Below are 57,671 nucleotides of genomic sequence, written 5' to 3'. Positions count from 1 at the left end.
CGGCGTCTGCCGCTGGTGGTGGAGCATGCATTTAACGCCAACTGTCGCTACCTGGACGCCATTATGGCCCAGTACCATCAGGGGCGGGATAACCAGTTGGGTTACCGCATCGCCCGACGCGATGCCCACAACCGGGATGCTGAGCTGGCTTCGGTGGTTTCAAACCTGTCGGTTGAACCCCGGGCTACGCCGGAGATCCGGGAGATGGCCTTCCGCCTGCTATGCCTGAATCATACGCTCACCAGTTATGTTTCCACGCTGGGCGCGCACCGCGAGCGACTCGCCCATCCGGAAATTCTGGCGCTGTTGGATGATGCCGTCTGCTACGTGGACGCGGCATTAAGACCCACGTTTACGGATGCCGGCGATGTGGAACGCTTACGACAGGCCCTTGAGCGGCTCACCGCCCGACTGGAAAAAAGTCACCCTACGCCCGGGACTAAAGAGCCGCTGGTGATTCAGCAGATAGGATTGCTGATAGCGCTACTGCCGGAGCTTTCAACGCTGCAGCAGCAGTTGCATCAGTTGCCTGAATAAAACGCATCATAGCTGATTTGTTCACTGCCCCACTCCTGAAGCTCCTGTCGCATCTGCGATGGGAGCGCCGCCTCATGTAACCCGCAAATGGCGCCCGCCAGCGCCAGCAGAACTTTTACGCCAATGCCTTTATTTATACGCCGCAGCTCTAACCAGCTCGCTTTAGCGCCCATCATCTGTAAGGCTTCGATATTCTGAATTCCCACCACCCACAACATACTTTCCAGCCCGGAAGTAAGATTAGGGAGATCCTTTAAACGCGTGACCTGTCTGCGCTGCCTTTTCTCTTTCCTGGCGCCATCCAGCGCTTGCCAGGAAAGCGCCAGCAACTGTGCGGGCTCGCGCCACAGCGCTTCGCCAACCAGATAGTATTTCAGTGAGATCTGGCGGCCCCGCCGGGAAAACAGCAGTGTGGGAAGGCGTTCCCGAATAAAATAGGGCTCATTCTGCTCACAGGCCCGAAGATAAAGGTTCCCCTTAGCGACCATCGCAAATACGGTGTCACCAATGTAGAGGCTGTAGCCACCAAAGAGCGCACGATGTTGAATATCACCAAGCGGCGACAGGATTTCCCTCGTCCTGTCGATCTGCGAATAACATAAATCTTTCATTTTATTGTCCTTAAAATCAAAGACTAATGTACATCCAACACATTAGCGGTTCCATTAACAACAATCGACAATAGGCAACTTATGCGCCCCGGGCAATATGATTTACACCCGGCAGGTAACAGAAGCTCAAAACTGCGAGACGCTTTCCTAAATTGAGGTTGATCTTTGCGCGCACAGGCATTACTGTATATTCATACAGTAACTCATAAGGCTGGATACAATATGTCTTTTCCTGCATCTCACGACCCTATACTGAACCTGGCAAGCCCCCTTCACCCACAGATGGCTTTCCATCACAATGGCGATCATTTTGCAGGCGTTATCAGTGAAGTGGTCTATAGTGAAGATCGTGCCGGTTTGACTGAACTGATGCTTTTGCCTTTATTACAGCAGCTTGGGCAGCAGTCACGCTGGCAACTTTGGTTAACGCCATGCCAGAAACTGAGCCGCCAGTGGCTGCAGTCTGCGGGTCTGCCGCTCAGTAAAGTCATGCAGGTTAACCAGGTCGCTCCGCTGACGACAATCGAAACTATGGCGAAGGCGATGCGCACAGGAAATTACAGCGCGGTTATTGGTTGGCTACCCCATGAATTGAGCAACGAACAGCACAATTTGCTCAATCTTGCGGCTGCACAAGGGCAGACCACCGGCCTGATTTTACGCCCTGTAACCCCCCTTATCCCCGGCTCCAGACCACGGACGGGGCTAAAGATTCACTCCAGTTTGTATCATTAAGTAAATTTAGGAGTAGTCCTAAAATATTTTTTACGCTTCGTCACAGGTCATTGTGAATAGAAGAAAATCCGCCTGTGCCAAGGCTTGAGAGGGAATACATCAGAAAAGTTCGGGCACAAATCCCAACCCAGAATGTAACAAAATATGTGAAAGCGGCGGTTTTTTGTATTCGCAGATCCTGCTGCGTACTTGTAACTTTTCAACTACGTTGTAGACTTTACAACGCCGGGGTTACTCAGCAATAACCGTTTTGAACGGTAAAGCAACAATCTGAGTAGCGACCCGGGTAAGGATTTAACCGTGGGCTTCGTAAAAATATTGAAGCCTATGGCCTTTTTGGATGATAACGAGGCGCAAAAAATGAAAAAGACAGCTATCGCGATTGCAGTGGCACTGGCTGGCTTCGCTACCGTAGCGCAGGCCGCACCGAAAGATAACACCTGGTATGCTGGTGCGAAACTGGGCTGGTCTCAGTACCACGATACTGGTTTCTACGGTAATGGTTATGACTCTGGCATCGGTAGTGGCTCTACCCACGACAGCCAGCTGGGTGCAGGTGCATTCGGTGGCTACCAGGTTAACCCGTACGTTGCTTTCGAAATGGGTTACGACTGGCTGGGTCGTATGGAATACACTGGCAAGCCGGAAAGCGGTGCTTTCAAGGCCCAGGGTATTCAGCTGACCGCTAAACTGAGCTACCCGATCCTGGATGATCTGGATATCTATACCCGTCTGGGTGGTATGGTATGGCGCGCAGACTCTACTGCGAAAAACGCCGCTGGTGAGCGTCTGAAAGACCACGACACCGGTGTTTCCCCGGTATACGCAGCTGGTTTCGAGTGGGCTGTTACCCGCGATATCGCTACCCGTCTGGAATACCAGTGGATCAACAACATCGGCGACGCTCACACTGTGGGTACCCGTCCGGACAACGGTATGCTGAGCCTGGGCGTTTCCTATCGCTTCGGTCAGCAGGAAGAGGCTGCTCCGGTTGTAGCACCGGCACCGGCTCCGCAGGTACAGACCAAGCGCTTCACCCTGAAGTCTGACGTTCTGTTCAACTTCAACAAAGCTTCTCTGAAGCCGGAAGGTCAGCAGGCGCTGGATCAGCTGTACACCCAGCTGGCTAACCTGGACCCGAAAGACGGTAACGTCGTTGTTCTGGGCTTCACCGACCGCATCGGTTCTGACGCTTACAACCAGAAGCTGTCCGAGCGTCGTGCACAGTCTGTTGTTGACTACCTGATCTCTAAAGGTATCCCGTCCAACAAGATCTCTGCACAGGGTATGGGCGAATCTAACCCGGTTACCGGCAACACCTGCGACAACGTTAAGCGTCGCGCAGCGCTGATCGACTGCCTGGCCCCGGATCGTCGCGTAGAAATCGAAGTGAAAGGCGTCAAAGACGTTGTATCTCAGCCGCAGGCTTAAGTTACATCGCTTCGAAAAAAAACCCCGCTCTGGCGGGGTTTTTTATTGTCTGTCACTCATCGAAAACAGCGTCAACGTTTAACCGGCAGTCAGTATTACGACTCTTTCCCCAGCAGCGCCTGAAGATCCTGTTTCAGGCTCGACATCTGATTCGCATATTTCTCTTTACGCTCCGCATCTTCAATTAACTGAACAACGGTTTCGGAAAGCGTGCATCCCCTGCGCTGGGCCAGACCGGCCAGACGCTGCCAGACCAGAAATTCCAGATCGATAGACTTCTTGCGAGTATGTTGATGTTCCGCATTAAAGTGACGTTTGCGACGCGCGCGAATGGTCTGCTTCATCCGGTTCATCAGCGCCGGATTCATATGCTGCTCAATCCAGGACTGGACCAGCACCGGTTCATTTTCCATACCGAGCAGAAGCTCCACCGCCTCCCGGGCCGCGCTGGTTTCAATATAACGGGTGATCAACTCACCTTCCCGGTGCTTTTTTACCAGGTATTTCCACTTCCAGCCGCTTTCGAGATTTTCCAGTTGTTGGTATTTCATTCTGATCTCAGGGTGACCGTGTAACTATGTTCAGGATATCAGCTTTTCCGGACTTTAGCTTAGGGGAAAAATCATTGATGTGAAGCCATAACGCTTTTCACTCCGCCGGAGCCGCACGCTACCCGTGTGAAGCACGTCCGCTTACTGTATAATCGCGCCTTTGATATCTCAACAAACGCGCACAATTTTGACAATAAACCAACTATCATGGCGCATGCTGGTTCCGGATACCCAACCGTATCTGCAACAGCCTGATCGGCCAGCCTCTTCCGATGTTCACATTTTTAGCCAGCTTCAGGCCCGGCTCTGTTATGGACTGACGCAGTTGCTTCACCCCAGCGCGCCAGCGAATATCATGCTGGTCAAAAGCCCCGAACTGCCTGAGTATCCGGCACGTATCGGCGCGGCGGCACGCGAAATGATACCCGGGGATCTTCCCCTTTGCGGTGGCCGTTATCAGACTGACACAGATAATGTCAGTCTGATGCCTCCTGTTTCCCCGGACGATGACTTCACCGCAGCCGGGGCGGTGGTAACCGGCGACTGGATCGAGAGCGAGCAGCTATTCGGCTGTGTGCGCTGGCACGGCAACAGGCCGCAGCTCCAGCCCGGCCTGCTGCATCAGGCTAACGGTGGCGTACTGGTGCTCTCGCTGCGCAGTCTGCTGGCTCAGCCGCTCCTATGGCTGCGTCTGAAACAGATGATGACGCGCGGACAGTTTGAATGGTTCTCGCCGGACGAGCGTCGCCCCTTCCCGGTAGAGATTCCCCCCCTGCCGCTCCAGGTAAAGCTTATCCTGTGTGGCGAACGTGATGCACTGGCCGAATTTCAGGAGATGGAGCCGGAAATCGCCGAACTGGCCATCTATAGTGAATTTGAAGACAACCTGCAGATCGCTGAGCCTCAGGCGTTCGTACTATGGCGCGACTGGGTTCAGGCGCTCGCCGCCCAACACCAGCTCCCCCAGCCGCAGACCGACGCCTGGATCCCGCTGGTTCGCGAGGGAGTTCGCTATACCGGCGACCAGTTAACGCTACCGATAGAGCCAGAGTGGATACTTCGCCAGCTCCGGGAAATGGCACCGCTCTGTCAGGAGAGTTTCAGCGGCGAACAGTTCCACCAGATGTTGGCACAGCGTGAATGGCGGGAAGGTTTCCTTAGCGAGCGCATGCAGGATGAGATTCTGCTGGAACAGATTTTGATTGAAACTGAAGGCGTTCGCACAGGCCAGGTCAATGCCCTGTCGGTTATCGAGTTTCCGGGTCATCCGCGTGCTTTTGGCGAGCCTTCACGTATCACCTGCGTAGCGCATATTGGCGACGGTGAATTTACCGATATCGAACGCAAGGCCGAGTTAGGTGGTAATATTCATGCCAAGGGCATGATGATCATGCAGGCGTTTCTGATGGCCGAGCTCGATCTGGAACAGCAGATCCCCTTCTCTGCCTCACTGACGTTTGAACAGTCATACAGCGAGGTGGATGGCGACAGTGCCTCTATGGCCGAGCTATGTGCGCTGGTCAGCGCGCTGTCAGGCGTTCCCCTGCGTCAGGGCATTGCCATTACGGGTTCAGTGGATCAATTTGGTCGTTCCCAGCCGGTAGGCGGCCTTAACGAGAAAATCGAAGGCTTTTTCACCATTTGCCAACAGCGTGAACTCACCGGACAGCAGGGTGTGATTATCCCTATGGCGAACGTACGCCACCTTGCGCTGCACCAGGAGGTACTGGATGCCGTCGAAGCGGGTCAGTTCAGTATCTGGGCAGTAGATGATGCCCGCGATGCACTGATGCTGCTCAGCGGACTTCCCTGGGACGATGAACAACGTCCGGGACTGTTACAGATGATTCAGGGCCGTATCGCCCAGGCGACGCAACAAGAGGCCCGACACCGTTATCCCTGGCCGCTGCGCTGGCTAAACTGGTTTAACCACAACTGATCGGAGTTGTTGAGCGTACACCTGTTAGCTAACCTGCGTCCTTCATTAAAAAAAGGCTTAATTCAGACATGGTTGATAAACGCGAATCCTATACAAAAGAAGATCTTCTTGCCTCCGGACGCGGAGAACTGTTTGGTGCTGAAGGCCCGCAGTTACCCGCCCCTAACATGCTGATGATGGACCGCGTGGTCAAAATGACCGAAACCGGCGGCAATTATGATAAAGGCTACGTGGAAGCTGAACTGGATATCGATCCGGACCTCTGGTTCTTCGGTTGCCACTTCATCGGCGATCCGGTAATGCCCGGCTGTCTGGGTCTGGATGCCATGTGGCAGTTGGTAGGTTTCTACCTTGGCTGGCTGGGTGGCGAAGGTAAAGGCCGCGCCCTGGGCGTCGGCGAGGTGAAATTTACCGGTCAGGTACTGCCGACGGCGAAGAAAGTGACCTACCGTATCCACTTCAAGCGCATCATTAACCGCAAGCTGATCATGGGCGTGGCCGATGGCGAAGTGTTTGTTGACGATCATAAAATCTATGATGCAAAAGACCTGAAAGTGGGTCTGTTCAAGGATACCTCCACCTTCTGAGTGGCATCCCTGAAACGGCGAAACCTCCGCAATGCGGAGGTTTCTGTTATCTAAAGAGACAGTGGCATGTCTCAGGCCAGTACCGCTTTGTCAGCCATGGCATCTCGCCAACCTCCCAGCCAGTGCGACCTCTGATCCAGAGCCTGATAGGGACACATTTCCTTTGAGCGACCGGCAATACCGGCCTGGTAACCACGCTTCTGAGCCCGTGTCATGCGATCTCGTTTTTGTCTCTTCATGCCTCATTTCCCTCATTGTCTTAGCTGTGGAAAAGAAAACAGTGATTACAAAACGTGCAACCACAGGTAACGAATACCCCTATTCGACGCTAACGTCAATGCACAAAATTCACGCCAGTGTCATATTGATGCGCTATTATTCCGCACTTCTCGTTGCCGGGTAACGCATCTTCCTGACTCGCATCAAAAAAATACCGCGCACTCCCGAAGAAGCGCGCGGTATCGGCTTAACGTAAAGTTTTTTAAGTTAAGGCAGGCGCGTCAACTCGCCCGCAATCCCCTGGGTAGCCTGCTGCCACCCCTGAGCCAGGCTTTTCACCATGGCGTCATAACCGTCTTCCTGCTGCTTCAATTCAACAAAGAACGGCCGTTTAATCATCCGGCCCTGATGGTTAAGAAGCCATTCACCGCTGACGATCGTATGCCCGTCATAGCGACCGTGGAAACCGGTGACGTTAACGCTCAGAACATCCTGTTCGCTGCCCAGCGGCTGGGAGGAGACCACCCAGCCCGGAAGCTGGGCGCTCAGGTTCGCCACCAGCGTATTGCGTAACTGCTGGTCAAGAGGACTGGCCCACAGATTGCTGTTGGCGATGGTGTACTGCACATCCGTGGTTTGATAGGCCAACCCGTTACCGGCCAGGTAGTCCGGAATAGCGACCTGCTCTACCCACAGCTGGCGCTGACTGCTCTGCGCCATACTCTGAGTTACCGGCTGCACGGCAACCGGGAGTTGGTAGTATGTCTTATCATCGCCGCTGCTGCTGCAGGCGCTCAGCGCCGCAGCCACTATCAGCGCAAGCCACTTTTTCATTCTTTAGCCCTCTTCGGCTGGGGATCTTTTTTCTGTTTCGCCTCAAACACCAGCGCATTGCTCTTGTCGTTGAGCGTACGCAGCACTGGCTGCAGTTCGCGCAGAACCTGATCCAGGCGCTGCATATCACCCACCATCTTGTTATAGGCGGCGGAGCCCGGCTGGAAGCCCTTCATGCTGCGGTTCAGCTCCTGCAACGTTTTCTGCATATCCTGCGGCAGCTGCTGCATCGACTGGCTACCCATGATCTGGTTCAGGCTGTCAACCGTCTTCTGCAAGCGCTGCATGGTGCGCTGGCTTTCAGACAGCGTATTGGTCGCCTGTTCAATCATCGGGTTGAGCGGCAGATTGTTGATCTTATCCAGCACATCCATCAGTCGCTGCTGGATCTGCGCCAGACCACCGCTGACCGTCGGAATGATCGGGTATCCCGAGAAACTGCGCATCCCTTTCACCGGTTCTTCTTTCGGATAGAAGTCCAGATCGATGTACAGCTGTCCGGTCACCAGGTTCCCGGTCTTCAGCGAGGCGCGCAGGCCGCGCTTAAGCAGCTCTTCCAGGTGCGCCTGCACGTCCGGATTCTCGCCCAGCTGGCTCTCAACCCGCTCCGGTTCAATACGGATCAGCACCGGAATGCGATAATCGGTATTCAGCTTCTGCTGAAGCCCCGGCACCGAGAAAGGCACTTCGGAAACCGTCCCCAGACGGATGCCGCGGAATTCCACTGGCGCACCGGGTTGCAAGCCGCGGATAGAGTCCTGGAAGAACATCAGGAAATCCACATGCTGGGTATAGAGTGAATCCTGAATGCTCTTACGATCGTCAAATAACGTGAATTCAGCCTGATTCGCCACTGGCTCGCCCTGCGGCCAGCCCTCCGGCACGTCGAAGCTGACGCCGCCGCTAAACAGCGTAGTAAGCGAACCCATCTCCACCCGCATGCCGGAAGAGGACATATCCACCGCAATACCGCTGTCCTTCCAGAAACGTACGTTGGCGGTAACCAGACGGTCATAAGGCGCCTTCACAAACAGCTGGTAGTGAATGCTACGGGTCTTGGGATCGAACTCGCTGGTTTCGACGTTACCCACCGGATAGCCGCGGAACAGCACCGGATCCCCGGCATTCAACTGACCGGCGCGGCTGCTTTCCAGCACCACCCGAATCCCTTTGGCATCGGGCGGCGCCAGCGGCGGGGAGTCCAGCAGTTCGTACTGCTCCGGCGCTTCACCTTTGCTGCCGGGCTGCAATTCAATGTAGGCGCCGGAAAGCAGCGTCCCCAGCCCGGTTACTCCTTCACGGCCAATCTGGGGTTTAACCACCCAGAAGACGGAATCTTTGTGCAGCAGCTTGTCCATACCGGCATTGAGACGCGCTTTAATCTCCACGTGGTGCAGATCGTCACTCAATACCGCGCTTTCCACCACGCCGACATCAACGCTGCGGCTTTTGATCGCGGTCTTTCCCCCTTCGATCCCTTCCGCAGAAGTGGTGATCAAAGTCACTTCCGGCCCCAGATGGCTGTAGTGATAAAACAGTATCCAGGCACCAATCAGCGCCGTCACAATGGGGAAGATCCACACCGGCGACCAGCGTCTTACTTTGCGCACCTGGGCTTCTCCGTTATTATTTTCCATGCTCAGTTAACTCCTCATGAGCCGGCTCCGGCGTGCGATCCCACGACAATCGCGGGTCAAAACTCATCGCCGCCACCATGGTTATGATAACCACTAACGCAAACATTAAGGCCCCCATAGCAGGATAAATACTCATCAGGGCCCCCATACGCACCAACGCCGACAAAACGGCGATAACAAAAACGTCGATCATCGACCAGCGGCCGACGAACTCCACCACCTCATAAATTTTATGCATCCGTTCGCTGTCGCCCCGGCCGTGGCCGTTGGCGTCCCAGCACAGCCAGCCGATAGCCAGCATTTTCAGAGTCGGAACCATAATACTGGCGATAAAAATCACCATGGCCACCGGGTAAGATCCCTCATTCCACAGCAGGATCACACCGGCGATAATGGTCGACGGCATCTTATCGCCCAATAGATCGGTGACCATAATGGGTAGAATATTGGCGGGTAGATAGAGAATGATCGACGTAAACAGCAGCGCCAGCGTCCATTGCAGGCTGTTACGTCGCCGGGCGTATCCCTTAGAATGGCAGCGCGGGCAAACCAGCTGATCCACAGGCAAAATGGCGGTGCAGCAGGCGCAGGAGCGCAGCCCCTGGCGCAGCCCGGTAGTCCCCACCTTTAGTGGCCGGCGGACCTCAGGCATCGGTTCGATATCATCCCACAGCCAGCGCCGATCCACACACTGAAAGGTCCGTAACTGCAGAACGCAGAACAGGCACCAGGGAACAAAGCTGGCCCCCACCCCAATGTCGCCATAAGCAATCAGCTTAACGAAGCTGACCAGAACCCCGGCAAGGAAGATTTCCGCCATGCCCCAGCCCTTAACCAGAAACAGCATCCGCGCCAGAAAACGCGCCAGGCGAAGATCCATACGGACGTGGTTAATCAGCAGCAGCACGCTGACCAGGCAAAAGGCTGGCACCAGTTGGACAAAGAGAATAAAGAAGAATCCCAGGCTGGCGTAATCCTGAGAAAACATCACCTCCGGGATCTCTATCAGCGCGATTTCGCTACTGACCCCCTTCACGTTCATACTGATGAAGGGGAACAGATTGGCCAGCAGCAGCATAAACAGCGCGGCCAGCGCCCAAGCAGTAGGTCGCTGGCGCGGCGAACTCCAGCGAGTCGTTAATGTGGTATGGCAGCGCGGACAGCAGGCTTTCTCTCCGGTTGCCAGCCGGGGTAAGGCCACCAGTAGATCGCACTGCGGGCACAGAATGTGCTGCCCGTCCTGGTGTTGCTGGCACATGGCCCTCTCTCCCTTATCCGCCGTTTTTCAATGATTCCAAATGTTCCCAGCGTTCAAAGGCGGTTTCAAGCGCCTGCTCTGCTTCCGCCAGTGCCGACAGCACATTTTGCGTAGTTTCATGGGGCTGATTAAAGAAGTCGGGATCGCTGACCTGACTCTGTAGCGTTTCCAGCTCCGCCTCAAGCCGTTCGAGTTTTTCCGGCAGTTGTTCCAGCTCACGCTGCAAATTATAGCTAAGCTTGCCGCCGCTGTTAGCCACCCGCCGCTCCGGCTGCGCTTTTTCCGACTCCTGGGCTTTGGCCTCGGTTTTCTGTGCCATGGACTGACGCAGCGGTTGGACCTGCGCCTGCTGGCTGCGGGCGTCGTGATAGCCGCCAACGTACTGGCCAATTCGCCCTTCACCTTCGAAGATCCAGCACTCGGTCACGGTGTTATCAACAAACTGACGATCGTGGCTGACCAGCAGTACGGTGCCGGTGTAGCTGTCGATCAGCTCCTCCAGCAGCTCCAGGGTTTCTACGTCGAGATCGTTAGTCGGTTCGTCAAGAATCAGCAGGTTGCTGGGTTTCAGGAACAGGCGCGCCAACAGCAGACGATTGCGTTCGCCGCCGGAAAGCGCCCGCACCGGCGTCATGGCGCGCTTGGGCGGGAACAGAAACTCCTGCAGATAGCCCAGCACATGGCGCGGCTTACCGTTAACCATGACCTCCTGTTTACCTTCCGCCAGGTTATCCATCACCGTCCGATCCGGATCGAGCGCCGCTCGATGCTGATCGAAATAGGCGACTTCCAGTTTGGTGCCGATGTGAACCCGTCCACTGTCAGCCTTAAGATCGCCCAGCATCAGTTTCAGTAGCGTCGTTTTACCGCAGCCGTTAGGACCCACCAGCGCTATCTTATCGCCACGCTGTACCTGGGTGGTAAATCCCTTCACCAACGGGCGTCCGTCGATGGCGTAGTTAACGTCCTCCAGTTCAAAGACTATCTTGCCGGAACGGACCGCCTCTTCCACCTGCATCTTCGCGCTACCCATCACTTCCCGGCGTTCGCCGCGTTCGCGACGCATCGCTTTCAGAGCACGCACCCGCCCCTCATTCCGGGTACGGCGCGCCTTAATGCCCTGACGGATCCAGACCTCTTCCTGGGCAAGTTTGCGATCGAACTCGGCGTTCTGCTGCTCTTCCACCCGCAGCGCCTCCTCTTTCGCCAGCAGATACTTATCGTAATCGCCAGGGTAAGAGACCGGCTGGCCGCGATCGAGATCGACAATGCGGGTCGCCATATTGCGGATAAACGAACGATCGTGGGAAATAAACACGATCGTGCCGGGGAAGGACTTCAGGAAGCCTTCCAGCCAGTCGATGGCTTCAATATCCAGGTGGTTCGTCGGCTCGTCGAGCAGCAGTACCCGGGGGGAGCTGACCAGCGCCCGGCCCAGGGCTGCCTTACGCAGCCAGCCGCCGGAAAGCGAAGAGAGCGGCGTATCAGCCTCCAGCCCCAGCTGAGCCAGCACTTCGCTAATGCGGTTTTCCAACTGCCACAGTCCGTGGTGCTCCAGGATCTCCTGGATACGCGCCATCTGGTTCAGGTTCTTGTCGCTGGGATCCTGCATCACCTTCTGGGAAATATCGTGGTAGGCCTTAAGATGTTCGGCCTGCTCTTCGATCCCTTCGGCCACAAAATCATAAACGCTGCCGACGATATCGCGCGGCGGATCCTGTTGCAGACGCGCCACCACCAGATCCTGCTCGTAAATGATCCGCCCATCGTCGAGCGGGATCTCCTGATTTAGCACCTTCAGCAGGGTCGATTTACCGGCCCCGTTGCGCCCCACCAGACAGACCCGTTCGTTATCTTCGATATGGAGCTCTGCGTTATCCAGAAGCGGTGCATCGCTGAACGATAGCCAGGCACCGTGCATACTAATTAATGACATAGACTCAATCCTTTACCGCATGGCGGATCAGCCAGCAGTTATGTATCTGACGATTGCGGGCGAAGTCCTGTGACAGCGTATCGCGGGTGATCTCCCGGGCGCTGAGTCCCAGAGCCGTCAACCCATCGAGATCCATGCTGAAACCACGCTTGTTATTCGAAAACATAATAGTGCCGTCTGGTCTCAGCAGGCGCTTCAGGTCCCGCATCAGTGAAATATGGTCGCGCTGAACGTCAAAGGCATCCGCCATGCGCTTGGAGTTAGAAAAGGTCGGCGGATCGATAAAGATAAGATCGAACTGCTCATCCGCATGGCGCAGCCAGTCCAGGCAGTCTGCCTGCATCAAACGATGGGCGCGTCCAGTCAGGCCATTCAGCCGAAGATTGCGCTCCGCCCACTCCAGATAGGTGCGTGACATATCCACGCTGGTGGTGGAACGGGCGCCCCCCAGTCCGGCATGCACGCTGGCGCTGCCGGTATAGCAGAAGAGGTTCAGGAAATCTTTGCCCCGGCTCATCTCGCCAAGCGTGCGACGGGCAATGCGATGGTCCAGGAACAGACCGGTATCCAGATAGTCGGTCAGGTTAACCCACAGCCGGGCATTGTACTCCCGCACCTCCATAAAATCGCCCTTTCCGGCCAGTTTCTGGTACTGGTTCTTCCCCTTCTGACGCTCGCGGGTTTTCAGCACCAGTTGGCCCGGCGCCAGCTGTAGCACCTCCATGGTGGCGCTGATGGCATCGAACAGGCGCTGACGCGCCTTTGCCAGATCGATATTTTTCGGCGGCGCATACTCCTGGATGACCACGTGGTCGGCATAGCGATCGACCGCCAGATTATATTCCGGCAGATCGGCGTCGTAGAGCCGGTAGCATTCAATGCCCTGCTGCTTCGCCCACTTCTCCAGTTTCTTGATATTCTTGCGCAGGCGGTTGGCGTAATCCGGCGCGATCGCCTGTGGCTCTGTCCCAGGTGCCGTTTCAGCCAGCCGATAGTTCTTCTGGACGCACTCCAGCGGGCCATTCTTTGCGTGGAACTGACGATCGGCCCGCAGTTGCAGGCAGTTCAGCAGATCTGGCGAAGCGCTGAACAGCGACAGCTGCCAGCCGCCAAAGCGGGCCTTCATCAGGCGTCCTAACTGACTGTGCAACGCAATCAGCGCAGGCTCGCTATCCAGACGTTCCCCGTAAGGCGGGTTGCTGATTACCGTGCCGCACGGCCCGTCCGGTAACGGATTGGCCAACTGCGCCACGTCACGCACATCAAGCTGAATAAGCGAAGCGAACCCGGCGCGCCGTACTGCAGAGCGTGCCATCTCCACCACCCGACTATCGCGGTCGGAACCAAATAACCGGGCCTCATAGCCATTCAGGCCGCGCTGGGCCCGTACCTGAGCCTCGGCCACCACCGATTTCCACAGTTCCTCGTCGTGACCACACCAGCCCTGAAATCCCCAGTGCTGACGACGTAGTCCCGGCGCCCGATCGGTGGCGATCATCGCCGCCTCAATCAACAGCGTGCCGGTACCGCACATCGGGTCGAGCAGCGGCGTACCCGGCTGCCAACCCGAACGCAGCACGATGGCCGCCGCCAGGTTCTCTTTAATCGGCGCCTGACCGGTACGATCGCGATAGCCGCGCTGATGCAAACCTTCGCCGCTCAGATCCAGGGAAATACTGGCCGTATCGCGCGAAAGCCGTACCTGAACCCGAAAGTCCGGCGCCTCGCGATCCACGGTCGGACGCGGCAGATTCTTGCGGGTAAAGGCGTCGACGATGGCGTCTTTCACTTTCATCGCGCCGTACTGGCTGTTACGAATGCTGTCGTTCAGGCCGCTAAAGTGCACCGCAAAGGTACTGCCCGGCGCCAGCAACACCGTCCAGTCGATAGACTGGGCCCCCAGGTAGAGATCGAGATCGCTGTAAACGCCACATTCTCCTAACGGCAGCAGAATGCGCGATGCCAGACGGCTCCACAGCAGGCTCTGGTACATCAGGCGGCTGTCACCCTGATAATGTACCCCGCCCTGGACCACCCGGCACTCCCGGGCGCCCAGTGCTTCCAGTTCGCTTTTTAACAGCTCTTCGAGCCCACGCGCCGTACTGGCAAACAGAGAATTCATATCGTCACTTATCTTCATAGAAAATTGCCGCGCATTATAGCTAATCTGAGACACATGTCATAAAGTTGCCTGCTAAGTTATTCCCTGGTTCCCGGAGGCATCGTGCTTACTCTCTCTCGTCTGGCCATTCACCCGGTAAAATCGATGCGCGGGTTGCAGTTGTCTCATACCCATGCCGGGCCCGGAGGTCCGGCTTTTGACCGAATTTTTATGCTGACGGAGCCGGATGGTACCTTTATTACCGCACGCCAGTTACCCCAGTTGGTGCTGTTTACCCCGACTCTGCTGCCAGACGGGCTGTGGCTGAGCGGACCTGATGGCAGCAGTTGCCAGGCGCGTTTTGATGACTTCCTCTCTCAACCTTCCCCTACCGAAGTCTGGGGTAATCACTTCACTGCCCTTATCGCTCCAGAACCGGTCAACCGCTGGCTGAGCGGCCTTCTCCAGCGGGAAGTACAATTACGCTGGATTGGCCCCCAGCCCGACCGCCGTGTGAAGCGCCACCCGGATGTACCGTTGGCCTTCGCCGATGGCTACCCTTATCTACTGACCAGCGAAGGCTCGCTTGACGATCTTCGCCGTCGCTGCCCGGCTGGCGTTGAAATGAATCAGTTCCGCCCGAATCTGGTGGTGCGCGGCGCCGCCCCCTGGCAGGAAGATAGCTGGCGCCTGCTGCGTATTGGGACTCTTCGCTTCCAGGTCACCAAACCCTGTAGCCGCTGTATCTTTACCACCGTCAGTCCCACACAGGGCGTACGCCACCCCGGCGGCGAGCCGCTCAACACGCTTAAAGGCTTTCGCACGGCAGACAATGGGGATGTCGACTTCGGGCTTAACCTGATTGCCCTGGATAGCGGCATTATTCGTATCGGCGACGAAGTGGAGATACTGGAAACCGGACCAGCCCGACGCTACGGCGCAGGCGACACGCCGCAAACCAGTCAGGCCCCCTCTGCTACGCCTGCGGAAATAGCCCTGGAATGGAATGGCCGCCAGCTGCGCGGCAACAACCAGCAACCGCTACTGGATCAGCTGGAAAATCAGGGAATTCGGGTGCCCTGGTCCTGTCGGGCGGGAGTATGCGGTAGCTGCCGGATCCGCCTGCTGGAAGGCGATGTCAGGCCGCTGAACGGAAAAGCGGTCGCCGATGACGGCACCATTCTGTGTTGCAGCTGTATTCCTCAGAGCTCACTGAGGCTAAGCGACGGTTAAACCGCCGCCCGGGACAGCGGTATCTCCTGCGGCAGCAGGGGGCGCAGCCGATCGTTCATTATCTTGATGGCATCGCCTAACTGCATCGTGCGCCCGGCCAGGCTAAGCCCCGGCTGGGCCAGCAGACAAAGCGACGCGCTGCTGCCAGCCTCCACCACCAGCAAATTCACCTGGCGGTTATCTTCGCTTACCCAAACGCTGGCGACATCCGCCGCCGCGGGCTGCCATACCTCATGATGAGTCACAAAATGCCAGCTTTTCGGCATCTGTGGTTTCAGGAAGCGAATCGCCACCAGGGCGTTCAGCACCAGCTCCGCACGCTGCTCCCGGGAAATCGCCAGCTCGCGGCAGCGCTCCTCAAACGAGAACCACAGCGCGGCATCGTCGACGCAAAAACCCGGCGCATCGAAAGCATCCGGCGTTAACATCCTACGGGAATAACGCGAACGAAAGACCATGCCATTGGCCAGGTCGAGCATCATCCGATCGTGCTCTTCGTCGAAATACCAACGCCAGTTGTCGTCCGGTTTAATCCGCATAATTTTTAACCCTGTTCTATCCAACCAACTAATAGCTATTATTGATGTCGCGTTTCGATTTATTGTTGATCTAAGCAAAGACCAGAATGACTAAATAAGCAACAACTGACAGGAATATAAAACAGCCAGGGCTAAAAATAAAGCCCTGGCGTTATCATGAGGTGTGAAAAGGTTAGATATGAGTAACAATTTGTTTAATTAACGGCGGCCCCTGGAAAATAAAACCGGAATAAACCTGGATAAGGGTGGCGCCAGCGGCCAGCTTCTCGCGTGCAGCCATCACACTGTCGATACCGCCGACGCCAACGATCGGTAAACGATCATTTAATTCGGCAGCCAGCAACCGAATAATTTCGGTGCTTTTTAACTGCAGAGGACGGCCACTTAAACCACCACTCTCTTCGCAATATTTCATTCCAGAAACCAGGCTACGATCTAATGTGGTATTGGTAGCAATAACCCCATCGATATTATGGCGCAGAAGACTATCGGCTACCTGGATCAATTCTTCATGAGAAAGATCCGGGGCGATCTTTACTGCCACTGGAACATATTTATGGTGCTGCTCTGCAAGCTGCTGCTGTTTATTTTTAATCGCAGCCAGTAGATCGTCCAGAGCATCACCGTACTGAAGGGTACGCAGCCCTGGAGTATTCGGCGAAGAGATATTGATCGCGATATAACCGGCGTAGGGATAGACTTTTTCCATACAAATCAGATAGTCATCCTTACCCTGCTCTACCGGCGTATCTTTATTTTTGCCGATATTAATACCCAGAACGCCATCGTAGTGGGCGCGTTTTACGTTCTCTACCAGATGATCGACGCCATGGTTATTAAAGCCCATGCGGTTGATCAATCCCTCTGCTGCCACCAGGCGAAACAGACGCGGTTTGTCATTTCCCGGCTGTGGACGCGGCGTCACGGTGCCGATCTCGATCGATCCAAATCCCATTGCCCCCAGGGCATCGATGCACTCGCCGTTTTTGTCCAGTCCGGCGGCCAGGCCCAGCGGGTTTTTAAAGGTCAGCCCCATGCAGGAGACCGGTTTCGCCGGTACCTTCTGGCGCACCAGACACTCCAGCGGAGTTCCCGTCACACGACGCAGCTGTTGAAAAGTCAATTCATGGGCACGCTCAGGGTCGAGCTGAAATAACGCTTTACGAACGAAGGGGTAGTACATGAATTCTCCAGGATTCCCGTCAGGCAGACCGGGGCCGTATTATTATGCATCCGCGCCCGAATGTGAATTGACCTGCGGCAAAAAAGCCGCGCCCTCCTGATCCTGTTATGCATAAACCGGCAAACGAGCTGCAAAAAAAGCATTTAATCCCGACGCCAGGCTCTGAGAATATCATTTCGTAATCAATTATCGAACAAACCAAACGAATGGTTATAAGGAGAGCGCATGCGAGTGATAACCCTGGCCGGCAGTCCCCGTTACCCTTCCCGCTCCGGCGCCATGCTGGAGTACGCCCGGGAGACGCTTAACGCGGCGGACATCGAGGTATGCCACTGGCATCTGCACAATTTTGCACCAGAAGATCTGCTATATGCCCGCTTCGACAGCCCGGCGCTACAGACCTTTGTTCAGCAACTCCGGGAAGCAGATGGTCTGATCGTGGCGACGCCGGTCTATAAAGCCTCGTTTTCCGGGGCGCTGAAAACGTTGCTCGACCTGCTGCCCGAGCGATCGCTGGAGCATAAGGTGGTGCTTCCGGTCGCCAGCGGCGGCACCCTGGCGCATATGCTGGCGCTGGACTATGCCCTGAAGCCAGTGCTGAACGCCCTGAAGGCTCAGGAGATTCTGCACGGCGTCTTCGCTCAGGACGAGCAGATAAGCGACTATCAACATCGGGCTATCTTCGAGCCATTGCTGCGTCAGCGACTGGATGATGCGCTGGAGACTTTCCGCCAGCGGGTCAGCCAGCCACGCCAGGAGGTGGCGCATGCATAAGCTGTTGCGCAGGGCTGTCCCCCTGCTGCTGATGCTGGGCTTGACGAGCACCGCTGTTGTCGCATCGGATGCACCCACTCAGCTACGGATTGGCTATCAAAAAGGCGCCGTCGGTATGGCGCTGGCAAAGAGCCATCACCTGCTGGAACAACGTTACCCTGACACCCAAATCCGCTGGGTGGAGTTTCCCGCCGGTCCTCAGCTACTGGAGGCGTTAAATGTCGGCAGCATTGATCTGGGCGGCACCGGCGATATCCCACCGATCTTCGCCCAGGCGGCCGGGGCCGATCTGCTCTATGTGGGGGCCGAACCCGCGAAGCCGCGCGCCGAAGTGATTCTGGTCGCCGAAAACAGCCCGATCAAAAAGGTCGCCGACCTTAAGGGACGGCGTGTGGCGCTACAGAAAGGCTCCAGTTCCCATAACCTGGTACTGCGCGCCCTGCAGAAAGCCGGGCTGAGTTTTTCTGATATTCAGCCAGTCTGGCTGACCCCCGCCGACGCCCGGGCAGCTTTTCAACAGGGTAATGTCGATGCCTGGGCCATCTGGGATCCTTACTATTCAGCGGCCACGCTACATGGAGGCGTTCGGGTACTCACCGACGGCGAAGGACTGGATCTGACCGGCTCCTTCTATCTGGCCACCCGGTCATGGACCAACGCCAATGGCCCCTTCCTGCGTCAGGTGCTCGATACCTTTAGCCAGGCGGATGACCTGGTCCGCAGCCAGCGCCAGCAGAGCATCGAACTGCTCTCCTCCACCATCGGACTGCCGCAGACGGTGATCGCCCGCTATCTCGAAAATCGTCCGGTCATGACTATCCGCGCCGTTGACGCCGCGACCGCCGCCCGTCAGCAAAAGACCGCGGACCTGTTTTACGCCAATCGCCTGATCCCGAAACCGGTCGATATTCGCGATCGGATCTGGCTTCCTGCCGCACCACAAGGAGACAAATAATGAGTCTGAATATGTTCTGGTTTCTGCCCACTCACGGCGATGGTCGCTACCTCGGCAGCGATGAAGGCGCCAGACCGGTAGACCACGGCTATCTGCAACAGGTAGCCCAGGCCGCCGAGCGTCAGGGATTTAGCGGCGTACTGATCCCCACCGGGCGCTCCTGCGAAGATGCCTGGCTGGTGGCCGCCTCGCTGGTTCCGGTCACCCGTCATCTGAAATTTCTGGTGGCGCTGCGCCCCGGCGTGGTTTCCCCGACGGTGGCGGCGCGTCAGGCAGCTACCCTGGACCGGCTTTCCGGCGGTCGGACGCTGTTTAATCTGGTCACCGGTGGCGACCCCGAAGAGCTGGCAGGAGACGGCGTCTGGCTGGATCATGCCGCCCGCTATGAAGCCGCCGATGAGTTTACCCATATCTGGCGTCGGGTACTGGAAGGCGAAAGCGTCGATTACGACGGACATCATTTGCAGGTTAAAGGCGCCCGCCTGCTGTTTCCCCCGCTTCAGCAACCGCGCCCGCCGCTCTGGTTCGGCGGCTCTTCGGCTCCGGCACAGGCGCTGGCGGCGGAACAGGTCGACTGCTATCTCACCTGGGGCGAACCGCCTGGGCAGGTGCGGGAAAAAATAGCGCAGGTTCGGGAACAGGCTGCCGCCCACGGTCGCCAGGTGCGTTTCGGCATCCGTCTGCATGTGATTGTGCGTGAAACCAATGACGAAGCCTGGCAGGCGGCGGATCGCCTGATCTCCCGGCTGGATGACGATACCATCGCCCGGGCCCAGGCCGCCTTTGCCCGCAGCGACTCCGTTGGGCAGCAGCGAATGGCGGCGCTGCACGGCGGGCAGCGCGACCGGCTGGAAATATCCCCTAACCTGTGGGCCGGAGTCGGTCTGGTGCGCGGCGGTGCCGGTACAGCCCTGGTGGGAGACGGTCCCACCGTGGCAGCGCGTATTCGGGAGTATGCCGACCTTGGCATCGATAGTTTTATTCTCTCCGGTTACCCCCATCTGGAAGAAGCATACCGCGCCGGCGAGCTGCTGTTCCCGCACCTGGACATCGCCCGCCCTCAGGCCTGTGAGGCGCCGCAGATTCAGCCATTCGGCGAAACCGTCGCTAACGATTTTGTCCCGGCCAGGGCGTCCGAAAGCTAAGGAGACATGCTGATGGAGAAAAAATCCCTGTTCAACGGGCTACTGCCCTGGGTACTACCACTGGCGCTACTGCTCGCCTGGCAGATAGCCTCCGCCAGCGGCTGGCTCAGCAACCGCGTTTTCCCTTCGCCGGAAGGGGTAGTCAGCGCCTTCTGGCAGCTGTGCGTCAGCGGCGAGCTCTGGAACAGCCTGGCGATCAGCTGCTGGCGGGCGCTGTTCGGTTTCGCGATCGGCGGCGGGTTGGGCCTGGTACTGGGTCTGATAAGCGGCCTGTCCCGTACCGGCGAACGTCTGCTGGACAGCTCCATTCAGATGCTGCGCAACGTGCCGCATCTGGCCCTGATTCCGCTGGTGATCCTGTGGTTCGGCATCGACGAAACCGCCAAGATCTTCCTGGTAGCGCTGGGCACCATGTTCCCCATCTATATCAATACCTGGCACGGCATCCGCAATATCGATCGCGGTCTGCTGGAGATGGCGCGCAGCTACGGCCTTTCCGGTTTTAGCCTGTTCAGTCAGGTGATTCTGCCGGGCGCCCTGCCCTCGATAATGGTGGGCGTGCGCTTTGCGCTGGGGCTGATGTGGCTAACGCTGATTGTGGCGGAAACCATCTCCGCCAGCGCCGGTATCGGTTATCTCGCCATGAACGCCCGGGAGTTTCTGCAAACCGATGTGGTAGTCGTCGCCATCATACTCTATGCGCTGCTTGGCAAGCTGGCGGATATCAGCGCCCGACTGCTGGAGCGCGTCTGGCTGCGCTGGAATCCGGCGTATATTAATAAACAGGAGGCACCATGAATACCGCTCGCCTGAATCAGGGCCTGCCGCTGCTGCTGAACGGCGTTGGCAAACGCTATGCCGATAATCAGGTACTTAACGATCTGGATCTGCACATTCCCGCCGGTCAGTTCGTGGCCGTGGTGGGCCGCAGCGGCGGCGGCAAGAGTACCCTGCTGCGTCTGCTGGCCGGTCTGGAATCCGCCAGCGCCGGTGAACTGCTGGCGGGCAACGGCCCGCTCAGCGCGGCGCGGGAAGAGACGCGCCTGATGTTTCAGGATGCCAGACTGCTGCCCTGGAAGTCGGTCATCGATAACGTCGGTCTGGGGCTAAAAGGAGACTGGCGACCGGCAGCGCGGGAGGCGCTGGCGGCGGTAGGGCTGGAGAGCCGTGCTGCGGAGTGGCCCGCCGCGCTCTCCGGTGGTCAGAAACAGCGGGTGGCGCTGGCCAGGGCGCTCATTCATCGCCCGGCACTACTGTTGCTGGACGAACCGCTGGGGGCGCTGGATGCCCTCACCCGTATCGAAATGCAGGAGCTTATCGAAACACTGTGGCTGGAGAACGGCTTTACCGTACTGCTGGTGACCCACGACGTCAGCGAAGCGGTGGCCATGGCCGACAGAGTGCTGCTGATAGAACAGGGTAGAATCGGAATGGATCTGACCGTCGACGTCGCGCGCCCGCGCCGCCACGGTTCGCCACGGCTGGCGGAACTGGAAGCACAGGTACTGGATCGGGTGATGGCCAGGGGGCAGGAGGAGGAGGAAAAACCGACCCGACGCCGCGCCAGTCAGTAAAAGAGGGGAGCCACACGGCTCCCCTTCTTTATGGCTATCAGGCCAGCGCCTTGTCGATCTTCTCACTGAGATCCCGGGACAGATTTTCCAGCCCCTGTAGCTGTTCCAGCGCGCTGCGCATCAACCCCTGACGGCTATCGTCATAGCGTTTAAAGCGGATCAGCGGCTCGATCAGGCGTGACGCCACCTGGGGATTACGGCTGTTGAGATCGGTCAGCATCTCGACCAGGAACTGGTAACCGCTACCATCCTGGGCGTGGAACGCCGCCGGGTTGCCGCTAACGAAGGCGCCGATCAGCGAGCGAATACGGTTAGGGTTGCCCATTGAGAAGCTGCGATGGTTCAGCAGTGCACGAACCTGCTTCAGCGCCTCGTCCGCCGGACTGGTGGCCTGCAGAATAAACCACTTGTCCATCACCAGACCGTCTTTGTGCCACTTCTCGTCGTATTCCGCCAACAGGCGATCGCGGCACGGTAGCTGCGCCGCCACCGCCGCGGACAATGCCGCCAGCGAATCGGTCATATTGTCGGCATGATACTGAGCGGTCACCAGTTTTTCCGCCAGTTCAGGCTCGCCAAAGGCCAGATAGTGCAGGCAGGCGTTACGCAACGCACGCTTGCCGATATCAGCGTGATCGACGCGATACTGTTTCAGCGCCATCGCGTTGTATACCGCCAGCAGCTCGTCTGCCAGTTCATTGGCCAGCACCCGAGTCAGGGACTCGTGCACCGCGGCAATGGCGCCCGGATCGATGGTGGTGAACAACTCCGCCATCTCGTTCTGAGACGGCAGCGTCATAATCTCCGCCGCCAGCGCCGGGTCGATCTTCTCGTCCAATAGCACAGCGCGGAAGGCATCGGCGATATGCTGCGGAACGGAGAGCGGCTGACCCTGCTGATGGCGCGCCACATTGAGCTTAATCACATTGGCCAGCAGGCTCTGGGCCGCATCCCAGCGTGAAAAATCGTTGCGGGCATGGCGCATCAGGAAGGTGAGCTGACTGTCGCTCCATTTATATTCCAGCTTCACCGGGGCCGAAAATTCACGCAACAGCGACGGGACCGGCTGGAAATAGACGTTGTCGAACACGAAGGTCTGTTCCGCCTGGGTCACGTTCAGTACGTGATGCACCGGATGACCGTTGTGCTGCAGCGCAATTACCTGCCCTTCCCCATCGTACAGTTCGATATCGAACGGAATATGCAGCGGCTGTTTATCCTGCTGGTCCGCGGTGGGCGGCGTATGCTGCTTAATGGTCAGCCGGTACTCTTCAGTTTCCGGATTATAGTCGTCATGCACCGTGACCACCGGCGTACCGGACTGGCTGTACCAGCGGCGGAAATGGGAAAGGTCGATATTGGAGGCATCCTCCATCGCCTGTACGAAATCGTCGCAGGTGGCGGCGCTGCCATCATGACGTTCGAAGTAAAGCAGCATCCCCTTCTGGAAATTCGCTTCTCCCAGCAGGGTGTGCAGCATACGAATCACTTCCGCCCCTTTCTCGTACACGGTCAGGGTATAGAAGTTGTTCATCTCGACCACCTTTTCCGGGCGGATCGGATGCGCCATCGGGCTGGCGTCTTCGGCAAACTGCATGCCTCGCATGGTACGCACGTTGCTGATGCGGTTAACGGCCCGTGAACCCAGATCGGAACTGAACTCCTGATCGCGGAATACCGTCAGCCCCTCTTTCAGGCTGAGCTGGAACCAGTCGCGGCAGGTCACGCGGTTACCGGTCCAGTTATGGAAATATTCGTGACCGATCACCCGCTCGATGTTCAGGTAGTCCTTATCGGTAGCGGTTTCCGCCCGGGCCAGCACGTATTTGGAGTTAAAGACGTTCAGCCCTTTGTTCTCCATGGCGCCCATATTAAAGAAGTCCACTGCCACGATCATATAGATGTCGAGGTCATACTCCAGACCGAAGCGGGTTTCATCCCACTTCATGGAGTTTTTCAGTGAGGTCATGGCCCAGTCGGCACGATCGAGGTTGCCGCGGTCAACGTAGAGTTCCAGCGCCACTTCGCGACCGGAACGAGTGGTGAAGCTGTCGCTCAGAACATCGAAATCACCGGCCACCAGCGCGAACAGGTAGCAAGGTTTGGGGAAGGGATCCTGCCACTGAACCCAGTGGCGGCCGCCGTCCAGCTCCCCCTGATCGACACGGTTGCCGTTGGACAGCAGGAAGGGATAGGCAGCCTTATCGGCGATAATTTTAGTGGTAAAGCGCGCCAGAACGTCCGGGCGGTCCAGATACCAGGTAATATGGCGGAAACCTTCAGCCTCGCACTGAGTACAGAGCGCCTCGCCGGACTGATAAAGTCCTTCCAGCGCGGTATTGGATGCCGGGCTAATCTCATTGATTATCGTCAGCGTAAAGCGGTCCGGCAGATTGTTGATGACCAGCGCCCCCGACTCCAGCGCATAATCCTGCCAGGCTTTACCATCCACCTGTAGTTCAATCAGGGTCAGATCTTCACCATCCAGACGCAACGGCGAGCGATGGCTGCCCTGACGCTGAACCTGACTTACGGCGGTAACCCGGGTTTTTTCGGTATCCAGAACGAAGGTCAGATCGATATCTGTAATCGAAAATTCCGGCGCCTGGTAATCATGGCGATATTTGGCTTGTAGCTGTTGAGTCATAAAAAACCTTTTGCATCGTCCGTAAGTTATCCTGCCTCAGTCTATTCCTGTTGCGCGGATGTTGCCATGGTGAATCGCTCAGTTGCGCATCGCTCGACCCCGGTTTAATCATTTACGTAACACGCGGCACAAATTGCCCTCGACCCGATGCGGTGGTTGTGTTGTGATTCTGGTTCAATAAAACGATAATCAGGGTATACTCCTGCGTCTTTATCTGATCAAAGCCATAGATGGAAACGCTTCCTGTGAGAGGATGCCGCTACGCGCCATGACACGATACGCTTCCCCGATATTGCAAACGCTGCTGGATACCGATGCCTACAAGCTTCATATGCAGCAGGCAGTCTTTCACCACTACTATGATGTCGATGTCGCTGCGGAGTTTCGCTGCCGGGGTGACGATTTGCTGGGCATCTACGCTGATGCCATTCGCGAGCAGGTCGACGCCATGCAGCACCTCGCACTGACGGATGACGAGTTCAACTGGCTTTCCGGTCTGCCCTTCTTTAAGGACGACTATCTGGCGTGGCTGCGCGATTTTCGCTATGACCCGAGACAGGTAGAGATCCACAACCAGAATGGCAAGCTGGATATTCGCCTTCAGGGCCCCTGGCGTGAAGTCATCATGTGGGAAGTGCCGCTGCTGGCGGTGATAAGCGAAGTGGTGCACCGCTACCGCTCGCCGGAGATCACCGTTTCCATGGCGCTTGACCACCTGGAAAATAAACTGCGCGACTTCTCGCAACTGACCGAATCCCTGGATATGAACCAGTTCCGGCTGATGGACTTCGGCACTCGTCGCCGCTTTTCCCGTGAGGTGCAGCAGGCCATCGTCGAACGGTTGCAGCAGGAGCCGTGGTTTATCGGCACCAGCAACTACGATCTGGCTCGCCGCCTGCAGCTAACGCCGATGGGCACTCAGGCCCATGAGTGGTTCCAGGCGCACCAGCAGATAAGCCCCGACCTGGCGAACAGCCAGCGCGCAGCGCTACAGGCCTGGCTGGACGAATATCCTGACCGTCTGGGGATTGCCCTGACCGACTGTATCACCATGGATGCCTTCCTGCGCGATTTCGGCCATGAGTTCGCCACCCAGTACCAGGGGCTGCGTCACGACTCCGGCGATCCAGTCCAGTGGGGCGAAAAAGCGATTGCCCACTACGAAAAACTGGGCATCGACCCGATGAGCAAAACGCTGATCTTCTCCGATAATCTCGACCTTGAGAAAGCCGTCGGGCTGTATCGCCATTTTGCTTCCCGGGTTCAACTGGGCTTCGGTATCGGCACTCGCCTGACCTGCGATATTCCTGGCGTCAAACCGCTGAATATCGTGATTAAGCTGGTGGAGTGTAACGGTAAGCCGGTCGCTAAACTTTCCGACAGCCCCGGAAAAACCATCTGCGAAGATAAAGCATTTGTACGCGCGTTGCGCAAAGCCTTCGACCTTCCGCGGGTGCGTAAAGCCAGCTAAAGCTGTAACGCAGGGGCTCCCGCCCCTGCTTCCTCTCGATTTTATCGCCCCCACAGCGATTTCTGCTTGTCTGGCAATCTCCAACAGGTAACATAGATGGCCCCCTGTAGCTGGGGCGAAAACCCATTGTTATTGACCACCAAATTAGAGAGAAAACTATGAGCGTTGTGCCTGTAGCCGACGTACTCCAGGGCCGCGTCGCCGTTGACAGTGAAGTCACCGTGCGCGGATGGGTACGGACACGTCGAGATTCAAAAGCTGGTATCTCCTTCCTCGCCGTTTATGACGGTTCCTGCTTTGATCCTGTACAGGCCGTCATAAATCATTCTCTGCCGAATTACGAAAGTGAAGTGCTGCGCCTGACCACTGGCTGTTCCGTGATTGTAACCGGTACCGTGGTGGCTTCTCCGGGCCAGGGCCAGAGCTTCGAGCTGCAGGCAAACCACGTAGAAGTTGTCGGTTGGGTGGAAGATCCCGACAGCTATCCCATGGCTGCCAAGCGCCACAGCATTGAATATCTCCGTGAAGTGGCGCATCTGCGCCCGCGCACCAACCTGATTGGCGCCGTAGCCCGCGTGCGCCACACTCTGGCCCAGGCGCTGCATCGCTTTTTTGACGAGCAGGGCTTCTTTTGGGTTTCCACCCCGCTTATCACCGCTTCCGATACCGAAGGCGCTGGTGAAATGTTCCGCGTTTCAACGCTGGATATGGAAAACCTGCCGCGTAACGACCAGGGGAAAGTCGACTACGACCAGGATTTCTTTGGCAAAGAGGCCTTCCTGACGGTGTCTGGCCAGTTGAACGGCGAAACCTACGCCTGCGCGCTGTCGAAAATCTATACCTTTGGCCCCACGTTCCGCGCCGAAAACTCCAACACCAGCCGCCACCTGGCCGAGTTCTGGATGCTGGAGCCGGAAGTCGCTTTCGCCAGCCTGGACGATGCGGCTGCGCTGGCAGAAGCCATGCTGAAGTACGTCTTTAACGCCGTGCTGAAAGAACGCCGCGACGATATGGAGTTCTTCGCTCAGCGCGTGGACAAAGAAGCGATCGAACGTCTGGAGCGTTTTGTCGCTGCCGACTTCGCCCAGGTGGACTACACCGACGCCGTCGCGATTCTGGAAAAATGCGGCGAGAAGTTCGAAAACCCGGTTTACTGGGGGGTGGATCTGGCTTCTGAGCATGAACGCTATCTGGCCGAAAAGCACTTTAAGGCACCGGTAGTGGTGAAGAACTACCCGAAAGATATTAAGGCGTTCTACATGCGCATGAATGACGACGGTAAAACCGTGGCCGCAATGGACGTACTGGCGCCGGGCATTGGGGAAATCATCGGCGGCTCTCAGCGTGAAGAGCGTCTTGATGTGCTGGACGCCCGTATGGCGGAAATGGACCTCAATAAAGAGGACTACTGGTGGTATCGCGACCTGCGCCGTTACGGCACCGTGCCGCACTCCGGCTTCGGCCTGGGCTTTGAGCGTCTGATCGCCTATGTAACCGGCGTTCAGAACGTACGCGACGTGATCCCCTTCCCCCGTACGCCACGCAACGCAAACTTCTGATTATCCCCTCAGAGGCGATTTCAGGCCGGCTTATGCCGGCCTTTTTATTGACCAACGCTTTTCTGCACCACTAACCAACCGGTCTAATTGCGCACAACATCCCTCAACTTTCAAGTCAACAAAATGCTTTCATGCGTTACTAAATGTTTCACCTGTCATAAACATATTATCCACATACACTCAATAAATGCGCCATTAAAGGCAACAATTGAGTAGCACACATAGCTTAAAACGCAACAGAAAGGTTAGATTAAGAAATTACTCAGACTGACAAAGTCATATCTGACAGATAACTCTCAAAGCTGACACGGAAAACAAAAAAATAAATAAAATTCAATCACATAAAAGATAAAAGCGGGCTGTATACCATTGTTATATCAGAAATTTGAAACGCTTCACAAAGTTCCCAAAAATACATATTTTGTTACACACAGTATCTAATTGATACCCTTTATTGATATTAGTAGCATATTCAAACTAGCGAAACGGTACCCCTGATGGAAATATGCCTTCCAGACACAGAAAGACACCAAATCTCTCAGCAGTAGTTCTGTAAGGAATTATTGACGGCAGTGGCAGGTGTCCATAAAAACACCAATGAGGGTAATAAATAATGATGAAGCGCAATCTCCTGGCAGTGGTTATCCCTGCCCTGCTGGCAGCTGGTGCGGCTAACGCAGCAGAAATCTATAATAAAGACGGCAACAAGCTGGATCTGTACGGTAAAGTCGCCGCCGAGCATAGCTGGACCAACAATTCCAGCAATGACAGCAAAGACGGCACCTATGCTCAGTTGGGTTTTAAAGGGGAAACGCAGATCAACGATATGCTGACCGGTTACGGTCAGTGGGAATACCGTATGTACGCCAACGAGCCGGAAGGCGAGCAGACCAACAAAACGCGTCTGGCCTATGCCGGTCTGCGGGTCGGCGACTACGGCTCTCTGGACTATGGTCGTAACTACGGTATCGTCTATGACGTAGAAGCCTGGACCGATATGTCTCCGTCCTTCTCTGGCGAAACCTGGGCAGGCAGCACCGACACCTACATGACCAACCGTACCGTTGGCGTACTGACCTACCGTAACAACAACTTCTTTGGTCTGGTTGACGGCCTGCACTTCGGTATTCAGTACCAGGGCAAAAACGAGCACGATAACATCAAAAACCAGAACGGTGACGGCTTCGGCTTCTCCCTGGGCTATGACTACGAAGGTTTCGGTATTATCGGCGCCTACAGCAAATCTGATCGCTCTACCAGACAGTCTGCCGACGGCCTGGGCGACAACGCAGAATCCTGGGCGACCGGCCTGAAGTATGACGCCAACAATATCTACCTGGCGGCCATCTATTCCGAAACCCGTAACATGAACTACCTGTCTGAAGGCGCCAATAGCACCTTCATCAACAAAACCCAGAACTACGAGCTGATCGCTCAGTACCAGTTCGACTTCGGTCTGCGTCCGTCCGTCTCTTACGTGAAGAGCAAAGGTAAGGATCTGCCGGTTGGTGCCAACGGCTACAGCGATGCCGATCTGGCTGAATACGTGACCGTAGGCGCTTCCTACTACTTCAACAAGAACTTCAGCGTATACGGTGACTACCGTATCAACCTGCTGGATGACAACGACTTCACCCGTACGTACGGCAGCTTTGTCGGTACCGACAATCAGTACATGATGGGCGTTGCTTACCAGTTCTGATAACGGATCGAATATAAAACCAATAACAGTAGTAACCACCTCATTTTAAACAGGGCTTCGGCCCTGTTTTTTTATGAGCTGACTCCGTTTCCACAGAGTTTGATGTCCGCCGCTCTTTTTCCTGCTAACGGTTGGCATTTTGTTGATCAGCCGTTAACCTGATAAACGAACTCCCTTCTGATACCAATGGAACCTCGTCATGTTTGAAAACATAACCGCAGCCCCAGCCGATCCCATTCTTGGACTGGCCGATCTCTTTCGTGCCGACGATCGCCCGAACAAAATTAACCTCGGTATTGGGGTCTATAAGGACGAAACAGGTAAGACACCCATTCTGACCAGCGTGAAGAAAGCAGAACAGTACCTGCTGGAGAATGAAACCACCAAAAACTACCTGGGGATTGATGGCATCCCGGAATTTGGACGCTGCACCCAGGAGCTGCTGTTTGGTAAGGGAAGCGCGATTATCGACGCCAAACGCGCCCGCACCGCCCAGACCCCGGGTGGGACCGGCGCTCTGCGCGTCGCCGCCGATTTCCTGGCGAAAAACACCAGCGTTAAGCGCGTGTGGGTCAGCAACCCCAGTTGGCCGAACCACAAAGGGGTCTTCAGCTCCGCAGGCCTGGAAGTGTGCGAATACGCATACTATGACGCGGAAAACCATACCCTGGATTTTAACGGCCTGCTGAGCAGCCTGCAGCGCGCAGAGCAAGGCGACGTGGTGCTGTTCCACGGCTGCTGCCACAACCCGACCGGTATCGATCCCACTCTGGAGCAGTGGCAGCAGCTGGCAAAACTCGCGAAGGAAAAAGGCTGGCTACCGCTGTTCGACTTTGCCTACCAGGGCTTTGCCCGCGGCCTGGAAGAGGATGCCGAAGGTCTGCGCGCCTTTGCCGATCTGCATCAGGAACTGATTGTCGCCAGCTCCTATTCCAAAAACTTTGGCCTCTATAACGAGCGCGTCGGCGCCTGCACCCTGGTCGCAGCAGACAGCGACCAGGCAGACCGCGCCTTCAGTCAGATGAAATCCTGCATTCGCGCCAACTACTCTAACCCGCCGGCTCATGGCGCATCCGTTGTAGCAACCATCCTCAGCAACGACGCGCTGCGCGCTATCTGGGAGCAGGAGCTGACCGATATGCGCCAGCGCATTCAGCGTATGCGCCAGCTGTTCGTTAACACACTGCAGGAAAAAGGCGCCAGTCGCGACTTCAGCTTTATCACTCGCCAGAATGGCATGTTCTCTTTCAGCGGCCTGACCAAAGATCAGGTACTGCGCCTGCGTGAAGAGTTCGCCATCTATGCCGTCGCCTCGGGACGCGTTAACGTTGCGGGCATGACCCCCGATAACATGGCGCCGCTGTGTGAAGCCATCGTCGCGGTGCTGTAGTCCCTCGCAATGAAAACGCCCTGACCATTACGGTCAGGGCGTTCTTTATATACGGCGGGATAATTTCGTCGAGAACAGCGCTACGCGGCGTTTAGCTGACGCCCTGTAAAAACGGATTATGCAGTCGCTCTTCACCGAGCGTTGAGAGCGGGCCGTGACCTGGAATAAAGGTAATCTCATCCCCCAACGGCAGCAGTTTGTTCTGAATAGAAGCAATCAGCTGGTTGTGATCGCCACGCGGGAAGTCGCTACGCCCGACGCCCCCTTTAAAGATCACATCACCGGAGATCAACAGTCGTGAGACCGCATCAAAAAAGACGATATGGCCGGGTGTATGCCCGGGGCAGTGCAGAATCTGAAGCGTGACCTTACCCACGGTGACAGTATCGCCCTCTTCCAGCCAGCGGTCAGGCGTCAGCGGTTGGCACTCTTCCAGACCGAACATCCGGCTTTGCTGTGGTAACCCCTGAAGCCAGAACTCGTCCTCTTTCTGAGGACCGATAATCGGCACCTCATAGTGCGCCGCCAGCTCTGCTGCCGCGCCCACGTGGTCCAGATGGCCGTGAGTCAGCAGGATCTGAGTGACCGTCACCGCCTGAGCACTGACCTCTTCCCTGATAAGCTCCGCATCGCCGCCGGGATCCACCAGCGCCGCCAGTCGGGTTTCAGGGCACCAAATCAGCGAACAGTTCTGAGAGAACGCCGTTACCGGAATAATGTGATAGTTCATACCGCTCCCATTGCGCCCGTCACCGGGCCTTTCGTTAATTACCAGTGCCTTACCGGCCCGGTATCAATATGCACAAAGTTGCTACGTGGGTAGTATCCTACACCACCTGCGCGCATAGATAACGCGGCTTTGCGGACATTGCTTAACGAAAGACCTTCGATGTGGAAATCCATCGCCTGGCCTTTGGTATGGTAGCTGTGTTTCGCCACGCCCGAACTGCGGGCGCGCAAGTGATTGTTGGTCGCCGGCGAGCGGTAACCGGAGATAAGCTGCACCGGTTTACTGGTTCCCAGCAGCCCCTGAAGGCGGTATAGCTGGTCAAACAGACCGGGGTCGATGATCTTAATCTTGTTGGCGCGAAAATCGCGGAAGAAGTGGTTTAAGCGACTCAGCTCATCCTGGATATAGTGTCTGCCGTCAAAAAATTCGGCTTTGATCGTCTCTCCGGTATGGAGATTGTTCATGGTCAGGATGCGCGGACGCGGCGTAGAGAGTGTGGCAAATGCAGAGGTCGGCAAGATGGCTACACCCAGGGCAGCCCCCCCCAACGCCAGCAATTTGCGGCGGTTAGCGTCGAATTTATCCATGATATCCGGGTCTACAGGTAAAAATAAAAATGGAACAATAAATATGCACTTCTAGCGCACTCAGGCGCACCTTAACCGCCAAATCACAAGACGTCAAGATCGCGCCAGCCCGTGTCCTGCGGGCTCTGTAGCGATTCCAGCCCGCGAATGACACAAATTTACGACAGTTAATTTATTAGAATTACTGCATTTACTGGATGAGTTTTTGCGCTTTTGCCAGGATTTGTGCGCCCGATCGCGCGGTGAGATCGTAATTGTAAATATCTGTTCGAAATGCGGTCCGTCCGTCGTTATCGACAAATGCGGTCAGATAGTACAGATTTACCGGAATTCGCTGGCGAATGTTGACATAGCGGGTATTCCCCTCCTGAAGCGCGGAAGAGACGCGCGACGAATTCCAGCCGGCATCCTGCAGCAGCATTCCTGCCAGTTCAGAGGCCTTATTGACCCTGACGCATCCCGAACTCAACGCCCGCTCGCTCTTGTTAAACAGCGCATGGTTTGGCGTATCGTGCAGATAGATGGCATCCGAACTCGGCATATTGAATTTATAGCGTCCCAGCGAATTATGGGGACCAGGCGCCTGCTGGAAGCGGAACGGAAGATTCGATGGGGTAATGGTCGCCCAGTCCACCTGCCAGGGATTAATCGCAGCGTTACTATTCCAGCCTCTCAGCACCTTGTAGTTATGGCGATCGAGATAGCCCGGATCGCGCCAGACCTTTGGCAGAATATCCTTGCGCGCCATGCTCATCGGCACGTTCCACGGTGGATTCACCACGACGTTATTCAGCGCACTGCTCATCATCGGCGTCTTGCGGTCGGGTCGCCCGACGATCACCCGGGAAGCCAGGGTCAGATTGCCGTCCAGGTAGTAAACCAGCGAGTAGTCGGGAATATTAACCAGAATACCGGTACGAGTCTCGCCCGGCAGCAGGCGCAGACGCTGAATATTAAGCGCCAGCAGTGCGGCGCGCTGCTGCGGCGTCACGTTAAGCCAGTAACGCGTCGACGGCCCGATGACGCCGTCAGGCCCCAGCCCCTGCCAGGTCTGAAAGCGTTTTACTGCCGCCACCAGTTGACTATCGTAGGGCTGATTCGCACCGGAAGTCTCCTGCGATGTACTGACCGCGCCGTCGTCGTCCAGCATACCGGTGTTGCGTAGAATCTGGCGCAGCGCCGGAACGTCGCGGCTCCACTCGCCGGGACGCAGCGTTCTGCTAGCGTTCAACTGCGGCCACGGACGTTTATCCTGTAGCAGCTGGCGCAGCGATTGATGCATCTCGCGATACCAGGGGTGCTGCGGCGCCAGCCCTTCCACGAAGGGGGCCAGACGGTCGTTATCGACGGCCAACTGCCACTGGTTGATCACTGACAGCGGCGGCAGCGCCATCTTCCAGGCGCTCTCGCTGTATAACCAGCGATTACCCTGTGTCGGCATCGACGCGATAAAGTGCAGATACCCCAACAGCGCATCGGAAAGCACGACATCGCGCGCCATTCCCTGAACAGCAGGATCGGTCAGTGTTTCAACCCAGTTGCTGAAGCGAGGATGAACGCCTGCAATAGCGATTTCCGCCAGCTGTTGTTCAAAGGCACGAACCGCCTGAGCGTTACCCCACATGGGCTTCATGTCGCGTGCCACATAAAGCTGCGCCAGAGCGTCGGAATAGACCGGCGTATAGCCGGACGGCAGTACAGACTGCAGCCGCGCGCGGCTATCGGCTGCCGTGGTACCGTCATTGCCCGGCTGGCTGCCGTACAGCATCGCCATCGCCGGCGATGCGGGCGCGGTTTGCATCAGCCCGGGGTGTTCCAGGGTCGTTTCAGTACCATCAGCCGGTACCACGGCAGGCTCATCGGCCAGGGTGCTGGTCAGCGGCATCAGTCCCAGGCCCAGCGCCACGGCAGCAGCCAGTCGCTGGCGGCCCCAAAAATTCATAAGCAACATCCCTTGCCCCCTAATTCATCGCCTTTGCGTCAAAATGACAGGCTCTTACTCTCAGTATATAAAGAGAAAAATGGCTTTGCAGCGCCGAATGTAAAGAAATTTAAAGACACGAAACCACAAAGTCAATGGAAGAAAAAGAAGAGGCCCCTCACCGGAGGGGCCTCTTTGTCAGTCACCGTCAGGAAGCATCCGCATCCGGCTCATCATCCTCGTCGGGTTCCGCGACCACTGGCTCGCTGCGCGGTAGCGTTTCAGGCAATGTCGCAGCAAATCCGCGTAGCCCCACCACGTGGACGTGTTCGATGTTCTGAACCACCTTACGCACCAGTTTATAGGTAGTCCCTTTCTCGGGGCTGATGTTCTCCGGCGCCGCGATCACCAACTGCATCTCCAGACGTTCACACAGTTCGAACAGGGTGTTGATGGAGCGGGCATCAAGACGCGCCGCTTCATCAAGGAACAGCAGACGGCACGGCGAGATATCCTTGCCGCGCAGACGACGAGACTCTTCCTCCCAGGACTGCACCACCATCACCAGAATCGACATACCGGTACCGATAGCCTCACCGGTAGAGAGCGCGCCACTCTCGGCACGCAGCCAGCCGTCCGAGCCCCTGTTGACTTCCACTTCCATCTCCAGATAGTTGCGGTAATCCAGCAGCTCTTCACCGATGGTTTGCGCTGTACGGTTGCCCATATCAATCTGCGGATTCAGGCGCTGGTACAGCTTCGCCAGGGCTTCAGAGAAGCTCAGACGGCTGCTGTTAAACAGATCCTGATGCTGTTCATGCTCAGCAGACAGCACCTCCAGCAGGGTCGCATGGGCCTCACGCACGTTAACGTTGAGCCGCACGCTGTTCACCTGGCCAAAGGAGACGCTCTGTAGCCCCTGGTTGAGCATACGAATACGGTTCTGCTCGCGCTGGATGGTTTTGCGAATAATATTCGCCACGCTACGTGAGCTGATGGCCAGTTTCTGCTCGCGGGAAGTCAGCTCTTCCGTCAGGCGACCCAGTTCGATCTCCATCTGTTCGATGGCCTCGACCGGATCGTCGGTGCGAATAATATCCTGACGAATACGCTCGCGCAGATGCTGGTAGACCGCCACGAAGAACTGAATCTTACGCTCCGGCCGCTTCGGATCTTCCGACATGCGCAGTACGTCGCGCAGATGTTCGTTATCCGCCACCGCCTGACGCAGGGCACCGAGCGCCTTATCCGACATGGAACGCAGATCGTCGCCGGACTGATAAGCCAGCTCGCGGCGATGCAGACGCTTCTCGACGCCGTTTTCCTTCACCATACGCATTACCGCGCACCAGCCCGCCTTGGAGCTCACCACCTGCTCGCGCCTCTCGCGATAATCACGCTCCTGGCGCTTCAGGCGGCGGTTCAGGTTTTCCATTTCCGCTTCGCAATACGTCAGCTGTTTTTCCAGTTGGTTGCGGCGGGCACGGTTGTTACTGAGCGCAGTATGCAGCTCATCGCGACGCGCCCTGGCGCGCTCTTCTGCACCAGCATCGGCGCGCACGCCAATATCTTTCAGCTCACGGTAGAGATCGGCCAGCAGTTCGCGTTTGGTATCGAACGAACTTTTCAGCGAGGCCAGCAATTGATGGTACTGACTAAGCTGCGCGGCGTGGCTGCGCAGCGCTTCGCGGGCACGAGTTCGCTCGCTTTCCGCCTGCTCCAGACGACGGCGCAGCTTCTCGTTCAAATCGCTATTACCGCTCAGCATCTCCGCAGAGTCGCTGTAGCTGAAGTGAGCACGACGCTGCACCACTTCGGTCAGAGCAAAGGCCTGCTGACGGGCTTCACGCTGTACCTGCTGGGCATATTCATAATCTTGTTTCAGTTGTTCGAACTGCTCAGGGTCGTTTTGCAGAACCGATGCCACCTGCTCCAGGCGAATCAGTTGGTTGCCGTGCTGCTGAATAAAGCGCGTGGCTTCCTGCGCTTCGTCCAGACGCTCCTGAATTTCGTCGCAGCGATCGGCCAGGGTTTCATCTTCCAACAGACTCTGGCGCGGCAGCAGGCGGTTAAGCGCCGCCACGCCCTCTTTCGCCAGTTCGTACTGGGCCCGCTGCTGCTGGTTGTCGCTTTCGTGGTTGTTCAGCGCCCGCTCAATGTCGGTTTTACGGCTATTGAGCTGACGGATTTCCGCTTCGGGATCGTCTTCAAACGCCACCGACAGGTGCTGACCAATAAAGCGGCTGAAGGCCTGATGCAGACGCTGGGTTTTCTGAACGTCGAACGCCAGTGTGGCATAGCGCTCAGCCAGAGTTTCGCGTTCGGCATGCAGTTTTTCAATCCGGTTTTCGCGTGCAGCGCGACCAAATAGCGGCACTTCCGGGAAGCGGGAATAACGCCACTGGCGATCCGCCACTTTAACGACCACCGCCCCTTCCAGCTCTTCCGCACCGAAGACGCTATCATCAAAGGACTGCGGATCCCCTTCGATCAGATAGAGATCTTCCGGGCAGTCTTCCAGCGCGTCGAGCTGTTCGCGAATCAGCGAGAGATCCGGCACCACGATAGCGTGGCGCGACGGGCCGTACAGCGCCGAGAAGTACGGCGCGTCTTCAAGGCTGACATCATCGTAGATTTCTGACAGCAGCACTCCGCCGAAACGCTCCGCCAACACGCTCAGGCGGCCGTCATCGGCACCGCCAGGCTGGCTCAGGCGTTCGATCTCTTCATCGACGGCGTTTTTACGGGCGCCGACTTCGTCGCGCTCCACGGTGGCTTCGCGCTCACGCTCCAGCAGTTGCTGGAGATACTCTGTCACTTCCGAACCGCTGGCGAACTCTTCACCGCTCTGCTCGCTAATCTGGCTCAGGCTGTTACGGGCCGCCAGCCAGACTGGCGCACGCTGGGTCAACAGACGAATTCGCCCCTGTAGCTGCTCCAGCTCCTGGCGCAGGTTCATGCGCTGTTCGCTGGCCTCGCTGACGCTGTCCTGCAGATCGGCGATGCGCGCTTCCAGCTCCTGCTGCAGCATCTCCAGCTCATCAGGCTGATACTGGCGTCCCTGACGTTTGCAGAATTCCGCCAGCAGACGTTCCGCCTCCTGCTGTTCGCGCAGGCGCTGCTCCAGTTCGCTCAAACGCATCCGCAGCCCCTGGGCCTGCTCCGCCTGATAGCGCTGTTCAGAGGCCTCGCGCAGCAGATCGCGCGCCACAGACCAGGCATCGCCACGGCTGACCGGGCCATGAATGGCCTCGACCAGCTTAAAAGCCTGCTCGAACTGGCTGTGGGCGGTCTGGGAAACGCTCATCTTCTGATCGAGATCGAGCAGCTTTTCGGTAGCCTCCTGCTCGCGCGCCTGGAAAGTTTCCTGCCATTCGGCAGCGCTTTCAGGCGCCAGATCCGGCAGGTGGCACAGCTCCCGGGCGCGTTCCAGCGCCTGTAGCGCCTGCTGGTACTGGATCGCACGGGTCTGCTGCACGTCGAGGGCCTGCTGGTAATCGGCGAGCTGGCTCTTCAGCTCGTCCACTTCCAGCTCCGCCGCTTCGGCGCGGGCCTCGTTTTCTTCCTGCATCTCCTGAGATTCAGCGACAATCTCACTCTGCTCTTCAAGGCGAACCTGTAGCTCTTCCAGATCCCCTTCATAGCGTTCGATTTTTTCCTGCTGACGTAGCGCGGTCTGCACCAGGTTCAGGTGATCGCTGGCCGCCTGATAATCAGTTTCCAGATCGCCTTCGGCCCCGGCGTGTTCCGCCAGTTCGCGCGCCATCTCTACGTGCTTATACTGTTCGGTGGCCAGTTGCTGGCGCCCGGTATAGAGCTCACGCCGTAGATCCAGCGCCTGATCCAGATGGATGCGCCGCTCGTTGGCGTGGCGCATATAATCCGCCGCCACGTAGTTGGTCGCTTCGGAAATCAGGTGCTTAAACAGATCGCGATCCGACTGGGTAACGCGGATGGCCTCAAGGGTCATGCGGTTTTCGCGCAGCGCCGCTTCCATATCCTGGAACGCCTTACGCACGCCGCCGTTTTCCGGCAGCAGGTAGTCGCGCAGGGAGCGGGTAATAGCGCTGGAAATACCACCGTACAGCGAAGCTTCGATCAGTTTGTAGTACTTACTACGATCGGAAGCCGAACGCAGACGACGCGCCACGACGCCAAGATCGAACATCAGCGAGTGGTAGTCGGTGATGGAGTTAAACTGCTTGAACTGCACTCCCTCCATCGCTTCCATTTTGTCGCGCAGCTCCTGGAGCGTCAGCACCCGAGCCTGGCGATCGTTCAGGGTTTCGGTCAGCAACTGGGTCGGCTGAATCGCCGTCGGCAGACCCTGAATGGCGAAGGGTTTGATATCCACTTTGCGGTCACGACCGGCGATCTGCTGCAGACGCACCCCAACCACCACACGCTGATGACGCGAGTTGACCACATCCAGCACCGAATAACAGACGCCGGCGCGCAGCTTACCGTGCAGCCCTTTATCGCGCGAGCCGGAAGTCGCCCCGGCTTCGGTGGTGTTACGGAAGTGCAGCAGCGTCAGATCGGGAATCAACGCCGTGACAAAGGCCGCCATGGTGGTAGATTTACCGGCGCCGTTTCCTCCGGACAGGGTGGTGACCAGTTCATCCAGATCGAAAGTACGCGCGAAGAAACCATTCCAGTTAATCAGCGTCAGCGAACGAAATTTACCGCGTTCAATCATTGTCATCCTCGACGTTATCCTGGGAAGCCTCATCACTGTCGTCATCATTCAGCTGCAGATGGGACTCAACGGGCATCGCCTCGCCATCCCGAATAATGCGCAGCTGCGCCTCGCGCGGGTCATCTCCGGTACGCACATCGGCGCCAAACCGAAACACCGACTCCATAATCCGGAACTTGCTGCTGTCGTGACCGGTAAACCAGACCATGCCAAGGCGCCGCAGCCGGTTCAGCGAAGCGCGCATTTTTTCCTGCAGCTTCTGCCTGTCGAGATCCGAACCGGTAGAGCGATTATTCACCAGTTTCAGCAGCTTGCTCTCATCGGCCAGCGCCAGCAGTTCATCATAGAGTTCCTGCTGAGTAAAAATTCCTTCGTTCGCCAGGCGTTCCGGGCTGAGATAGAGATAACAAAGGATCTTACCCACCAGCATATCCAGTTCGGAAAGCACCGAACGCGGAATCAGCGTAGTAGAACGCGGACGCAGATAGAAAAAGCCCTCCGGCGCGCGGATAAGCTCCACGTTGTAGCGGGCATAGAACTCTTCCAGTTGTTCCTGGAAATCCATTAAAAAGGCGTGGTTATCCAGCTCATCCAACCCGATATGACGGCCAGATCGCAACTGGCTGTCGAGAGCCGGAAACAGTGGATTCGCCAGCGCCTGCGCCAGTTTAACTGGCATTAGTTGTTCAATATTTATCGATGACATGCGCCTGTACCCTGGCTCCGTAATCATTAATCGGCTGCCACGGAGCTGGCATACCGAGGAAATCTGCCCCTGCCACGCCCAGACGCACGGCCTGGTCGACGACAATACGCGCCACATCGAAATGACGGGCGCGCGGATATTGCGCCAGATACTCACGCATCACAACGCTGAGATCCAGCGGCACGTCCTGCTCTTTGTAGACTTTTAAAGCCTCTTCGATCATGCCGGCCAGCTGTTCGCGAATCTCGTTAAACTCTTCGAACTCCAGATCTACCGGCAGTTCACCGGTGACCTCTTCGTCGCGCAGCGCCATCTCTTCGTCGCGCATATCGAGCAGACGATCGGCCGAAGCATGGGTCAGCGCCCATGGCGCGTCGAAGTAGTTCTGTACCGACAGGCGCAGACGCTGGGCGAACACCCGGTTCTTATCCATATCGATTGCGGTACGGATAAATTTATGCACGTGGCGGTCGTAACCGATCCACAGATCCATCGCCTGCTGACCCCAGCTGACGATACGATCGAGCTTACTTTGCAGCTCATAGACCAGCCGACTAACGAAGTGCAGATCCTCACGGCCTATAATGGCCTCCTGAACCTGCAGCAGATTTGCCTGCAGCTTGTCGCCCGCCGCTTCCAGAGTGTCCTGCAATTCGCGCAGGGTGCCGGAGGTTTCCGACAGTAGAAGCTCACAGCTGCTAATCGCCGCGCGCCAGTCTTTATTCAGCAACTGAGCGATATCGTCTTTCACCTGCTGCTGCTGTTCGTCCATCACCCGCTGGGTCAGGTCGATACTGTCGAAAATCTCCGCCACCGAATATTTCAGCGGCGCAAAGACATTGCGGTGCCAGTGGAACTCGTCGCCCCCTTCCACGGCGGCGTCCGCCGCCCCTTTCAGTTCGCCCGCCACGACAGAAAGCTGCATGGAAAGGCGCAGCGTCGAAAACTCGCGCTGGCGGATATAGTAGTCGGTAATACCGATGCCCAGCGGCGTGAGGCGGTAAATGGCATTCCCTTCCGTCAGTTCACTGGTAAAGCGGTTAAGCAGGCGCTGGCGCACCATATCATTGATCGCATTATTGGCGCGCTGGGCGATGGTCTCGCCGCTCTGTCCATACGCGTCACTAACATGGCGAAAGGCGTCAACCAACTCCCCTTCACTCAGTTCCCCATCCAGCCGCTCGCCGTTCAGCGTGGCGATCGCCAGCAAAAAAGCCAGCCTGTCGCCAGGCAGCGAGATGGAGAAATCATTTTTTCTGGCCCAGGCAACCAGTTCTGGTACTGTCTGGGAAAAATCACTCATAGTTTATCCCTGATTTTCCGGCTTTTGTGCTGTTACATGAATGTAACGCCCCAGACTTATCCAGGGCTCCTGGCGGCAGTATGCGGTCTCCAGCGCCAGAAGTTGCTCAAAACATTCGCGTTGCTGCTGCTTTTCCCGCAGATAATCGTGAAACACCCGCACACCGGTCTTACCGGTAATAAGCCAGCCAATCTGCTCCAGCCAGTCATAGACTTGCTCCGGCCGCAGCGGATTGTCCGGCGACAGGGTGCGTTTTTTACGTTTGGCCATGCCCTGCTGTACGTAAGCGAAATTACCGGCCACCATATTATGCAGCAGCAGGCCGTTCGCATTATAAAACATCAGCGACAGGGCTCCGCCTGGTTTCAGACAAGACCACAGGATGTCCAGCATCGACCGGGGATCCGAAACCCACTCCAGCACCGCGTGAAACAATATCAGATCGACGGGGCTTTCCAAATAATGCACCACCTCCTGAGCAGAACAATGTATGAAATGCATGTTCCCGCTCACACCTTTCTGCTCCGCCGCCTGCCGGGCGCGCGCCACCATTTCCGCAGAAAGATCGCACAGCGTCACCTGATGCCCCAGCGCCGCCAGCCGACAGGCCATCTGCCCGGCTCCGCCACCGGCATCGAGAATGCGTAACGGTCGGGCAGGCAGCGTCGCCAGCAGCGGCTCAAGATCCTGCCACAGAATAGCCTGACGCAGCTGGCCTTTGGTGGTGCCGTATATATTGCGGGCAAATTTTTCAGCCATGTCATCAAAATTGCGATCGCTCATCGCAACAGATCCCCGCTCTAAAGCCCCCATCGGGCAAAGGCGCTATTTTGTCATACCCGGGCGGATAATGAACCCTTATGATGTATGATCACGGGGTTTTAACCGCTATATGGTCAAAAAAGGAACCGGATTTGCTGCTTTTTGAACTCAAAAAATACCTCGGCGGCCTGCTGCTGCCGCTCCCTTTTCTGATGTTGCTGATGGGCATCGCTATTGTGCTGGTGTGGTTCAGCCGCTGGCAGAAAACCGGGCGTACCCTGCTGACTCTGAGCTGGCTGGCACTGCTACTGCTGAGCCTGCAGCCGGTGGCCGACAGACTGCTGAAACCAATTGAATCGCGCTACCCTACCTGGCGCGGCGGACCGCCCGTCGAGGATATTGTGGTATTGGGCGGCGGTTACACCTGGAACCCGGAATGGGCGCCCAGCTCCAATCTCATCAACAATAGCCTGCCGCGGGTGGCTGAAGGTGTTCGACTGTGGCTGGCGAATCCGGGATCGCGGATGATCTTTACCGGCTATTCTGCCCCGACTAATCCGGTTACCACCGCCGAGGCTGGCGCCAGGGTGGCGGAAAGCCTCGGCGTGCCGCGTAGTGCGATTATCACGCTGGACAGCCCCAGGGATACCGAAGAAGAAGCCGCCGCAGTGGCTCAACTGCTGGGGGATAAACCCTTCCTGCTGGTGAGCTCTGCTTCGCACCTGCCCAGAGCGATGATCTTCTTCCAGCGCCAGGGGCTGCACCCTATTGCCGCCCCGGCCAATCAACTGGCGATTACCTCGCCGCTGCAGACCTGGGAGAAAGTGATGCCCTCCCCCCTGTGGCTCATGCATAGCGATCGCGTGGGCTATGAAACCCTGGGCCGCCTCTGGCAGTGGCTAAAAGGCCGTTCAGCTCAACCAGGGGAGTAACTCTTTGGCGGCGCGATCAAAGGCGGGGCGATTCATATGGCCATTGGTCACCAGACACGCCACCTCGCTCCACAGCAGATAGAGCCAGCGCCGCCACAGGAAGGATTCTGCTACCGGCGCCCGCTTCAGGTAGTGCCAGAGCAGGCTTTCCGGCATGCCCGATTCCCACAGCCGGAACAGTTCATACTCTCTGGGCGCCCACAGCGTCACGCCGGGATTGATTGCGGCAATCAGTTGGTCACTGTGCGGGCATCCTTAAGAAAACTGCGTAGGGTCAGATTGCCGTGCACCATCACCGCTACATCGTCAGCGTCATCGAGCAATAATTCCAGCGACGCCCTGGCACGCCACAGAGTACGCATATCCTGCATCGACAGCCCGGTATTGGTGAACTGGCCCAGGGTGCTCCATAGCACCTCAATCCGCTGTCGATACCACCTGGACCAGCTGTTGTGCTGAATACTGTCGATATCCCCCACATAACCGCCGCTGTCCACCCGGTGCCAGCTCAGGAGCGCTTCAACGATTTGATCTTTCAGGTGTGTCCAGCGCTCGGGAGTGCGGGCAGGCGCCTCCACCGATACGCCCCGCAACCGCTCCATCAGTAACAGCTCCTGACCGACGCGATCGTCATGGGTCATAATGCCGTAGACCACCGGCAGGCGCAGGCTGCCATGGCGCGCCAGCTGCGACATTTTCAGGCCGCACCGGGCGGCCAGTCCCGGAGAGCTAAAACATTTCGCCAGCAGCGGCAACGGATTACCCTGACTGTCGTAGAGCGCCCAGAGCACCGAATCCGGCGCTTCGCTGACGCACTCCAGACGGCTTAGCGTCTCTCCCAGTAAATGACTCAGTTCCCTGCGCAAACGTTCCATGACCTGGATACCTCCGGAAATACCTGGTCTTTATAATGGTACCGATGGCGGTGAAATACCCCCCACCAGATCAAATCCATACCGGGTGGCATAAAAAAACCTCCGTATCGGAGGTTTTTCTGGTTTAGCCCATCGCGGCGCGGACCCGTTCAAGGTCTTCTGGCGTATCCACGCCGGTGCCGGGCACCTTCCGGGCCACTGCGACATGGATTTTTTCGCCGTACCACAGCACCCGAAGCTGCTCCAGTTTTTCTAGCTGCTCAAGCGGGCTGGGCGCCCAGCTAACGTAGCGGCGGATAAAGCCAGCGCGATAGCCATAGATACCAATATGTCGCAACAGCGAATCGCCAGGCTCTTCGCGGGAGCGGGCAAAACGGTCCCGATCCCAGGGAATGGTGGCGCGGGAGAAATAGAGCGCGAAGCCTTTACTGTCGCACACCACCTTTACCGCGTTCGGGTTAAAAGCCTCTTGCGCATCCTCAATTGGCACCGCCAGCGTGGACATCCCCACGCCGCTGGCAATCAGGTTTTCCGCTACCTGACGCAGGTTTTCCGGCGGAATCATCGGCTCATCGCCCTGTAGATTCACAATCGGGGTATCATCGGCAAAGCCGCATTTTTCCACGACTTCTGCCAGACGCTCGGTACCAGACTCATGGTCGGCGCGAGTCATGCAAACTTCGCCCCCTGCGGCTTCAACGGCTTTCGCCACGTCCGTATGGTCAGTCGCTACGATAATACGCGTTGCGCCAGATTCCCGGGCACGTTCCAGTACGTGAACGATCATCGGTTTGCCGTGAATATCCATCAGCGGCTTGCCCGGCAGGCGGGATGACGCATAGCGGGCAGGAATAATGGCGACAAAACTCATGGGTTAGTCTCTTCCGCGCTGAGTGAACGGGCCTCGGTTTCCAGTAACACGGGAATACCGTCGCGCAGCGGAAATGCCAGGCTGTCTGGCTTGCAGATCAGCTCCTGCGTCTCTTTATTGAACCAGAGTTTGCCGTTACAGACCGGACAGGCCACGATTTCAAGTAGGCGATGATCCATAAATCCTCCAGAATGGACCGGGTAGCATAAGACGTTCAGCATACCACAGGCATGCCGGGAATTTCCCAGCCTTTGCCCCACCGCACCGCCAGTGCCTGAGGAAGTTGACCACAGACGATGCGGGTCGCCCCCTGCCAGCACGCAAAATCGCTTATCATCGTCTGTATCCCATCAATCATGCTTTGCCCAACGCGCACCTTTGACTCCAGCCACAGACCGATAATTTCCAGTACCCCGTCACGTCGCGCCATTCTGGCGTCCATGCGCCCCACCAGCTCGCCGCGCCACAGCAGGGGCAGCACAAAATAGCCGAACTGGCGTTTTGGCGCAGGCGTGTAACATTCCAGCCGGTAACGAAAACCGAACAACTGTTCGGCACGCTTACGGTCCCACACTACGGGATCAAACGGCGAGAGTACGGCTCCATGGGTGGCGCGTAACCGCCCGCTGCACGCGCGATCCAGTAGCGGTGCCAACGAGTGGTGCACCCACATCTCCCCCAGTCCTTCAACATCCACCGCAATTATCTGCTGGCGCTGCTGCCACTCTGCCAGCAGCGGCGACAGCGCCACGTGACGCAGGCGATAATAATCAGCCAGCCATCCGGGGCGAAAAATCCCCAGACTACGGGCGCTGTTTTCCAGCATTCTTCGTTCAGCATCCGGTCTGGGGAACAGGTCTCGCTCATCCTGCCAGTCGGGCATCACCCGGCGGGCCAGGTCGTAAACACGCTGAAAGTTGCGGCGCTCGCGAACCATCAGGCGGCCATCGGTAAACAGCCCTTCCAGATGACGCTTGTGCGGCTTCCAGTCCCACCAGCCGCTGCTGCCCTTACGCGGATGCTCAAAGTCGGCAGCGCGTACCGGGCCATGATGTTCGATATGGCTTAGTAGCGCTTCGATCTCCTGCTGATGTTCACGCATCCAGTGAGCCCGGTACTTCCACCCCATCTTTTCCGGCTCCAGCATCCGGTGGCGTACCAGTGCGAAGTCACCCCGGGGGAGAAAGCAGGCCTCATGGGCCCAGTATTCGATGAGATCGCCGCGTGCCAGCGCTTCGTCCAGCCAGTTTATGGGATATGTGCCCAACCGACTGAACAGCACCAGATAAGGGCTACGGGCAACAACGTGAATGGTGTCAATCTGCAACAGGGACATACGAGAGATGGCTGCCAACAGCGCCTGTGGTCCGGTAGCGCGCCGCGGTTTTAGCAACAGCCCCTGGGCTGCAAGATGGAGCCGACGGGCGGCTCGCAGTGAAAGGGGAATTCTGGTCACGGGACTCCTCTACGCCTTCAGGCGTCAGGACCGCATACCACCACAGCGCGGCCTTAACGCACCAGGTTAAGTAGGTCGGTCATCAGGCGTTCTGCCTGTGAGCCGGTCAGTTGCGCCTCAACTGGCAGATACCACCAGTTTTCCCGGGCGAAGCTACGGCATTTAACTGCGTCCTTTTCAGTCATTAATAACGTCTGATCCGGCTGGCAGAAGCTGCTGACCTGCGCTTCGCTGAGGGCTTGATGATCCGCCAGCGCCAGGGTATTCACCGGCGTTACGCCGCACTGTTCAAGGGTAGCGAAAAAACGCGGCGGATGACCAATACCGGCCATGGCGACGACATCATGAAGTTCACGTGCCGGGCATCGCTCGCCGGTGAGCAGATTAACGGCATCGCCAGGCACCAGGCGCATCGCGATTTCACCGGGGCGCGGTTGACCGCCGTTGGCAATCACCGCATCCACGGACTTCAGTCGCCCGGCACGTTCGCGCATCGGCCCGGCCGGTAACCACCAGCCGTTACCGAAGCGACGCACGCCATCAACGACCACCACCTCTTTATCGCGCGCCAGCGCATAGTGTTGCAGGCCATCATCGGTAATCACGATCTGCGGCGGCGTTTCCAGCGCCAGCAGCGCCTGCACCGCCTGACTACGCACCGGCGCCACCGCCACCGGCGCACCGGTACGCTGATAAATCAGTAACGGTTCATCACCTGCTTCGAGGCTGGAGGTCTGCGGCGTTAGCAGTAGCGGATACTGTGAAGCCTTACCGCCATAGCCGCGAGAGACCACGCCAGGGCGTATGCCGCGCTGCTGGAGTTGTTCCACCAGCCACACCACCACCGGCGTTTTCCCGTTACCGCCCGCGGTCAGGTTGCCCACTACCACAACCGGCACCGGCGCCTTCCAGACCTTACTCCAGCCCAGCCGGTAACCCAGTCGTCGCACGCCACTTATCAGCCCATACAGCAGGGATAACGGCAGCAACAGTAGCCAGAGCGGCGATCGTCCGGACCAGATCTTCTCTATCATTGGCCAAACTGCATCCGGTGAAGCTGGGCGTAAACACCTTTATGCTCCAGCAGTTCGGTATGTGAACCCCGTTCCACAATTAGCCCATCTTCCACCACCACGATCTGATCGGCCTGTTCGATCGTAGACAGGCGGTGAGCAATCACCAGCGAGGTACGGTTTTTCTGGAGTTCATCCAGCGCCGCCTGAATGGCGCGTTCAGATTCGGTATCCAGCGCTGAAGTGGCTTCGTCAAGGATCAGAATCGGACTGTCGCGCAGTAGCGCACGCGCGATGGCGATACGCTGACGCTGACCGCCGGAAAGCAGCACCCCGTTTTCGCCAATCACCGTATCCAGCCCCTCGTCCATCTTCTCGATAAAGTCCATGGCATAGGCCATGCGCGCCGCCTTCTCGATATCCTCGCGGCTGTACTGTTCAGTACGCGCATAGGCGATATTGTTAGCGATGGTATCGTTAAACAGATGCACATTCTGAGAGACCAGCGCAACCTGGTCACGCAACGATGCCAGGGTATATTCGCGAATGTCATTGTTATCGATACGAATTTCACCCTTATCGATATCGTAGAAACGGGTGATCAGACTGGCTATCGTCGACTTACCGGAGCCGGAACGCCCTACCAGCGCCACCGTTTTGCCCGCCGGAATGGTCAGGTTGATATCGCGCAACGCCGGCGTTTCGCGGCCCGGATAGCTGAAGGTCACATCGCGGAACTCAATATCGCCCTGAGAACGTTTGATAACCTTAGTACCGGTATCCTTCTCCTGTTCGGTGTCGAGAATACTGAACAGGGTCTGGCAGGCCGCCATACCGCGCTGGAACTGGGCGTTAACGTTAGTCAGCGATTTCAGCGGACGCATCAGCGCAATCATAGACGAGAAGACCACGGTGATAGTCCCTGCGGTCAGGTTTTCCATCACGCTGGGAAAGCTGGCGGCATAGAGTACAAATGCCAGCGCCAGGGAGGCAATAAGCTGGATCAGCGGATCGGAGATAGAGGTGGCGGAAACCATACGCATCCCCTGCTGACGCATTTTATTGCTTACCTTGTTAAAACGCTCTGCTTCCACCTGCTGACCGCCGAAAATCAGGACCTCTTTATGGCCTTTCAGCATCTGCTCAGCGCTGGTGGTCACCTGCCCCATGGTGTTCTGCATGTTCTTACTGATGCTACGAAAGCGTTTGGAGACCACGCGAATGGCGAAGGAAACGATGGGCGCCAGCACGATCAAAATCATCGACAGCTGCCAGCTGTAGTAGAACATCATAATGAACAGGCCGATGATAGACGCCCCTTCGCGCACCACGGTAATCAGAGCGCTGGAAGAGGAAGAGGCCACCTGCTCGGAATCATAGGTAATACGCGACAGCAGCGTACCGGTGGACTGCTTATCGAAAAAGGCCACCGGCATGCCCATCATATGGCCAAACAGGCGGCGACGAATTGTCATGACCACCTTTCCGGAAACCCAGGAGATGCAGTAGCTGGATATATAGCTGGTCACGCCACGCAGAACCATCAGCCCGATGACCACCAGCGGCATCCAGAGCAGCACGGAACGGTCAGTTTTACCAAAGCCGTCATCCAGTAACGGTTTGAGCAGCGATAGCATAAAGGTATCGCTGGCTGCATTGAGGATTAAGGCTATCCCTGCCACGATCAGACCTGTTTTAAAAGGTGCAATGACTGGCCACAGTCGGCGGAAAGTCTGCCATGTGGAGAGATCTTTATCGTTGTGCATTAAGTCGAACCAGCTGTTAGCATTGATGAAATAGCCGCATATTCTACCTGTTAACCGGGGCCACGCCAAACCACTGATGGTACCAACGGGGCAAAATTTGCGCTCTGAAGCTCGTCAGGCGTGGTTTTTCCTCCCCAAAGCGTAGCGTAATCTGGCCGTGTCGCGCCGTGTCATACCATGCGATATTGCGCTGCCGATAGCGCCTGACCACAACCACAGAGGGCAACCGCCAGGCGCTGTAGCGCGCCAGAGAAGCGATGGCCAGTTCCGGATTTACCTGACGCAAAAGCGCTGGCGTGGAGGAAGTACGGCTACCATGATGGGGGACCTGCAGCACATCGGCACGCAGCGCTTTGCCCTGACTGCGGACCATGGCCTGCTCAGCGATGTTTTCGATATCGCCGGTCAGCAGAATACTGTGGCGCCCGTCGCTAATCTTCACCACGCATGAACGATTATTGCCCACCCCGCGCCAGCTGCGAGGCGGCCAGTGCACTGAAAAATCCAGTTCCTGCCACCGCCAGCGCATCCCCTGCCAACAGGGCATATGGTCTTTTTCACCCAACGAGCTTCGCACCCGCATCATTGGCCAAATCGCGCGCAGGCTGGCCAGCCCGCCGCTGTGATCCAGATGCTCATGGCTGAGTATCAGTCTCTGGGGCACCAACCCCTGCCAGCGTAGCCAGGGGGCGATGATACGCTGACCGGCATCGCCTCCCGGCCAGCTATTACCGCTGTCATACAGCAACGCCCGCCCGTTGCGCTCCACCACTATCGCCAGCCCGTGGCCAATATCCAGCATATGTACCTGCCAGCCTGGCTGCGCGGTCTGGCGCCATAAAGGCGTACCCAGTAATGCCAGAATCCCCAGCGTCAACCCGGGAAAATAGCGCCACCCCCACAGGCGCCACAGCACCACGCCAAACCAGGGAAACAGCATGACGGCAACGGCGCGGGCGTCCAGTTCCAGCCACCCGGCAGGCAGTGCGTTCAGGCAGTAAAATAGCGCCGCCAGCGAGCGATCCGCCATCCACAGAAATCCGTAAGCCAACGACGGTATCGCCAGCGTCAGCAATGCGGCCAGAATCAGCGGCACCGTGACCAGCGAAACCAAGGGTACCGCCAGTAAATTGGCAACCCAGGCGGTCAGACTGACGCCATGAAAAATGGCCGCCTGGAGCGGTAACAGCAGCAACCCAATTCCCAGCTGCAGATGACACAACCCCAATGGGTAACGTAGCAGTAGCGGAAGGCGTTGCCCGGTAAAGGGCATCCACTGATACCAGAACAGCAGTCCGGCCACCGCACCGGCGGAAAGCAGGAAACTGTCGGAAAGCAGCGCCATGGGATCGGCAAACAAAATGCCCGCTACACAGCATAGCCAGACCCGCCAGCCGTGCCAGTCACGCCCACTCAACCGCAGTAGCGCCCAGATGATCAGCGCCCACATGCTGCGCAGCGCTGGCGGTTGCGCGCCAGCCAGCCAGGTGTAGCTCAATGCCAACAGCAGGCTGGCCAATAGCGGGAAGCGCCAGCCGATTCTCACCGTGCCCAGCAAAGGCTGAACCAGACGCGCCAGTAGCCAGCCAACGCCCGCCGCCAGGCCAATATGCAGCCCGGATATCGCCATCAGGTGCGCCGTGCCGGTATCACGCAGTAGCGTTTTGATCTCTGCGGAAACCTCCGCACGTTCGCCAAACGCCAGCGCGATCAGCGTCTCCTGCCACACAAGCCCCTGAGTTAGCGCCCGGGTGTGTGCCATCAGTCCCTCACGAGCGCCACAACCGGCGGTAATACGGCTGGCGGAGACAACTCGCCCTCGTAGCACCTCGCCACGGGCTACCCCATAACGCTGGGCATCGAATCCCCCCTGATTGAGCCGGGCATGAATCGGCGACAGGCGCAGCGTCATGCGCCAGCGCTGGCCAGGACAAACGGTTTCATCGGTGGTAAACTCCTGGATCCTCACCATGGGCCCCGGAGTAAACCAGCGCAAGCCGCTGTGCAGTAGCTGTACCTGACGTACCTGCCCTGCTTCAAGGCGAGTGACGCTCACCTCAGCCTCAAGCGGATGTTTGGTCAACGCATAGGCTGGCCACAGCGCAGCATGCGCTGCCAGCACTCCCCAACAGGCAACACACAGAACCAGCGCCAGATAGCCGCCTGCCCGTGGCGCTAACCACGTACCACACCCGGCGCAGCAGCCCGCTATCGCCATCAGCCCATATATCCATCCCGGCCCCGGTAACGACGGTAACCACAGCAATGGCGCCAGGCCAATTAACACACACAGAGACACTCCCGTAACCGACACCGCCACCTCCTTTTTCATCCAGTCTGGCGGCGGTGTACCGCATCGTCATCCACGTGATTTCAGGACTGCGTACCGGTTTCCGGTAAACAGGCACGGCAGTGCAACAGCGACAGACATCATGGAAGCGGAATTCAGAAACTGAACCAACGGGCAGGCGCGACATCGGGCAGGTAGAAAAGAAAAAGGGCGCCCCTCAGGGCGCCCTCTGGCAGCAGTCAGACTGTGCTTAACCGTAAATATTAGCGCGATCGCGTAACTCTTTACCCGGCTTAAAGTGGGGAACGTATTTACCTTCCAGTTCCACCTTGTCGCCCGTTTTCGGGTTACGCCCAACGCGCGGCGCGCGGTAGTGCAAGGAGAAGCTGCCAAACCCCCGGATTTCAATACGCTCGCCCTGGGCAAGAGTAGAGGCCATATGTTCCAGCATCTCTTTTACCGCATCTTCCACGGTTCTGGCCGGGATATGGGTGTGCTGGCTGGCAAGTCTTTCAATCAATTCTGACTTGGTCATGTTTCCTCCGGTTTCCTTCAGGAATAGATTTTACAGCTCTCATCGAATAAAGGCGGCCGTAGCCGCCTTTTATTTAGCGCCCTTACGGGATTACTCGCCTTTCGCCGCTTTGAAAGCTTCAGCCATAGCGTTGGTGAAGTTGCCTTCTTCCTGCTTGTTGTTCACAGAAGCGATAGCATCTTTCTCGTCAGCTTCGTCTTTCGCACGAACAGACAGGCTGATAACGCGGTTTTTACGATCAACGCCGGTGAACTTAGCTTCAACGTCGTCGCCCACGCTCAGAACCTGAGTGGCGTCTTCGATACGGTCGCGAGAAGCTTCAGAAGCGCGCAGGTAACCCTCTACGCCGTCAGCTAATTCTACTGTAGCACCTTTCGCGTCTACAGCAGTCACTTTACCGTTAACGATCGCACCTTTCTTGTTCAGCGCAACGTAGTTGTTGAACGGATCTTCTGCCAGCTGCTTAACGCCCAGGGAGATACGCTCACGCTCTGCGTCGACCTGCAGAACCACGGCTGCGATTTCATCACCCTTCTTGTACTCGCGAACGGCTTCTTCGCCAGCCACGTTCCAGGAGATGTCAGACAGGTGAACCAGACCGTCGATGCCGCCGTCCAGGCCGATGAAGATACCGAAGTCAGTGATAGACTTGATTTTACCTTCAACGCGATCGCCCTTGTTGTGGGTCTCAGCAAACTGCTGCCACGGGTTGGCTTTGCACTGCTTCAGGCCCAGGGAGATACGGCGACGCTCTTCGTCGATGTCCAGAACCATAACTTCCACAACGTCGCCCACATTAACAACTTTAGACGGGTGGATGTTTTTGTTGGTCCAGTCCATTTCGGAAACGTGAACCAGACCTTCAACGCCTTCTTCGATTTCAACGAAGCAGCCGTAGTCGGTCAGGTTGGTAACGCGACCAGTCAGGCGGGTGCCTTCCGGATAACGCTTAGCGATAGCGACCCACGGATCCTCGCCCAGCTGCTTCAGGCCCAGGGATACACGAGTACGCTCGCGGTCGAACTTCAGCACTTTAACAGTGATTTCGTCGCCCACGTTGACGATTTCGCTCGGATGCTTAACGCGCTTCCAGGCCATATCAGTGATGTGCAGCAGGCCGTCAACACCGCCCAGATCAACGAATGCACCGTAGTCAGTGAGGTTCTTAACGATACCTTTAACTTCCATGCCTTCCTGCAGGTTTTCCAGCAGCTGATCGCGCTCGGCGCTGTTTTCAGACTCGATCACCGCACGGCGGGAAACAACAACGTTGTTACGCTTCTGGTCGAGCTTGATTACTTTGAATTCCAGCTCTTTGCCTTCCAGATGCACGGTGTCGCGTACCGGACGCACGTCTACCAGGGAACCCGGCAGGAACGCACGAATGCCGTTCAGCTCAACAGTGAAGCCGCCCTTGACTTTGCCGTTGATAACACCAGTAACGGTTTCTGCTTCTTCGTAGGCTTTTTCCAGCATCAGCCATGCTTCGTGACGCTTGGCTTTCTCACGAGACAGCAGGGTTTCACCGAAACCGTCTTCTACTGCATCCAGAGCAACGTCAACTTCGTCACCCACCTGGATTTCAAGTTCGCCCTGGGCGTTTTTGAACTGCTCAGCCGGAATGGCAGACTCAGACTTCAGACCGGCGTCAACCAGTACAACGTCTTTGTCGATAGCAACAACAACACCGCGAACAATGGAACCCGGACGGGTTTCGATTTCTTTCAGGGACTCTTCAAAGAGTTGAGCAAAAGATTCAGTCATGTTTAATCTTCAGGATCACTTTTTAACGTCCACCTGGCTTCATGCCGGATGGGGTTGTTTAACATGCCCGCAAACACTCCATTGCCGCGGGTACTGCAAATTCTGTCGCTTATGCGAGCGCCAGCTTTTCGCGGGCGTATTGTAGCGCTTTTTCAATAACTTGCTCAATGCTCAAACGCGTTGAGTCCAGTACCAGAGCATCTTCTGCCGGTACCAGAGGCGCTACTGACCGATTACGATCGCGGGAGTCGCGTTCCTGTATCTCGGCCAAAAGGCGTTCAAAGTTAACACTAAAGCCCTTCTCCTGCAACTGTAGCATACGGCGGCGCGCACGCTCCTCAGAAGAGGCGTCGAGGAATATTTTTACCGGCGCATCAGGGAAAACGACGGTCCCCATATCACGCCCGTCGGCGATAAGCCCGGGGGCTTCCCGGAAAGCGCGCTGACGGCGCAACAGGGCTTCGCGCACCCGGGGAAACGCCGCTACCTGTGAAGCGGCATTGGCCACCTCCTGGGTACGGATTTCACCGCTGACATCCTCGCCTTCCAGAATGACCTGTAGCTCCTCTTCCTCTGCCACAAAGCGCACGTCAAGGTGCGCGGCCAGAGGAGCCAGCGCCTCTTCGGACTCAAGATTTACCTGATGGTGCAGCGCTGCCAGCGCCAGTACCCGATAGATCGCGCCGGAATCCAGCAGATGCCAGCCCAGCGCGGCTGCCAGCGCCTTGCAGAGTGTGCCTTTGCCAGCGCCGCCGGGGCCATCGACTGTAATCACAGGTGCCGTCATCTTGTTCTCCTTTTATAGCCTGCCCCCACTCTCAGCCCACGCGGCGACGGCAATACGCCGCCGGATGCTTCCGGGATACGTCGGGCACAGGCGGCCATACATAAACGCGGCGCATTATACGCTGCAAGCCGCCTGACTGTTATCCTAAATACGTCATAACCGGAACAATCAGGCAGAGTGTAGAAGAATTCAGCGATGGGGAGTGTAATGAAGCGTCAGGAAGAGGCCCCGAATTAGAGGCCTCTTTGCCGATCAGGCAAGCGTGCTGATGCCAGAAAGTTTCTCGAAATAATCCGGGAAGGTTTTGGCGGTACAGCCGGGATCCAGAATCGTTACCGGCGTATCAGATAAGGCCACCAACGAGAAGCACATCGCCATACGGTGATCGTTGTAAGTGCCGATTTCAGCAAATTTAAGCTGCTGCGGCGGTGTAATGCGGATGTAATCCTCACCCTCTTCAACCTCGGCTCCCACCTTACGTAGCTCGGTCGCCATGGCGTAAAGCCTGTCGGTCTCTTTCACCCGCCAGTTATAGATGTTGCGCAGGCAGGTCGTGCCGCGGGCAAACAACGCCGCGGTAGCGATGGTCATCGCCGCATCAGGAATATGGTTCATATCCATATCAATGGCGTTCAGTTCGCCGCGGGTGCAGGCAATATAGTCATCACCCCAGACGATCTTCGCGCCCATTTTTTCCAGCACGTCGGCGAACCGGATATCGCCCTGCACGCTATGACGACCGATACCGCTGACGGTCACGGTACCGCCCCGGATAGCCGCGGCGGCCAGGAAGTAAGAGGCCGATGATGCATCCCCTTCGACCAGATAGTCGCCCGGCGCCTGATACTGCTGGCCGGCGCGTACGATAAAGCGCTGGTAGTTGTCATTTTCCACGTCAACGCCAAAGCTCTTCATCAGATGCAGGGTGATATCGATATAGGGTTTTGAAACCAGTTCGCCCTTAATCGTAATCAGAGTGTCTTCCGGCGCCAGCGGCGCAGTCATCAGCAACGCGGTCAGAAACTGGCTGGAAACGCTGCCGTCGACCGACACCTTCCCGCCGCGAAAGCCGCCCCGCAGGCGCAGCGGCGGGTAATCCTGCTGCTCCAGATAGTCGATCTGCGCGCCGCCCTGACGCAGGGCATCCACCAGATGGCCGATGGGGCGCTCTTTCATGCGCGGTTCGCCGGTCAGTACTATGTCGTTGTCCGCCAGGCACAGCGCCGCCGCCAGCGGGCGCATAGCGGTACCGGCATTCCCCAGAAACAGCTCCAGCGCGCCGGAAGACTGCAACGGGCCGCCCACGCCAGTGACTTCACAGATGGTGCGATCGTCGGAAAGCTGATAGCTCACACCCAACGCCTTAAGGGCATTAAGCATATGGCGTACGTCATCGCTGTCCAACAGATTGGTCAGACGCGTGGTGCCATTGGCCTGAGCCGCCAGTAACAACGCACGGTTAGAAACGCTCTTGGAGCCGGGAAGATGGATAGCGCCGTCAACGCGGGCAATCGGCTTCAGGGTCAGGGATTCCTGCATACAGTCAAAAACTCTCAATAAAAATAGCCAGCCCCGTACTCAAGGTACGGGGCAAAGACGCATCCGGATTACCCGTGACGTCGTTCGAAATCGACCATAAAGTCGGTTAGTGCCTTCACGCCTTCCAGCGGCATGGCGTTATAAATGGAGGCGCGCATTCCCCCCACGACCCGATGGCCTTTCAGCGCGTGCAGCCCGGCAGCAAAGGACTCTTCAAGGAACAGCGCATCCAGCTTGCTGTCCGCCAACTGGAACGGCACGTTCATTCGTGAGCGGTTGGCGTCGGCGACATCGTTGCGGTAGAAATCGCTGCGATCGATGGTGCCATACAGTAGCGCCGCTTTTTGCTGGTTAATGGCCTCCATGGCAGGCACACCGCCTTTGCCTTTCAGCCACTTAAAGACCAGCCCCGCCAGATACCAGGCGAAGGTGGGCGGCGTATTGAACATGGAGCCGTTCTCGTTCAATACGGTGTAATCCAGGATCGAAGGACAGGCCTTGCTGGCTTTACCCAGCAGGTCTTCACGCACGATAACCAGCGTCAGCCCTGCCGGGCCGATATTCTTCTGAGCTCCGGCGTAGATCAGGCCAAAACGGCTGACATCAATAGCGCGGGAAAGAATGGTGGAGGAGAAATCCGCCGCGACCACGACGTCGTCACCGAAGTCCGGCGTTTCATCAATAGCGATACCGTCGATGGTTTCGTTCGGGCAGTAGTGGAGCCAGGCGGCGCCCGGCGTCGGCTGCCATTCGCGCATCGGTTTCAGGGCGCGCTTACCGTCGACGGTAATTTTGGCATCGATAACGTTAGGCGTCAGATATTTCTTCGCCTCTTTAACCGCGCTGGCCGCCCAGTATCCGCCATCCACATAGTCGGCCGTGGTTTTGTCTCCCAGCAGGTTGAGCGGCAGCGCCGAAAACTGGCCCCGGCCCCCGCCGTGGCAGAACAATACCCGGTAGTTATCCGGGATTTGCAGCAGATCGCGTAAATCTTTTTCCGACTGCTCAGCCACCCCGATAAACTCCTTGCTGCGATGGCTGATCTCCATCACGGAAGTCCCTAAGCCCTGCCAGTCGCACAGCTCTTCCTGAGCCAGTTTAAGGACATCTACCGGCAACATAGCCGGACCGGAACTAAAGTTATAGACCTGCGTCATTTCCCTCACCGAATGTATTAAGCAATCTGTTTCTTCTGTGGCTATCGGTTTTATCACTCAGTGGTGCCGCCTGCAACGGATAATCCCTGAGGTTAAGGGTTTGCCGCCCCGTGCAAGCCAGAGATTCAACCAGAAAAACACGCCCCCCTGGCAGAATTATCTGGCCCCCCTGCCAGATACCCACCGTTAGCCCACCATTTTTCTTTATTTCCCCCCGCCCGGGAAGATGGCACCCCGCCGCCAAAACCCGTATCATTGCGCGCTTTGCGTACGACGAAAGTGAACAGCTATGACTCAAACCTTTATTCCCGGTAAAGACGCCGCGCTGGAAGATTCCATCGCCGGTTTCCAGAAAAAGCTCGCCGACCTGGGCTTTAATATTGAAGAGGCCTCCTGGCTCAACCCGGTTCCCAATGTCTGGTCTGTGCATATTCGCGATAAGGAGTGTCCGCTGTGTTTCAGCAACGGTAAAGGGGCCACGGAAAAAGCCGCGCTGGCATCGGCGCTGGGCGAATATTTTGAGCGCCTGTCCACCAACTATTTCTTCGCCGACTTCTGGCTGGGAGAAAGTCAGGCTAACGCACCCTTCGTGCATTACCCTAACGAGAAGTGGTTCCCGATCCCGGCGGACGATAGCCTGCCGGAAGGGATCCTGGATCCGCGTCTGCATGATTTTTACGATCCGGATCGCGCGCTGACCGGCAGCCAACTGGTCGACCTGCAGACCGGTAACACCCAGCGCGGCGTGTGCGCCCTGCCCTTCGTACGTCAGTCGGATAATCAGACCGTTTATATTCCGATGAACATCATCGGTAACCTGTACGTGTCTAACGGCATGTCGGCGGGCAACACCGCCAACGAGGCGCGAGTTCAGGGACTGTCCGAAGTTTTCGAACGCCATATTAAAAACCGGATTATCGCCGAGAGTATCAGCCTGCCGGAGATTCCGGGCGAGGTACTGGCACGCTATCCCGCCGTGGTGGCCGCCATTGAAAAGCTGGAAGCCGAAGGCTTCCCGATCTTTGCCTATGACGGCTCGCTGGGCGGTAAATATCCCGTGATCTGCGTAGTGCTGTTTAACCCGGAAAACGGCACCTGCTTTGCTTCGTTTGGCGCCCATCCTGACTTCGGCGTGGCGCTGGAGCGTACCGTTACCGAACTGCTTCAGGGCCGTAGCCTGAAGGATCTGGATGTCTTTACCCCGCCAACCTTCGACGACGAAGAGGTAGCCGAACACGCTAACCTGGAGACGCACTTTATCGACTCCAGCGGCCTGATCTCCTGGGATATGTTTAAACAGGATGCCGATTACCCGTTCGTGGACTGGAACTTCTCTGGCACCACCGCCGAAGAGTTCGCCGCGCTGATGGCCATCTTCAATGCCGAAGATAAAGAGGTCTACATCGCCGACTACGAGCATCTGGGGGTTT

Annotated in this window: 46 protein-coding genes and 1 pseudogene (2 of these 47 only partly in view); 17 read left to right on the top strand and 30 right to left on the bottom strand. The window is 57.1% G+C overall.

Annotated elements, in window-relative coordinates; all coding sequences use genetic code 11:
• Nucleotides 1–537: the end of a YccS family putative transporter gene (yccS, locus tag SCU88_RS08960; protein ID WP_175339786.1), read on the top strand. It extends 1,614 nt beyond the left edge of the window; 537 of the gene's 2,151 nt are visible here — the last part of the coding sequence; the start codon falls outside the window, past its left edge; it ends in the stop codon at nucleotides 535–537.
• Here yccS and SCU88_RS08955 read toward each other — a convergent pair.
• A complete protein-coding gene (locus SCU88_RS08955) occupies nucleotides 522–1,148 on the bottom strand; it encodes a TfoX/Sxy family DNA transformation protein (protein WP_138096715.1) in 627 nt (208 codons plus the stop codon). The genes yccS and SCU88_RS08955 overlap by 16 nt on opposite strands.
• Nucleotides 1,149–1,430: 282 nt before the next feature.
• On the opposite strand from SCU88_RS08955, the gene sulA reads away from it, so the two are divergent.
• Both sulA and ompA read left to right on the top strand, forming a co-directional pair.
• Complete coding sequence (gene sulA, locus SCU88_RS08950) at nucleotides 1,431–1,883, top strand: SOS-induced cell division inhibitor SulA (RefSeq protein ID WP_175339973.1); 453 nt, start codon at nucleotides 1,431–1,433, stop codon at nucleotides 1,881–1,883.
• 360 nt (nucleotides 1,884–2,243) lie between these two features.
• Nucleotides 2,244–3,314, top strand: coding sequence for a porin OmpA (gene ompA / locus SCU88_RS08945; protein ID WP_138096711.1), 1,071 nt, complete (start codon nucleotides 2,244–2,246; stop codon nucleotides 3,312–3,314).
• A gap of 95 nt (nucleotides 3,315–3,409) precedes the next feature.
• Here the strand turns inward: ompA and matP are convergent, their stop codons facing one another.
• A complete protein-coding gene (gene matP / locus SCU88_RS08940) occupies nucleotides 3,410–3,865 on the bottom strand; it encodes a macrodomain Ter protein MatP (RefSeq protein WP_138096709.1) in 456 nt (151 codons plus the stop codon).
• 187 nt (nucleotides 3,866–4,052) lie between these two features.
• Between matP and SCU88_RS08935 the strand changes: the two genes are divergently transcribed.
• Together SCU88_RS08935 and fabA are read left to right on the top strand one after the other, a co-directional pair.
• A complete protein-coding gene (locus SCU88_RS08935) occupies nucleotides 4,053–5,804 on the top strand; it encodes an AAA family ATPase (protein WP_175339785.1) in 1,752 nt (583 codons plus the stop codon).
• Between the two features lie 68 nt (nucleotides 5,805–5,872).
• A complete protein-coding gene (fabA, locus tag SCU88_RS08930; RefSeq protein ID WP_138096705.1) occupies nucleotides 5,873–6,391 on the top strand; it encodes a bifunctional 3-hydroxydecanoyl-ACP dehydratase/trans-2-decenoyl-ACP isomerase in 519 nt (172 codons plus the stop codon).
• Between the two features lie 71 nt (nucleotides 6,392–6,462).
• Here fabA and rmf read toward each other — a convergent pair whose 3' ends face one another.
• The 6 genes from rmf to rlmKL all read right to left on the bottom strand — a co-directional run bounded on the left by rmf (nucleotide 6,463) and on the right by rlmKL (nucleotide 14,397).
• Complete coding sequence (rmf, locus tag SCU88_RS08925) at nucleotides 6,463–6,630, bottom strand: ribosome modulation factor (protein WP_138096703.1); 168 nt, start codon at nucleotides 6,628–6,630, stop codon at nucleotides 6,463–6,465.
• Between the two features lie 247 nt (nucleotides 6,631–6,877).
• Nucleotides 6,878–7,444, bottom strand: coding sequence for a membrane integrity-associated transporter subunit PqiC (gene pqiC / locus SCU88_RS08920; protein WP_175339784.1), 567 nt, complete (start codon nucleotides 7,442–7,444; stop codon nucleotides 6,878–6,880).
• Complete coding sequence (pqiB, locus tag SCU88_RS08915; protein ID WP_175339783.1) at nucleotides 7,441–9,081, bottom strand: intermembrane transport protein PqiB; 1,641 nt, start codon at nucleotides 9,079–9,081, stop codon at nucleotides 7,441–7,443. Before pqiB ends, pqiC begins: the two co-directional genes overlap by 4 nt.
• Complete coding sequence (gene pqiA, locus SCU88_RS08910) at nucleotides 9,071–10,339, bottom strand: membrane integrity-associated transporter subunit PqiA (protein ID WP_175339782.1); 1,269 nt, start codon at nucleotides 10,337–10,339, stop codon at nucleotides 9,071–9,073. The genes pqiB and pqiA overlap by 11 nt, the downstream gene beginning before the upstream one ends.
• A 13-nt stretch (nucleotides 10,340–10,352) precedes the next feature.
• Nucleotides 10,353–12,275 (bottom strand): ABC transporter ATP-binding protein, encoded by a 1,923-nt coding sequence (locus SCU88_RS08905; RefSeq protein ID WP_175339781.1) that lies wholly within the window; start codon nucleotides 12,273–12,275, stop codon nucleotides 10,353–10,355.
• 4 nt (nucleotides 12,276–12,279) lie between these two features.
• Nucleotides 12,280–14,397, bottom strand: a complete 2,118-nt coding sequence (rlmKL, locus tag SCU88_RS08900) for a bifunctional 23S rRNA (guanine(2069)-N(7))-methyltransferase RlmK/23S rRNA (guanine(2445)-N(2))-methyltransferase RlmL (protein WP_175339972.1) — start codon at nucleotides 14,395–14,397, stop codon at nucleotides 12,280–12,282.
• A 102-nt stretch (nucleotides 14,398–14,499) separates the two neighbouring features.
• Between rlmKL and SCU88_RS08895 the strand changes: the two genes are divergently transcribed.
• Nucleotides 14,500–15,609 carry an MOSC N-terminal beta barrel domain-containing protein gene (locus tag SCU88_RS08895; RefSeq protein ID WP_175339780.1) on the top strand — a complete coding sequence of 370 codons (1,110 nt, stop codon included), beginning with the start codon at nucleotides 14,500–14,502 and terminating at the stop codon, nucleotides 15,607–15,609.
• On the opposite strand, the gene SCU88_RS08890 is transcribed toward SCU88_RS08895, so the two are convergent.
• Entirely contained in the window at nucleotides 15,606–16,148 is a 543-nt protein-coding gene (locus tag SCU88_RS08890) for a cell division protein ZapC (protein ID WP_138096691.1), read from the bottom strand. The two genes, SCU88_RS08895 and SCU88_RS08890, sit on opposite strands and share 4 nt — an antisense overlap.
• Before the next feature lie 172 nt (nucleotides 16,149–16,320).
• Nucleotides 16,321–17,331, bottom strand: a complete 1,011-nt coding sequence (gene pyrD / locus SCU88_RS08885; RefSeq protein WP_175339779.1) for a quinone-dependent dihydroorotate dehydrogenase — start codon at nucleotides 17,329–17,331, stop codon at nucleotides 16,321–16,323.
• Nucleotides 17,332–17,556: 225 nt separating this feature from the next.
• Between pyrD and ssuE the strand changes: the two genes are divergently transcribed.
• The 5 genes from ssuE to ssuB are packed head-to-tail and all read left to right on the top strand — an operon-like array spanning nucleotide 17,557 to nucleotide 21,779.
• Entirely contained in the window at nucleotides 17,557–18,105 is a 549-nt protein-coding gene (ssuE, locus tag SCU88_RS08880; RefSeq protein WP_175339778.1) for an NADPH-dependent FMN reductase, read from the top strand.
• Entirely contained in the window at nucleotides 18,098–19,060 is a 963-nt protein-coding gene (locus SCU88_RS08875) for an aliphatic sulfonate ABC transporter substrate-binding protein (protein WP_175339777.1), read from the top strand. The genes ssuE and SCU88_RS08875 overlap by 8 nt, the downstream gene beginning before the upstream one ends.
• The gene (gene ssuD, locus SCU88_RS08870; protein ID WP_175339776.1) at nucleotides 19,060–20,205 is read left to right on the top strand and encodes an FMNH2-dependent alkanesulfonate monooxygenase; all 1,146 of its coding nucleotides are present in this window, start codon (nucleotides 19,060–19,062) and stop codon (nucleotides 20,203–20,205) included. The genes SCU88_RS08875 and ssuD overlap by 1 nt, the downstream gene beginning before the upstream one ends.
• 12 nt (nucleotides 20,206–20,217) lie before the next feature.
• Nucleotides 20,218–21,003: an aliphatic sulfonate ABC transporter permease SsuC gene (gene ssuC, locus SCU88_RS08865; protein WP_431810115.1), complete on the top strand. Its 786-nt coding sequence runs from the start codon at nucleotides 20,218–20,220 to the stop codon at nucleotides 21,001–21,003.
• The gene (ssuB, locus tag SCU88_RS08860; RefSeq protein ID WP_175339774.1) at nucleotides 21,000–21,779 is read left to right on the top strand and encodes an aliphatic sulfonates ABC transporter ATP-binding protein; all 780 of its coding nucleotides are present in this window, start codon (nucleotides 21,000–21,002) and stop codon (nucleotides 21,777–21,779) included. Before ssuC ends, ssuB begins: the two co-directional genes overlap by 4 nt.
• Nucleotides 21,780–21,816: 37 nt before the next feature.
• Here ssuB and pepN read toward each other — a convergent pair whose 3' ends face one another.
• Nucleotides 21,817–24,426, bottom strand: a complete 2,610-nt coding sequence (pepN, locus tag SCU88_RS08855) for an aminopeptidase N (RefSeq protein ID WP_175339773.1) — start codon at nucleotides 24,424–24,426, stop codon at nucleotides 21,817–21,819.
• Between the two features lie 268 nt (nucleotides 24,427–24,694).
• Here pepN and pncB point away from each other — a divergent pair, with 268 nt between their 5' ends.
• The 4 genes from pncB (at nucleotide 24,695) to SCU88_RS08835 (ending at nucleotide 30,548) form a co-directional block, all read left to right on the top strand.
• Complete coding sequence (pncB, locus tag SCU88_RS08850; protein ID WP_175339772.1) at nucleotides 24,695–25,897, top strand: nicotinate phosphoribosyltransferase; 1,203 nt, start codon at nucleotides 24,695–24,697, stop codon at nucleotides 25,895–25,897.
• 158 nt (nucleotides 25,898–26,055) lie between these two features.
• Nucleotides 26,056–27,456 (top strand): asparagine--tRNA ligase, encoded by a 1,401-nt coding sequence (gene asnS, locus SCU88_RS08845; protein WP_138096673.1) that lies wholly within the window; start codon nucleotides 26,056–26,058, stop codon nucleotides 27,454–27,456.
• A 613-nt stretch (nucleotides 27,457–28,069) separates the two neighbouring features.
• A complete protein-coding gene (locus SCU88_RS08840; RefSeq protein ID WP_431810114.1) occupies nucleotides 28,070–29,158 on the top strand; it encodes a porin in 1,089 nt (362 codons plus the stop codon).
• 199 nt (nucleotides 29,159–29,357) lie between these two features.
• Nucleotides 29,358–30,548: an aromatic amino acid transaminase gene (locus tag SCU88_RS08835; RefSeq protein ID WP_175339771.1), complete on the top strand. Its 1,191-nt coding sequence runs from the start codon at nucleotides 29,358–29,360 to the stop codon at nucleotides 30,546–30,548.
• 91 nt (nucleotides 30,549–30,639) lie between these two features.
• On the opposite strand, the gene SCU88_RS08830 is transcribed toward SCU88_RS08835, so the two are convergent.
• From SCU88_RS08830 to cmoM, 7 genes are all read right to left on the bottom strand, one after another.
• Nucleotides 30,640–31,278, bottom strand: coding sequence for an MBL fold metallo-hydrolase (locus SCU88_RS08830; RefSeq protein WP_175339770.1), 639 nt, complete (start codon nucleotides 31,276–31,278; stop codon nucleotides 30,640–30,642).
• 38 nt (nucleotides 31,279–31,316) lie between these two features.
• Nucleotides 31,317–31,865, bottom strand: coding sequence for a YcbK family protein (locus SCU88_RS08825; RefSeq protein ID WP_138096665.1), 549 nt, complete (start codon nucleotides 31,863–31,865; stop codon nucleotides 31,317–31,319).
• A 190-nt stretch (nucleotides 31,866–32,055) separates the two neighbouring features.
• Nucleotides 32,056–33,816: a L,D-transpeptidase gene (gene ldtD, locus SCU88_RS08820; RefSeq protein WP_175339769.1), complete on the bottom strand. Its 1,761-nt coding sequence runs from the start codon at nucleotides 33,814–33,816 to the stop codon at nucleotides 32,056–32,058.
• Nucleotides 33,817–33,994: 178 nt separating this feature from the next.
• Nucleotides 33,995–38,485, bottom strand: coding sequence for a chromosome partition protein MukB (mukB, locus tag SCU88_RS08815; protein WP_175339970.1), 4,491 nt, complete (start codon nucleotides 38,483–38,485; stop codon nucleotides 33,995–33,997).
• Entirely contained in the window at nucleotides 38,478–39,191 is a 714-nt protein-coding gene (mukE, locus tag SCU88_RS08810; RefSeq protein WP_138096654.1) for a chromosome partition protein MukE, read from the bottom strand. The genes mukB and mukE overlap by 8 nt, the downstream gene beginning before the upstream one ends.
• Entirely contained in the window at nucleotides 39,172–40,494 is a 1,323-nt protein-coding gene (gene mukF / locus SCU88_RS08805; RefSeq protein ID WP_138096652.1) for a chromosome partition protein MukF, read from the bottom strand. The genes mukE and mukF overlap by 20 nt, the downstream gene beginning before the upstream one ends.
• A 3-nt stretch (nucleotides 40,495–40,497) precedes the next feature.
• A complete protein-coding gene (cmoM, locus tag SCU88_RS08800; protein WP_138096650.1) occupies nucleotides 40,498–41,277 on the bottom strand; it encodes a tRNA uridine 5-oxyacetic acid(34) methyltransferase CmoM in 780 nt (259 codons plus the stop codon).
• Nucleotides 41,278–41,411: 134 nt separating this feature from the next.
• On the opposite strand from cmoM, the gene elyC reads away from it, so the two are divergent.
• A complete protein-coding gene (gene elyC / locus SCU88_RS08795) occupies nucleotides 41,412–42,188 on the top strand; it encodes an envelope biogenesis factor ElyC (protein WP_175339969.1) in 777 nt (258 codons plus the stop codon).
• Here the strand turns inward: elyC and SCU88_RS08790 are convergent.
• From SCU88_RS08790 to serC, 12 genes and pseudogenes are all read right to left on the bottom strand, one after another.
• Nucleotides 42,168–43,063, bottom strand: a pseudogene (locus SCU88_RS08790) (phosphotransferase). The gene elyC and the pseudogene SCU88_RS08790 sit on opposite strands and share 21 nt — an antisense overlap.
• Nucleotides 43,064–43,187: 124 nt before the next feature.
• Entirely contained in the window at nucleotides 43,188–43,934 is a 747-nt protein-coding gene (gene kdsB / locus SCU88_RS08785) for a 3-deoxy-manno-octulosonate cytidylyltransferase (RefSeq protein WP_138096646.1), read from the bottom strand.
• Entirely contained in the window at nucleotides 43,931–44,113 is a 183-nt protein-coding gene (gene ycaR, locus SCU88_RS08780) for a protein YcaR (RefSeq protein WP_138096644.1), read from the bottom strand. The genes kdsB and ycaR overlap by 4 nt, the downstream gene beginning before the upstream one ends.
• A gap of 35 nt (nucleotides 44,114–44,148) precedes the next feature.
• A complete protein-coding gene (locus SCU88_RS08775) occupies nucleotides 44,149–45,390 on the bottom strand; it encodes a DNA glycosylase AlkZ-like family protein (RefSeq protein WP_175339768.1) in 1,242 nt (413 codons plus the stop codon).
• Nucleotides 45,391–45,443: 53 nt separating this feature from the next.
• Nucleotides 45,444–46,424: a tetraacyldisaccharide 4'-kinase gene (gene lpxK / locus SCU88_RS08770; protein WP_175339767.1), complete on the bottom strand. Its 981-nt coding sequence runs from the start codon at nucleotides 46,422–46,424 to the stop codon at nucleotides 45,444–45,446.
• Entirely contained in the window at nucleotides 46,421–48,169 is a 1,749-nt protein-coding gene (gene msbA, locus SCU88_RS08765) for a lipid A ABC transporter ATP-binding protein/permease MsbA (protein ID WP_138096638.1), read from the bottom strand. The genes lpxK and msbA overlap by 4 nt, the downstream gene beginning before the upstream one ends.
• Before the next feature lie 43 nt (nucleotides 48,170–48,212).
• Nucleotides 48,213–50,483, bottom strand: a complete 2,271-nt coding sequence (locus tag SCU88_RS08760) for a DNA internalization-related competence protein ComEC/Rec2 (RefSeq protein WP_431810113.1) — start codon at nucleotides 50,481–50,483, stop codon at nucleotides 48,213–48,215.
• 226 nt (nucleotides 50,484–50,709) lie between these two features.
• Nucleotides 50,710–50,994: an integration host factor subunit beta gene (gene ihfB, locus SCU88_RS08755; protein ID WP_138096634.1), complete on the bottom strand. Its 285-nt coding sequence runs from the start codon at nucleotides 50,992–50,994 to the stop codon at nucleotides 50,710–50,712.
• 90 nt (nucleotides 50,995–51,084) lie between these two features.
• Nucleotides 51,085–52,758 carry a 30S ribosomal protein S1 gene (gene rpsA, locus SCU88_RS08750; RefSeq protein WP_138096632.1) on the bottom strand — a complete coding sequence of 558 codons (1,674 nt, stop codon included), beginning with the start codon at nucleotides 52,756–52,758 and terminating at the stop codon, nucleotides 51,085–51,087.
• A 109-nt stretch (nucleotides 52,759–52,867) separates the two neighbouring features.
• Nucleotides 52,868–53,545 (bottom strand): (d)CMP kinase, encoded by a 678-nt coding sequence (gene cmk, locus SCU88_RS08745; protein ID WP_175339765.1) that lies wholly within the window; start codon nucleotides 53,543–53,545, stop codon nucleotides 52,868–52,870.
• A 252-nt stretch (nucleotides 53,546–53,797) separates the two neighbouring features.
• Entirely contained in the window at nucleotides 53,798–55,084 is a 1,287-nt protein-coding gene (aroA, locus tag SCU88_RS08740) for a 3-phosphoshikimate 1-carboxyvinyltransferase (RefSeq protein ID WP_138096628.1), read from the bottom strand.
• A 68-nt stretch (nucleotides 55,085–55,152) separates the two neighbouring features.
• On the bottom strand, nucleotides 55,153–56,241 hold the full coding sequence (gene serC, locus SCU88_RS08735) for a 3-phosphoserine/phosphohydroxythreonine transaminase (protein WP_138096626.1): 1,089 nt from the start codon (nucleotides 56,239–56,241) through the stop codon (nucleotides 55,153–55,155).
• A 289-nt stretch (nucleotides 56,242–56,530) separates the two neighbouring features.
• On the opposite strand from serC, the gene ycaO reads away from it, so the two are divergent.
• A protein-coding gene (gene ycaO / locus SCU88_RS08730; RefSeq protein ID WP_138096624.1) for a 30S ribosomal protein S12 methylthiotransferase accessory factor YcaO crosses the window boundary here: on the top strand, nucleotides 56,531–57,671 show its 5' portion. The gene runs 626 nt beyond the window's last position; 1,141 of the gene's 1,767 nt are visible here — the first part of the coding sequence; its start codon is at nucleotides 56,531–56,533; its stop codon lies off the right edge, out of view.

The sequence above is a fragment of the Jejuibacter sp. L23 genome (genome assembly GCF_050815825.1).
GTDB classification, from domain to species: Bacteria; Pseudomonadota; Gammaproteobacteria; order Enterobacterales; family Enterobacteriaceae; genus Jejubacter; species Jejubacter calystegiae.
The sequence above is the reverse complement of the archived record's forward strand: the minus strand, read 5'-3'. Positions and strand labels throughout refer to the sequence as shown.

Coding starts and splice junctions, on each gene's coding strand:
- SCU88_RS08955 (WP_138096715.1), bottom strand. CDS start 1,148: ATGAAAGATTTATGTTATTCGCAGATCGACAGGACGAGGGAAATCCTG.
- sulA (WP_175339973.1), top strand. CDS start 1,431: ATGGCTTTCCATCACAATGGCGATCATTTTGCAGGCGTTATCAGTGAA.
- ompA (WP_138096711.1), top strand. CDS start 2,244: ATGAAAAAGACAGCTATCGCGATTGCAGTGGCACTGGCTGGCTTCGCT.
- matP (WP_138096709.1), bottom strand. CDS start 3,865: ATGAAATACCAACAACTGGAAAATCTCGAAAGCGGCTGGAAGTGGAAA.
- fabA (WP_138096705.1), top strand. CDS start 5,873: ATGGTTGATAAACGCGAATCCTATACAAAAGAAGATCTTCTTGCCTCC.
- rmf (WP_138096703.1), bottom strand. CDS start 6,630: ATGAAGAGACAAAAACGAGATCGCATGACACGGGCTCAGAAGCGTGGT.
- pqiC (WP_175339784.1), bottom strand. CDS start 7,444: ATGAAAAAGTGGCTTGCGCTGATAGTGGCTGCGGCGCTGAGCGCCTGC.
- pqiB (WP_175339783.1), bottom strand. CDS start 9,081: ATGGAAAATAATAACGGAGAAGCCCAGGTGCGCAAAGTAAGACGCTGG.
- pqiA (WP_175339782.1), bottom strand. CDS start 10,339: ATGTGCCAGCAACACCAGGACGGGCAGCACATTCTGTGCCCGCAGTGC.
- SCU88_RS08905 (WP_175339781.1), bottom strand. CDS start 12,275: ATGTCATTAATTAGTATGCACGGTGCCTGGCTATCGTTCAGCGATGCA.
- rlmKL (WP_175339972.1), bottom strand. CDS start 14,397: ATGAATTCTCTGTTTGCCAGTACGGCGCGTGGGCTCGAAGAGCTGTTA.
- SCU88_RS08890 (WP_138096691.1), bottom strand. CDS start 16,148: ATGCGGATTAAACCGGACGACAACTGGCGTTGGTATTTCGACGAAGAG.
- pyrD (WP_175339779.1), bottom strand. CDS start 17,331: ATGTACTACCCCTTCGTTCGTAAAGCGTTATTTCAGCTCGACCCTGAG.
- ssuE (WP_175339778.1), top strand. CDS start 17,557: ATGCGAGTGATAACCCTGGCCGGCAGTCCCCGTTACCCTTCCCGCTCC.
- SCU88_RS08875 (WP_175339777.1), top strand. CDS start 18,098: ATGCATAAGCTGTTGCGCAGGGCTGTCCCCCTGCTGCTGATGCTGGGC.
- ssuD (WP_175339776.1), top strand. CDS start 19,060: ATGAGTCTGAATATGTTCTGGTTTCTGCCCACTCACGGCGATGGTCGC.
- ssuC (WP_431810115.1), top strand. CDS start 20,218: ATGGAGAAAAAATCCCTGTTCAACGGGCTACTGCCCTGGGTACTACCA.
- ssuB (WP_175339774.1), top strand. CDS start 21,000: ATGAATACCGCTCGCCTGAATCAGGGCCTGCCGCTGCTGCTGAACGGC.
- pepN (WP_175339773.1), bottom strand. CDS start 24,426: ATGACTCAACAGCTACAAGCCAAATATCGCCATGATTACCAGGCGCCG.
- pncB (WP_175339772.1), top strand. CDS start 24,695: ATGACACGATACGCTTCCCCGATATTGCAAACGCTGCTGGATACCGAT.
- asnS (WP_138096673.1), top strand. CDS start 26,056: ATGAGCGTTGTGCCTGTAGCCGACGTACTCCAGGGCCGCGTCGCCGTT.
- SCU88_RS08840 (WP_431810114.1), top strand. CDS start 28,070: ATGATGAAGCGCAATCTCCTGGCAGTGGTTATCCCTGCCCTGCTGGCA.
- SCU88_RS08835 (WP_175339771.1), top strand. CDS start 29,358: ATGTTTGAAAACATAACCGCAGCCCCAGCCGATCCCATTCTTGGACTG.
- SCU88_RS08830 (WP_175339770.1), bottom strand. CDS start 31,278: ATGAACTATCACATTATTCCGGTAACGGCGTTCTCTCAGAACTGTTCG.
- SCU88_RS08825 (WP_138096665.1), bottom strand. CDS start 31,865: ATGGATAAATTCGACGCTAACCGCCGCAAATTGCTGGCGTTGGGGGGG.
- ldtD (WP_175339769.1), bottom strand. CDS start 33,816: ATGTTGCTTATGAATTTTTGGGGCCGCCAGCGACTGGCTGCTGCCGTG.
- mukB (WP_175339970.1), bottom strand. CDS start 38,485: ATGATTGAACGCGGTAAATTTCGTTCGCTGACGCTGATTAACTGGAAT.
- mukE (WP_138096654.1), bottom strand. CDS start 39,191: ATGTCATCGATAAATATTGAACAACTAATGCCAGTTAAACTGGCGCAG.
- mukF (WP_138096652.1), bottom strand. CDS start 40,494: ATGAGTGATTTTTCCCAGACAGTACCAGAACTGGTTGCCTGGGCCAGA.
- cmoM (WP_138096650.1), bottom strand. CDS start 41,277: ATGAGCGATCGCAATTTTGATGACATGGCTGAAAAATTTGCCCGCAAT.
- kdsB (WP_138096646.1), bottom strand. CDS start 43,934: ATGAGTTTTGTCGCCATTATTCCTGCCCGCTATGCGTCATCCCGCCTG.
- ycaR (WP_138096644.1), bottom strand. CDS start 44,113: ATGGATCATCGCCTACTTGAAATCGTGGCCTGTCCGGTCTGTAACGGC.
- lpxK (WP_175339767.1), bottom strand. CDS start 46,424: ATGATAGAGAAGATCTGGTCCGGACGATCGCCGCTCTGGCTACTGTTG.
- msbA (WP_138096638.1), bottom strand. CDS start 48,169: ATGCACAACGATAAAGATCTCTCCACATGGCAGACTTTCCGCCGACTG.
- ihfB (WP_138096634.1), bottom strand. CDS start 50,994: ATGACCAAGTCAGAATTGATTGAAAGACTTGCCAGCCAGCACACCCAT.
- rpsA (WP_138096632.1), bottom strand. CDS start 52,758: ATGACTGAATCTTTTGCTCAACTCTTTGAAGAGTCCCTGAAAGAAATC.
- cmk (WP_175339765.1), bottom strand. CDS start 53,545: ATGACGGCACCTGTGATTACAGTCGATGGCCCCGGCGGCGCTGGCAAA.
- aroA (WP_138096628.1), bottom strand. CDS start 55,084: ATGCAGGAATCCCTGACCCTGAAGCCGATTGCCCGCGTTGACGGCGCT.
- serC (WP_138096626.1), bottom strand. CDS start 56,241: ATGACGCAGGTCTATAACTTTAGTTCCGGTCCGGCTATGTTGCCGGTA.